Below are 46,619 nucleotides of genomic sequence, written 5' to 3'. Positions count from 1 at the left end.
TCCCCTTTCGTTTGGACTCCAGGGCTTCCACACCGCCATTCTTCCATTTCACGATCCATCTTCGGACCATTGAATAATCAGGGATATGGAAGAGAGCTGAGGCCTCGCGAATGGAATACCCTTCGTCTTTAATCCATTGAATTACCTTCAGTTTAAAGTCTGAGGAATAGTTTGTATAGGGACACGCAAAAGCTTGATTGCCATGATACTCATATAATTTGACCCAATAACGTAGAGCGGAGTTGTCTACGCCAATCTCGTTAGCAAGGTGACGGTAGCTTATCGTTTCATCAATATATCGACGAACGGCTTGGAATTTGTCTTCTTTCGTAAATTTTTTCAAGGTGAATCCCCCTTAACTCAGAGCTAGATAAGTGTCCAACTCTTGGGGGTCACTTCAAGCGAAGCTCGAGGAGGCTCACCGCGCTCCCGCGGAAAGCGAGTCATTCCCCGCAGCCCCATCCACTCAAAAACATCTCGAAACTGAGTCTTCCACATTCCTGCCAGTTAGTTAATAAAACAAAAAAACCTGAATGGTTCCTTTTAAGGAAGTTCAGGTTTTTGGGAATGTTATTTTGTGTGGCAATCGGGGCAGCAGTGTTTGCAACCGTTGACATCTTCGTAAGTATTTCTGGCAACTTCTAGAGCGTTTGCGCAGTCGTCGTGACCACCTAATTCCAATAAATTCTGCTCAAAAGGCATAAAGTCACAGCCTTCGACATGCACTTCGTGTTCGCCACCTGTCTGCTGGTTCTGATTCACATAAAATTGTGCCATTCCATTACCTCCTTTTGTGGAGGCATTCCCCTACCGGATGGATGACAAACACAAACAGGCGGACTGAGGCGGCTTTTCTAATCGTCAAGGTGGAAACATACGACTTTTTGTTCAGTCATGGATTCTATGCTAAACCGCACTCCTTCACGACCGATGCCAGACCCTTTCGTACCTCCGAATGGCATTTCGTCAATTCGATAATCACTGCTGTCGTTGATCATGATTCCACCTACGTCCATTTTCCTTATAGCTTTAAAAGCTTGATTGATATCATTGGTAAAGATTCCTGCGTGCAGTCCATAATTGACAGCATTGGATTTTTCAATGGCTTCCTCTAAATCAACAACAGGGTTTACAATGACCACGGGCCCAAAGATCTCTTCTGCCATCACTTTTGCATCTGAAGGTACCTCGGTCAGTATGGTCGGAGAATAGTATGCTCCGTCACGGACTCCTCCAGTTTCTATTTGTGCTCCCTTTACCAACGCTTCCTCGACCCATTCGGCCACCCGGGCCGCTTCTTTTTCATTAATCATAGGTCCTACATCTGTTCTTTCATCCATTTTATCGCCGACTTTAAGCGCTACAGTCGCTTCCACCAGGCGATCAATGAATGCTGGATAAAGTTCTCTGCCTACAAAAATTCTTTGTACGCCGATGCAATTTTGACCCGCCGCCGAAAAGGCACCCGAACAGCAAGCATGAACAGCCTTGGAAAGATCTGCATCATTAAGGACAATGACCGGCGAGTTAGATCCCAGTTCCATACTAATTTTTTTCGTGCCTGCTTTTCTCGTGATGGCTTGCCCTGCAACAGATCCCCCCGTAAAGGAAACCATTTTTATGGTCGGATGTGTAATCAGTGTATCCCCGACTTCCTTTCCTGATCCAGTAACAACGGATAGATAACCGTCAGGAAGGCCCGCTTCCACGAAGGCTTCCGCGAGCTTCAATGCACTTAGAGGCGTGGCTGAGGCTGGTTTGACCACAATCGCGTTCCCAGCAGCTATGGCTGGCCCTATTTTATGTGCGACTAAATTGAGCGGGTCATTAAAAGGAGTGATGGCTCCTACGACTCCCACAGGAAAACGTTGATAATACCCGACCCTATTTTCGCTGCCCGGATTTTGATCGAAGTTGATGGTCTCTCCTTTCAACCGTCTTGCTTCCTCCGCGCTGATCCGAATGGTTTGAATGGCCCGTGAAACCTCTGAACGAGCCTCTGTAATCGTTTTACTTCCTTCACGTGCGATGATTGAAGCGAAAACTTCGTGATCCTTCTCCATATAATCAGAAACTTTGCTTAGTATGCGAATCCTTTCATGTGTGGGAATGGGGTCTCTCATTCGAAAAGTACGATCGGCGGTTTCAATAGCTTCAATCATTTCCTCTTTCGTGGCCAAGGGGACAGTGGCCAGCACTTCACTGTTCTGAGGGTTGATGACATCAAAACTGTGCAAGCCTTCTCTCCATTCTCCTCCAATCAGCATTTTGTAACTCTTCACTTTCGTGGTCATGAGTGGCTCCCTCCTCCGATTTTGGTCCCCTGCTTCTGTTTGTGGCAATGAATCAGGTCGATGAGTAAAGAAAATCCCGTTTCCTTTAACCCTGCCCCCGCACCTGTGAGCATGATCGGACCGGACAGATCACATTCATAGACGATGGCATTGGTTGCACCACTAACTCGCGCTAAGAGATCATCCTGTTTCACACGCTCCGGTTGGACAGTCGCTTTTACCGTGCCGTTGTTTTGAGAAATACGGGCAAGCAGCTTCCATTTTTCGCCGGCTTTTTCCGCTTCTTTGATATCATCTACTGATAAACCAGTAATTCCAGCACAGAAAATCTCTTCAGGATCGAGTTGAACTCCATACACATGATTTGATAAAATAGCGGCTTTATACCTGACATCGTAGGCTTCAAGGTCACTTGTCGGATCAGCCTCTGCATAACCGAGGGCTTGGGCTTTTTCCAACGCTTCATTCAATGTCATTCCACTTTCCATAGCGGTAAGAATATAATTGGTCGTGCCGTTCAATATCCCTCTGATTTCTTTAATTTCATTGCCAGCTAATGTTTCTAGTGGGAGTCTTAGTGCAGGCGTACCACTCATGACCGTTCCTTCGAATCCGAAAAACACGTCATGTTGATCCGCCTTTTCGTTTAATTCTTGATAGGCAAGGGCGACAGGACCTTTGTTTGTCGTTATGACACTTTTCCCTGTTTCAAAAGCACGATGGCAATGAGTGAGGGCAGGCTCCCCGGTTTTGACATCGGTGTAGGTCACTTCAATAATGACATCCGCTTGTGAATTCTCTATCGTTTCTAAACTGTTCCATCCTTTGACCCCCTGCCTGGATGCCGGGTAGGATTCTACAGAGCCCGTTCGTTTTACACACTCCAATAACTTCGGAATATTCAAACCGTCCGGCTCGAAAACAGAGCCTTTCATAACATCCGATACCGCCACGATTTCCACATCAAGTCCGTGATTTTGCTGAAGTTCCTGATGTTTTTCCTCCACAATTTCTGCAAACGCCTGACCTACGCCTCCAAATCCAATCATGGCTATTTTCATACTCAATGGACTCCTCCTCGCTCAAGTAATGAATAAGCACTCTCCAACAGCACTCTTACACCAATCGGCAATGAACGTTCATCGATATCAAAATCCGATTGATGGAGACTTCGTTCCTTTTCCAATCCGCAACCTAGAAAAAACATCGCTCCAGGTATTTTTCTAGTGAAATGGCTGAAGTCTTCGCTCCCCATCCCAAAGGGCTCTTCATACATGTTCAGTCCGGATGCAGCTTCCTTTATGATCCGGTTGATTCTAGGATCGTTGATTAAAGAGGGTTCACCGCGATGGATACGAAGTGAATACTCCCCGCCGAGCGCTGTGACGACATTGGCCACCTGATGGATTTCCTTGCATAATCCATCTCTCACATCATCTTTATAAGATCTGATGGTCCCTTTTATATCTACAATACTTGGAATCACATTGTTGGCCTCCCCGGCATGCACCTGGCCAACACTAATGGTGCCGACATCCAGAGGGTTTACTTTTCGACCATTCAGGCTGTATAACGCCTGCAACACATAAGTCGCCATCCATATCGGGTCTTTCACATGCTGCGGATATCCCGCATGACCGCCGCTCCCTTGAATTTTCAGATGAAATTCGTCATTGTTTGCCATGCTCGGGCCGTCATTCCATTGGATTTCACCTGACTTCCTCCATGGACACATGTGCAGGGATAAAACGGCATCTGTATGAAGCCTGCCGGATTCCAGCATTTTTATCGCACCCGTTTCCCCTGCTGCATCACAACTTTCTTCTGCTGGCTGAAAAATCAGTTTGATCGTTCCTTGAAAACGCCCAGCTTTTGCATCTTCCGCCAACAGCTGGGCGACGCCAAGCAAGATGGCCATGTGCGCATCATGCCCACACGCATGCATCACACCGGGATTATGTGAAGCCCATGGAACGCCTGTCGTTTCCGTGATAGGAAGAGCGTCCATATCCGCACGAATCCCCACAACAGGACCCTCCCCATGGGTGACGGTAGCGACAATCCCATAGCCTCCGACATTCTTTTCGATTTCATATGTGTGGAAGCTTTCTAATATTTCCCCCACTTTTTCACTCGTTCGCTTTTCCTGAAAGCTGAGTTCAGGGAATCGGTGGAAGTCCCTCCGCCACCCCACTAAACGATCCATAAGCTGGTTTGCACGCAAGACGATATCCAGCTTTTCGGTTTTCACATCCTTCCCTCCTCACTTCTTCACATAAGTGTGCAACGATTGGAAAGCCTGTGAAAGGTCATTTTTCAGGTCCTCAATATCTTCTATTCCGGCCGAGTAACGGATCAAACCTTCTGGAATCCCCATGGCGGCACGCTCTTCAGGGGTGCATTCCACATGACTCGTCGTTCTCGACGGACCGACAACCGTTTCCACTGAACCCAGATTAGCGGCACGGTTGGCAAATTGCAGCTTCGGTAAAAGGTCGCGTACAGTGGCTACACCGCCTTTCACAGCAAAGCTGAGCATCCCGCCAAATCCTTTCATTTGTTGTTTTGCAATCTGATGATTCGGGTGAGAAGGAAGCCCTGGATAAAAAACTTCTTCTACGAGGTCGAAACTTTTCAAATGTTCCGCAATCGCTGCGGCATTTTTGTTTTGCTGCTCCACACGAAGCTTCAATGTCTTCATGCCTCTTAAAAGCAAATAAGCAGCCATTGGATCGAGGGTCGCCCCATTAATTTCTCTATAGTGATAAATCGCTTCAACTAAGCTCTTTCTGCCACATACAGCTCCACCTAAAGCGTCGGCGTGCCCACCTAAAAATTTCGTCGCACTATGAATGACAAGGTCTGCTCCAAGATCGAGTGGGTTTTGATTCACTGGCGTGGCAAACGTATTATCTACAACTACTGTTGCCCCTACCGCCTTGCCTGCAGCTGCCATCCGCTTGATGTCGGTGATTTTCACCGTCGGGTTCGTCGGGCTTTCCAAATAGAGCACTTTGCACCCTTTAGCCACTTCGGCTTCCAGTGCCTCATGATCTCCTGTTTCACAAAGAACGACTTCCACTTGTTGTTTCGGAAGGAATTCTGTGAAAATTTTATTTGTTCCTCCATACGTATCCTTAATCGAAACCACCCGGTCTCCGGGGAATAGCAGTGTGCCAAGGGTATTACTGATTGCCGCCATCCCTGTGGAAAAGCTTGTAGCCGCTTCTGCATTTTCTAAAATGCGGATTTTTTCTTCAAAAGCCTGAACGGTTGGATTCGTATTCCGTCCATAAATGTGACCCGGCTTATTACCTACCGCCACTTCATACCATTCGTCCATATCGTCATAACCAAAGGAAACACTGTGAACGACAGGCACTTGCGTCGCTCCGAATGCGAGTTGTTCTTTCTCACCGGCCCATATCGATTTAGTACTAAACTTCGCGTCTTTCATCCTTAACGCCCTCCCAAGCTAATAGTCGATGGTATACATGTCTTGCAATGGCTGTATCCTGCACACCCGTTCCTGTTAAATCACAAATCGTAATCTCCTCATCTGATTGTCGGAACGAATGTTTTCCACTTGTCACTTCCCCCAGTTCTATCGCACGTTCCTGCTGCTCCGGTGACGAGCGCAATTCTCCCAAACGGGCGGACTGATCTTTTACATCGCAGACAATAACATCCGCTTTACCCATAACAGTGGCATCCAGTTCCTGCTTATGTTCTGCATCCGAGCCCATAGCCGTTATATGAAGTCCCGGCCTCACCCAATCTCCGTAGATCAACGGTTCCTTGGACGGTGTCGTCGTTACAACAAGATCGCTTTTTCCTACGACTTGCTCAACTGAGTCACAGACGGTCAGATGAAGACCTGTTTTCTGCTCCATCACTTGTTTAAAGTTAAAGGCTTTTTCATCATTTCTCCCATAAACGAACACCTGCTCAATCGGTCGAACCAGCATAAGCGCTTGAAGTTGAAGACGCGCTTGAGACCCGGAACCAAGGATCCCCGCAATCCGGCTGTTGTCCCTGCTTCCATATTTCGCAGCCACCGCTCCGGCAGCCGCCGTTCTCAAATCCGTAAGCCGCCCTTCATCGGCCAATACCGCGAGTGGCTCTCCTGTACGACTATTGATGAGAATCATGAGCCCGTTCGCGCTCGGAAGCCCTATAGCGGGGTTATTGAAAAATCCAGAAGACAGCTTCACAGCAAAACTGTCTTCACCTTTGATATAGGCGGATTTAATATCCACTTCGCCATTATGATCCGGCACATCTACACGCATGATCGGTGGCATCGTCATTTCTTTTTCCACCAGTGAGGTGAAGGCTTCTTCCATTTTCCCTACAAGTTCTGTATCAAGGCGAATCACTTTTTCAATGTCTTTCCGTTCAAAGAGTCTGATTTTCCATACCTCCTTCAGCTGATCTGGCCGCTTAAATCCATATGATCACGTATGATTAACTCCTGCGGATAAGTGGTGAACCGCTCACTCCCAGATTCTGTGACCTTGAATGTTTCACTGATTTCGATTCCGTCCGTATCGAACCATAACGCCGGAATCAAATGGAACGTCATATTGGGTTCCAGGACAGTCGAATCACCTTTTCGGATGCTCGCCGTATGTTCTCCCCAATCTGGCGGATAATTGAGACCGACGGAATAACCTAAACGGGCTTCTTTTTCAAAACCGTGTTTCTTAATACTCTTTCTCCAAACTTCTTCAAGTTCTCCACAAGTCACCCCAGGCTTTGCAAAGTCGAGGACATTCTGAATCCCTTCCAAAACGACCGGGGCGACTTGTTTCATTTTTTCATTCGGTTCTCCGATGGAAACGGTACGGGCAAGAGGAACATGGTAGCGCTTATAACACCCGGCCAGTTCGATGATGACAGCATTTCCTTTTACGAAAGGCCGGTCTGACCAGGTAAGATGTGGAATGGACGTATGATCCCCGGTCGGAAGCAGTGGAACAATCGCCGGATATTCCCCACCGAAATCCGGGGTCCCTCTGACCATGTGATAGTAAATTTCGGCCGCGGTATCGCACTCCCGAACCCCTGGATAAACGCTTTCCACGCCTTTAGTCATTGCTAGGTCCGCAATTTGAGCTGCCCTCTTCATATATTCGATTTCTTGATCAGACTTAACGATACGGACACGATTCACAAGCAGGGTCGCATCTTGGAAGGTGGCATTCGGCAATCCTCTTTTCAACCTTTCCAGAGCTTTGGCCGTAAAGTAGTAATGATCCATCTCAACGCCGATCTTCCTTTTTCCTTGACCGATCTGAAGGAGGATATCTGCTATAAAATCCATCGGGTGATAAACGTCTGAATGAACAAAGTAGTCAGGGTAGGCAATGACATTCTCATCATAGATCCACGTGGTCACCCTTGCACCGTTTGCATCCTGGTAACGACCAATCCAAAGCGGCTGCGGCTCATCAATGATAATCACAAGCATTTGGTGTACATAAAAAGACCAGGCATCATAACCAGAAAGGTAATTCATGTTTGCCGGGTCTGTAATCAAAAGCACGTCAATTCCTTGATCAGCCATGCGTTTCTTCGTTTTCTGCAAACGCTGGTGATACTCTAAAATGTCAAAAGGAAGAACCATTTCATCCCCTCCGCGCTAGTTATCTGAATTTTTAAACGACTGTACTTTCATTGTATTCAAAGATATTTTTTCTTGTAATGTAAAAAGTGTATGAAGTTTTGGAGATGTCCTTAATACAATGTCGCCATGAACCTCTCGATCGACTTCTTATGTTAAGATACGAATAACCGGATAGAAGGAGGATGAAGATGACATACAGTTACTTATCTCATTTGTACTGCCCGAAATGTGAAGAAACCTATAAAGCCAGTGAACCTCAGCACCTCTGTACATGCGGTTCTCCTTTACTTGTAAGCTATGATTTAGACAGTCTGAAAAAGTTGTGGTCCCCTAAGCAACTGAAAGAGAGAACCCCAGACCTTTGGCGTTACCATGAACTATTACCACTCCAGGATCCTACATATAAAACTTCTTTGGGAGAAGGCATGAGTCCGTTAATCCCTTTACCAACCCTTCAGACAGATATGAATATCCGCAAAATGCATATGAAAGATGAAGGCATCATCCCTACCGGATCGTTCAAAGCAAGAGGAGCTGCGGTCGGTGTATCTAAAGCAAAAGAGCTGGGAGTGAAAGAACTCGCTATGCCCACCAATGGCAATGCTGGAGCAGCCTGGTCCTTATACGCTTCAAGAGCATCAATGGAATCGACCATCGTCATGCCTTTCGATGCCCCGAAAATCACCCGTAACGAATGTGCATTATCAGGGGCCAATCTTTTCCTCGTGGATGGACTGATTAGCGATGCCGGAAAAATCGTGGCGGAAGCTGTAGAAAAATCTGAGCTCTACGATGTGTCTACATTAAAAGAACCATACAGAATTGAAGGAAAGAAAACGATGGGGCTTGAGATTGCCGAACAATTAGGATGGAACGTTCCAGATGTCATCCTCTATCCGACAGGTGGCGGCGTCGGTTTGATTGGCATTCATAAAGCACTGAGAGAATTACAGGAACTTGGCTGGATCACCAAAGACCAGATGCCAAGGCTTGTAGCTGTCCAATCTGAAGGCTGTGCTCCGATTGTGGAAGCATGGCAGCAAGGACAAAGGGAATCATCATTCTGGAAGGATTCCGAGACGATTGCGTTCGGTATCAATGTTCCAAAGGCGATCGGGGATTTTCTCGTCCTTGACGCTTTATATGATACAGGCGGATGTGCGGCAGCCGTTAGCGATCATGAACTTTTGGAAGAACAAAAAAGAATCGCCCAAAAAGAAGGAGCCTTCGTCTGCCCAGAAGGAGCTGCAGCATTTGCTGCTGCCAGAAAGTTAAGATCAGAAAACTGGATTACCGCCGAGGACGAAGTGGTCGTACTCAATACAGGAGCAGGGATTAAGTATCCGGATACGGTTCAGGTCGATATTCCTGTTCTTCAACCAGGGGATAGTCTGGGAACCATAAATCCCTCGGATAACGATAAAAGGAACTCATGACAGGCATGAGTTCCTTATGTTTTATAGAGATTTTACGACAGAAGACATGTCCACAGCTTGGGTAATAGCTGAAATGACAGCGACACCGTCCGCTCCCGCTTCTATTACTTTACCAGCATTTCCGGGATGGATCCCCCCAATCCCGACTACGGGCATGTTTGGATACTCCCGTTTGACGATCTTCACCCATTCAGGACCTGCTACAGGGTTGGCGTCTGTCTTCGTCGTTGTTCTGTACATCGGTCCAACACCTAAATAGTCGACAAGATTGACCGGACTCTGTTCTAATTCAGTGCGATCGGATACAGATAATCCAATGATGGTATCTGGATAGTTGGAGCGGATTTCATTCACACTACGATCACTCTGCCCCACATGGATTCCATCAGCCTTAAGCACATCAAAAAGTTCAACGTCATCGTTGACGATAAATAAAATACCCGCTTCAGCACAACGTTGGCGCAGCTTATGACCGAGACTGTACTTCGCTTCTCCAGTTAGAGCGCCTTCTCCTTTTTCCCTATATTGAAAGCACGTGATTCCAGCTTTAATCGCTTCATCCAAAATGCTCAAGGGATCTTTGTTACAGTTTTGGCTGCCCATAACGAAGTATTTTCTAAGGGTAGAAGCTTTCATTTTTCAGCCCCCATGGCTAAAGCATCGACAAACCTTGGAATGAATGTCCCTGGACCTTTGACATCAGGGTGATCCGCTGCTTGTTCTGCCGCCCGTCCATAATGACTTAATGTTGCTAGAACCTTTTCTTTAGGATTACCTTCTACCGTTAAGCTTGCTGTGAGCAAGGAACCCAGCAAACAGCCGGATCCTGTAATTTGAGCAAGGAGAGGGTGTCCAGTTTCATTGACAAAAACGTCCTTGTCGATACATCCGACATCCTTTTCCCCTGTACAGACGGCTCCGGTCTGATACTTTTCTGCAACTAGACGAACGATGGCTTCAGCGTCAGCTTCCCCTGTAGAATCTACGCCTTTCGTATCCACATCCTGATCGACGAGGTGGGCGAGTTCACCGGCATTTCCTTTAATGACGGTCAGCTTCACCTCCTGCAAAATCCGCTGGCATACGCCTGAACGATAGCGGGTTGCAGGAGCGCCAACAGGATCGAGGACGACCGGGATGCCGATCTCATTTGCTGCTCTTCCTGCAAGAATCATCGCTTCCACCTGGTTTTCATGAAGCGTCCCTATATTCAATAACAGCCCTTGAGACAATCGGGTGACCTCTGCAACCTCCTGCTTGGCATTGGCCATTATCGGTGATCCTCCGAATGCTAGAAGTCCGTTCGCTGTGAAATTCATGACGACCGCATTCGTGATGTGATGGATCAGTGGGCGTTGTTCTCTCACTCTGTCGATAACATTTACAGCCATTGGTTGAAAACCTCCTCACGCAAAGCAAAATGATTGGTCGGGCCACTTCCTTTTCCTAGATCGAAGGAATGGCGGATCGCCTCTGTTACAAAGTGTTTCGCTTCTTTGACGGCTTGTGGCAAAGCGTGTCCCTGACTCAAGTATGCCGTAATGGCTGCAGAATACGTACAACCTGTCCCGTGTGTATTGGAAGAATCAATACGTTCGGATTCAAATTCATGAAACCGCTGCCCATCATATAAAAAATCAACCGCTCTTCCATTGAGATGGCCCCCTTTGACAAGGGCCGCACCCGCGCCTAAGTCTTTCACGATCACTTCGGCCGCTTCTCTCATATCCGCTTCTGTTTCAATTATCCCTCCAACAAGCACTTCCGTTTCAGGGATGTTAGGCGTGACGAGCGCTGTCTTTGGTACAAGATATTTTTTCAAATAACGTTGATCTTCTTTTTCAATCAAAGGGTCCCCACTCTGGGCAACCATGACAGGATCCATGACGTACGGAGCATCCACCTCATCCAACCATTCACTGATGACTTTCATCATTTTCTTGTTGGCAATCATCCCTGTTTTCAGTGCCTGGACAGGCATATCCTCAGAAATAGCTTTCAGCTGACTCATAATGAAATTTTCCGGCAGGTGATGAACATCTTTCACTCCTGTCGTATTTTGCGAAACGACTGATGTCACAACACTCATGCCATAACTTTTCAACTCCTGAAAAGTTTTCAAGTCTGCCTGAATACCCGCACCACCGCTAGGATCGGTCCCGGCAATCGTCAACGTACATGAGACTTGTCTCATTTCACACCCTCCTTTTCACAAGGCCATTGCTCTTGTGTGTAAGCCATATCCCAAAAGGCATACTCCAGCTGACAACTTTTACGGAAGGCTTCTCTCATACGCCACTTTTCCGATTCAGACGCATGTTCGGCATGCTGATCAAGTCGTTCACACAACACCGCTGTCAGACTCTTCACTTCCGCATCAGCATAAAATTCGATCCAAGGGAGAAAAGGATGATCAGATCCCGGCTGATAGCTGTTCATTAGTTCGACTCCGATTTCATAATAGGTCCACGGGCACGGAAGCAAAGCTGCTAATATTTCACCAATGCCTCCATGGTGGGCATGAAAAAGCATATGTTTGATATAGTGATCAGCGGTTGGCGGCAATGGATATCCTTGCAGTTCTTCATAGGTAACGCCAATCTGTTCACAAAAATTGTTGTGAGGGTGAACCTCACTGTTTAACACAAAATCGATTTGTTCGTTAAACAGTTGAATGTCTTCCCTTCCCGGAGATTTGGAAATGGCGATTCCATAGACGTGCATAAAGGCATTCAAATACTCATAATCAGCCTTGATATAGTGAATCAATGCTTCTTTTGGAACATCCCCTTTTCCGATACCCTGGATAAAGGGATGAGTGAAGATTTTTTGATAGATATCCTGATTTTCTTTTCTTAATTGATTGGAAAAAGACATGATAGAGCCTCCTATTATTCTCGGAAGCTACTAGAGGACAGAAGGGGATTCTTACTACTTCCCTCCGCCGGCATGACCCGGATCAGGTATTGAGGGACCAAGGAATGTCTCCTTATCTCAGCGAATACTCGCGCCCCTAGCAGTTTCCGTGTATTATGGTTGTAAGATCATATTTTCAACTTTCACTCGTGATAAAATGAAGGTAGCAATGAAAGCCCCCGAGACACTGCTTACGACAAAAGAAGGAACAAACGCGAAAACACCTGTTGAACTTCCCATCAGGACGTGCGCAATCGGAACAGATGCCAAAGCCCCTATGACTCCAGTACCTAAAACTTCACCAATCACCGCAGACCTTTTTCTTTCATAGAATCGATAACAAAGCCCTGCCAGTAATGCACCGAACATTCCGCCCGGAAAAGCAAGAAGGGTGCCGAGCCCTAATAAGAAACGTAAGAGCCCGATAACAAAAGCAATCATGACCGCCGGGACGGGTCCAAGCACCACCGCCGCGACTACATTAACCGCATGCTGGACAGGATAAGCTTTCGCAATTCCAGCCGGAAACCAGAGAAATTGGGCTCCAAGCGTTCCAACGGCAATAAGCACGGCCATCGTTGTGAGTATCTTTGTGTTTCTCATCTTTCACCACCTTTCCGTACAGGATCTGAATGGAACCAAATAAAAAAAGCCAGATCCTTAGAGGACCTGGCCTGGTATGCAGTAAGTCGATACACGTATCGTCAGACTACTTCCCTCCGCTGGTATTAACCAGATCAGGTTCGTAAGAGTCAGAAAGCTTGCTCGCTTTCCTCTCAGCCCATTCAGGCCCCCCTAGTAGTTTCATAAACTTATTCGCTTGGTGATTTTCATCATAACAAAGTTGGATGTTTCTGTCATGTGAAACTTTTCCTCCCGTTCAAACGTCAACAAAGTAGATAAGGAGTGTGAGAAAGATGAAAATGAGATGGATGCTTGGTATGTTCATGGTTTTCTCTTTATCCCTTAGTGCATGTGGACTGTCAGAGACAGAAGAAGTAGACCAGAATGAAGTGGAAGCAGAAGCATCCGATCCGGACATGAGCGGATTTGTCATGGATCAGGACGATGACAGGATCCTTGTTGTCACACCGATGGATGATGGATCAGGGGATGAAGGACGGGCCATGTGGGTCTCCGGAGCTCCTGAAGGTTTATGGGTCGGCAAACAGGTCGAGGTCTGGGTAGACGGGGATATCGCTGAGTCCTACCCTGAACAAGCCACGGCTGAAAAAGTCCAGGAGCTTGAAATGAGTGAAGTCCAGGGAGCGGACTTAAAAGCATCCGAAGCTCTCTCTACAGCTTTGTCCGAAACAGAACCAGAGCAGACAGATGTGTTGATCGTTTCGCTACTTTCCTTTGATGAAGAATCCGATCAGTGGACTGTCAAGCTGGACCGACGCGGGACCGATCAGGGCGAATGGAAAACGACAGTCAAAGATGAGAAATAGAGCGTCACCCCGAGGGAGCGCTCTATGCATCCACCTTTTTCAAAAGCCATAACCTTACGCTCAGCTCCAGCAAAAAAAGATCATCCGCATTGAGAAGAGAGAGGCCAGTCAAATGTTCAATGTTTCTCAATCTGTGCAGCAAAGATTGGCGGTGCAAATTCAGGGCACGGGCCGTCTGACTGACATTGCTGTTGTATTTGTTATAGACCATAAACGTATGAATCAGTTCTGTCTGCCGTTTCTGGTCATAATCAATCAGCTTCTCCAACGTATCTGACACAATCGCTCCGATTTCTTCCTCGTGCGACAGTGCCATGAGCAACCGGTTCATTCTAGTATCACTGAAAAACGTCCGCTCCCCTTCTTCATGCTGCTGACCGATTTTCAGTGCCGTTTCCGCCTCTTCATAGCTTTTATGAAAAGTCTGATACCCACCTTTATGACAGGAAATCCCCCAGCTAATCGTAATCCCTTTTAATAACTCATGAAGTCTCCGCTCAATCAGGTCGAGAAACTGGTTCGCGGTTTCTTCATAATCCGGACGGTCCGTTTCCAAATAAACGATTACCTCACCTTCATCAAAGGTGGTCATCGTCCTCCGGTGCAGCGCGTCTCCGGCATGAGTGACTTCCTTCTGAATGTAATAATTGCGACTGTTGATCGATGATGATTTGACTTGTGGCATCGTTGAAGAGGTGCGTTCCTCCTCCGGCTGCACGAAACGGATATGGCCGACGAGACAAATATAAGGCTTCTCCAAATCATAACCAAGCAGCTGCGCTTTCGAAAAAAGAGCTCTGTCCATCTCCCTCTCCTGCTTGGCTAAATCCAGCAAAAAGTTATCCTTAAGTCTGATTTCAGTCATTTCAATGGCGTTCTCTTTGACGAAATATAAGGCACAAGCTGTAAGCGCATGCTCCAAAATGTGAAGGTTCACCCACGTTAAATCTTTGTCGTCCTTTGGCTTAAATAGAATATATCCCTGTTTCTTATAGTTTGATAAAATTGTAAGCTGGTAGCATTTCTGGTCACCGATTTCATAGGTTTCAATATAATGGCTGAGCGGGTGATCACTGTCCATCTCCGTTTCTACAAGGGTTCCTTCCTGAGAAAGCTCATGCCCATTTAAAACATCGATGTAATAACGATCAAAATACTGATTCGCTCGTATCTGCTTGTTATGATCACTGATGGCCGTCGGAATGCCTGTATTCTGGTAGATGATTGATGTGATCTCCTGCAGCCCTTTCCCGTTCAGGACACAGTTGATCAACTCCTGTCGTATCTCTTCCGTGCGTTGCTGGTCCTGGCGGTTATCCTCACTGATCAACCGTAATACGTCCTGTAAAATATCTCCGAAGCGGACCTCCCATGGAATTTCCATCACGATCAACTCGTGTTTCTCCGCAAGTTTTAACACACGGTCGGGAATTTTATACAGATGACGTCCTGTGGCAAAAGCGAGGACGGAGGCTTCCGAGCGAATGACATCTTCAACATATCCTTCGAGTGCCAACACATCATCCACACATCCGACCCCTGTACTTAGTACAAATTCATTGTTCCTGACAAAGTTCTCTACAGGAGTCTCAATCACTGAGATCCAATCAACCTGACGATCATACACATGGGTCTGTACTCTTGCTTTTTCGAGCACTGGAAGTTTTAAAACTTCCTCCACCGCAACCCCCATCTCCACTCCTCCCCCACTTACGATTTAGCCAAAAGATCTGTAATCGCATCATGATCGATATTGTTCCCGCTCATGACGACAACAACATTTTTTCCTTGTAGATCATTAGAATGAAGGGCGTGCCCGACCCCCGTTGCAGCCGCTCCTTCCACGACCATCTTATGGTGCTCAAGAGTGAAGAGCAGCCCTTCTTCAATCTGTGCCTCTTCCACAAGCACCCCCTCGTCCATATAAGCTTTCGTCATTGAAAATGTGTAACGGTTCTCTGTCCCAATTCCTCCAAGCAGACTGTCTGCCAACGTATCAGACTCCTCGAGAATGACAGGCTTACCCTTGGCAAGGCTTTCCTGCATGACCGCCCCCTTCTTCATCGTCACTCCTGTCACACGTATAGAAGGTTCAATTGATTTCATCACAAAAGCAATACCTGACAACAGCCCACCCCCAGACAAGGGAATGATCACTTCATCAACCTCAGGACACTGCTCCATGATTTCAAGCGCGATCGTCCCCTGACCGGCAATGATTTCCCGATCATCAAAAGGCTTGATTACCGTCATCCCATTGTCTCTTTCCAATTCAGCACACCTTGCTTCTGCTTCATCTTGACTGCTTCCCACAATCTCCACAGACGCTTGTAATTTTTTAAGACGATTCACCTTCGCCTTCGGAACACGGTCCGATATACATACCGTACAAGGAATTCCTAACTCTGCTGCTACATATGCAACAGATATGCCATGGTTACCCGTTGAAAAAGTGGTCACACCTTTCTTTAAGTCTTTTTCGTCAAGTGATAGAATTTTGTTTGCAGCCCCTCTGAGCTTGAATGATCCCGTAGGGTGGGTATGCTCGAGCTTCAAGTGAACCCGCGCCCCTGTGTGCTCGGAGAGCGGGTCTGAGTACAGGATAGGAGTGGGTTGGACAAACAAAGATATGCGCTTCTTCGCTTCCCAAACCTCTCTGAAGGAAAGGCTGGTCATTCATAACGTCCTCCTTCTTCAGCATTTATGGTTTCAAGTTTTGAATATTCAGTTATTTTAATTATAGTGGAACAACCTCTTATGTTTAAAGAGGTAAAATACCTTCTATATTTTTTACTTGTTTTTTGACAGCGTTCTCGCTAAGCGGTTGTGTGTGAGGTGGACTGCCGTTTGCAGGGCGACTGCTCTTGGAGCGATGTGATCTCCCTTTGGTGCGATCCGCAAGATTATAAGATATGAAAAAGGACAGATGCGTTTTGCATCTGTCCTTTTGGGTTAAGCCGTGGCCCATTTGCCTACGGTGTGGAGCATTTTTTCTTCTGGGAAATGATCCCTGAAAATCTGATAATAGAACATTTCCTGTTTGGATCGTATATCAACTGGTGCTTCGGCTTGCACCTTTTCAAATGTTTCATCTGTAATTGTTCTTTCTGCATGCAGGTCGAGCAAGTCCAATGCACCACTTCCTTCTGAGAACTCTGCTTTCTTACGCCATAAAACTTCATCAGGGATGATGCCGTCAAATGCTTTTCGAAGCAGCCATTTTTCCATGCGGTCTTTCTTATGAACTTTCAAGCCGGCAGGAATCTGGAGGGCATTTTCCACAACATCCAAGTCGAGAAATGGCACACGAAGTTCAATGGAGTGCGCCATGCTCATACGATCGGCTCGTTGCAGATTTACGTGGTGAAGTGTATTCAGTACACGAATGATTTCCTTGTTCATGGATGCAGTATCCTGGTATTTTTCCATATACGCATATCCAGCGAATAATTCATCGGCCCCTTCTCCAGATAAAATCACTTTTACGTGTTCGGATGCAAGCTTAGACACGAAGTAATTCGGGATGGCACTACGTACAAGGGAAGGCTCGTAAGACTCCAGGTGATAAATGACATCAGAGACAGCTTCAATCAATTCTTCTTCCGTATAAATATATTCATAATGCTTGGTTCCCAGCGCTTTCGCAACCGTACGAGCGTTGATGATATCTGCACTGCCTTCAGAGCCGACACAGAACGATTTTAAAGGCTTCTCCCCTTGCTTCTGCTGATCAGCTATGGCGGCAATCAAACTACTGTCCAAGCCACCACTCAGCAGCACGCCTACTTCAACGTCTGCCATCAGTCTTTTTCGAACGGATTCGTTCATAGTTTCTTTTATAGAAGTAAACACTTCGGTCATCTCATGTTCCGTGTAAGACTCTTGCGGGGACTGGATTTTCCTGTAGCAGACAAAACCATTTTCCGGTGTGAAATAGTGCCCGTGAGGAAATTCTTTCGCCTCATTCACAAAAGGTTCGATTGCTTTCAATTCAGATGAAAAAACATACTGCCCATCGCGATCCACCCCGTAATAAAGCGGCTTGATCCCAAGTGTATCCCGAGCTACGACAAATGAATCGTTTTCCTCATCTGCAATGAAGAACGCGAACATTCCATCAAGTTGATGGATGGCTTCCGGCCCTTGTTTTTCGACTAATTTCAAAGCTACTTCACTGTCTGACTTTGTGAGAAAAGAGACATCTTTCGCTAAGGATTCTTTAATGGCTGCATAATTGTAAATTTCACCATTACAGACGATCCAACGTTTTTTATCTTCGTTATGAATCGGCTGGATGCCATCTTCAAGTCCGATAATCGATAAGCGGCGGTGTCCAAGATGAACACGATCGGTAACCACTGACTTCCCCTCATCTGGACCACGATGGTAAAGCAGTTCCAGCACCTCATTCATTTGTTTTTCACTCATCTCTCCTTGTGTCACGAAAATTCCGCACATAAGTAATAAAGACCTCCTAAGTTTGCATGCATGATTTGCATAGGAATCAGATTACGCTCTTTTCGAGTGTTCATCAAATCGAGTTTGTCAGCAAATGTAAGCAAAACAAGCGAAATCCAGAAAAAGGAGGCAGATAGAATAGACATTCGTGGAATGGCCCTACATTCAGATGGAATCCTCTGTCTACATGCAAAAAACCTCCAGCCTTGTTTTATGCTGAAGGTTTTTGATAGGTAGATAAGGAATGACTAATCACTTGAGCAAGCGGACGCACATCTTTGACAGATTGAACACTTGCCTGGAAGATTTCCTCAGGCGGGACCGCTGACCAATCCAGATGATATCCTGCTTCCATTGCTAAGATGCGAATGAACTCCCGTAAACTTCTTCCATTCCCTTCTCTGAAAGGATGGAGAACATTAATTTCTGACATGTAGTACACCAATTTCTCTACAACCAGGACCCTGTTCATACTTTTCCAATCTTCTCTCATCAACTGTTGAAATATGGGCTCAGCCGCATCGTGAATGAACCTGGCCTGAGCAAAAGAAAATCCGTCTTTCGTAATGTTTTCTGTTCGAATTTCTCCAGCAAAAGGGTAAAGATCTGAAAAAAGGCGCGCATGGATCCTTTGTAAATGACGCAAGTCGAAATCCCCTTTAATCGGGGTGGATTGAAGCTCAGCCAACCTTTGTGCCGTAAACATCGTCTCCAAAGCTGTCAATTGTTTCTCATCTTTAATGTCATAATGATTGATTAAAACGTTTGATCCCGGATAACAATACTTCGACTTTTCATTCCCGTACCTGGTGTTAGGCATGACGAGCCAGTTCCAACGCCCGTGTGACGAACTCCTCATGAGAGATCTCCCCTGTCAGGCACTTTTTCACAAGCAGCTTCTGCTTCTTGCTCAAGCGGTCTCCCTCCACAGCGAGAGAAGCCAAGGCCGGGCGCATAAGTAATTCGACTTCTTCCTCGGAACGTACGGTCATCCAATCCCTCCGAACTTTAATGATCTCCTCTACATTATACTACAGATGGAGGTTTTATAGACGATGATACCCTGTCAGGAAGTCTTTTTCTTGCCAGATGTGGTCGTCTTTTTCTTCGTTGTTTTCTTCTTCTTGGAACCTTTCGTTTTCTCCAACGATTTTTCCAAAGCATCCATTAAGTTCGTCACATTATCCGGCTTCGGTTTATCTTTGGCTGTCGTAACTTCTTCATTGTTTTTCTTCGCTTCAATCAGTTCCATAAGCGCTGTCCGGTATTCATCTTTATATTTTTCAGGATCGAATTCCGCTGTCAACTGATCGATCAGCGTAACAGCTGTACTCAATTCTTTCTTACTTAATTCTGTTTCTTCCGGAACATTCGGCACATCCTGAACGGATCTGACCTCATCAGGATAATGGATCGTTTCCATCACAAGAGTATTCTCATAAACCCGGACGATCGCCAGTTGTTCCTTGGAGCGGATGATGATTTTAGCAATCCCGATCTTCTCGGTATCTCCGAGCGCCTGACGAAGAAGACTGTAAGCTTTTGATCCTCCTCCGCTTGGAGATATAAAATAACTCCGCTCAAAATAAATCGGGTCGATCTCTTCCAACTTCACAAAATCGATGATTTCAACCGCTTTGTCTTCTTGTTCTTTTTTCAACTGTTCCAGGTCTTCTTTATCTAAAACGACAAACTTGTTCTTCGCATATTCATAAGCTTTGACAATCTCTTCACTCTCAATTTCCCGCTCACATACCGGGCAACGCTTCTCATATTCGACCGGTGATTTACATTCCTCATGAAGCTGACGCAGTTTGATGTCCTTATTCTCTGTTGCCGCATGCAGTTTCACAGGAATATTCACAAGTCCGAAGCTGATGGTCCCTTTCCACATCGTGTGCATCCTGACCACTCCTTTTTCCTATAGGTTTCTCGAGATCACTGAAAAATATGTTTCTCACTCATGGATAAACTACATAATAAAGCCCAACCTATTCAACAAAATGGCAGTATTCTTGAAGACTCAGTTTCGATATGTTTATTGAGTGAATGGGGCTGCGGGGAATAGCTCGCTTTCCGCGGGAGCGCGCCTGAGCCTCTTCGGACTCCGTCCTGCGGGGTCTCACCTAGCACTCTTTTCCTCTTATATATCCGGTTCCAGCGCCTAGCGGCTAGTGAGACTTCCCTCGCTTCTGTACGATAAGTCAACATCGAATCGCTCCGTTCTTCGTGTTTCCTTTATCTCCGCCAGCTCAGTCCAGTCCATACGCCGCTGACCAAGGCGCCTCCACACTTAAGGTAGGAGTCTCGCCATTCCCCTCCGCCTCTTTACCATGGGAGTGTCTCGAAACCACTTCTCGGAAACTCTGCTGGTATGCTCAAGCGAAGTGGATAATATAAGACTCTCCCCGGTGTGAATCCGAATGTGAAAGCTTGATATAGAGCGCTTTATGCCTACTTCTAAGTGGGATGGGAGACGCCCCATGGTAAAGGGGTTCGTTTCTCACATGCATCGAATGGGGTTGTTGGGAAGCTGCGAGACTCCCGTGGGAGAAGGAGACAGGCGAGATCCCGCAAGGCGATAGCCTGAGGAAGCTCGGCGCTCCCCCACAGGAAGGCGAGTGGCTTCCCAACAACCCCTGACTCCAAATACGGCAAACGAACCCCGGTTATCTCGAAACTGAGTCTTCCACAAACGGGAGAATTTATGTAAGAAAGCTGAATGGAAAGGAGATGGTGGAGATGAAACCAATGCTATTAACGGGGACGACGGAACTCCCTGAGGGTAATGAGTGGGTGTATGAAGTGAAGTATGATGGTTTTAGAGCCATTCTCGAAGCACGCGCGGAAGGAGTCAAGCTATGGAGCCGGAATGGAAAAGATATGAGCGAACGTTTTCCTGAAATCGTTCAGGTGGACATCCCTAAAAACCTCCTTCCTTTTACCCTTGATGGCGAGCTGGTCATATTGAACACTCCTTATCAGGCAAACTTCGAAGCTTTACAAAAAAGAGGAAGAATGCGAAATAAAGCAAAAATACAAGCTTCTTCTATACGAAGACCTGCTGCCTTCATGGCTTTTGACAAAATAGAAAAAAGTACTATACCTCTATTAAAAAGAAAAGAAAACATGACTAAGCTTCTCGGGAAGCTTAAACACCCGCAAATTAGAAGTATTGATGTATATGAGGATATAGAAGAAATTCTAACCATTGCTGAGCTGCACTTGGCTGAGGGAATCATTGCGAAAATGAAAAATAGCAAATATCAACCCGGCGACCGCGGAAGGCAATGGTTGAAATGGAAACAATGGAGGACAGTTTCCGGCTTTTTACAAAAGTACGACTCTGATAATGGATATTACGATGTAGGGTTTTATAAGGACGAGGGCCCTCTCCCACTCGGGAAGTTTAAACATGGCCTGACAGATGACGAGAGTGAAACGCTCCGTACATTTTTCAAAGAACATGGGACAAAGAAAAAAGGCACATGGCGTTTAGAACCCGGCGCGTGTGTAGATGTGCACTGTCTGAGTGCTGAAGAAGGGGAACTACGAGAACCTCTCTTTCACCAGTTCCGGTTTGATCTTTCTCCTGAAGATTGTACAGAATCTAAGAAACAGTGGGACCTTTCTTTGTTTCCTGCCAACTTCGAGCCAACCAATGTTGATAAACCTTTATGGAAGGGTATTTCTAAACAGGATTTCCTTGTTTACATCCGTCAATTAGCTCCTCACATTCTCCCTTTCATACAGGAAAAGAAGTTAACACTGATCCGTTATCCTGATGGGATTTACGAAGAGTCCTTTTATCAAAAACATTTCCCCGACCATGCCCCCGACTTTTTAAAAATGTGGATGGAGGATGGGGAGCCTTTCATCATTTGCGATCAACTTCTCCCTCTTCTTTGGCTTGCCAATCAGGGGGCATTGGAATACCATACTCCGTTTGAGATGGCCGGCGGTCAAAAACCCGATGAAATCGTTCTGGATTTGGATCCGAAAGACCGGAGTCACTTTAGTAAGGCGATTAGGGCTGCCCAGTTATTAAAGCATCTCCTTGACGAACTTGAAGTCCAAAGCTTTGTCAAAACTTCCGGAAATAAAGGCATGCAGATTCATATCCCGATTCGCGAGGGAGATTTAAGCTATGAGGAAACGAGGAAAATCACGGAAACGTTGGCCACATTCCTTGTTAATGAAGAACCTGACCTTTTTACAACTGAACGTTTGAAGAAAAAACGTGGGGATCGTTTGTATATTGACTATGTCCAACATGCAGAAGGCAAAACGATTATTGCCCCGTATTCGACAAGAGCGACCGAAACAGCAACGGTCGCTACGCCGCTTCATTGGGAAGAAGTGACGGAAGATTTGCGCCCGGAGTCGTTTACGATCCACACTGTACCTAGCCGAATAGCTGAATTTGGCTGCCCTTTTTCTATGTACGAAGAAGCTAGAGACCATCAGCCCATTCAAAAACTGAAGCAATTGCTTCAATAACTTGTCGAATATTGCCCGGGAAATGACCCACCATTTATCTAAAAAAGCACTAAATAAAAGGCTGCCGGTCGTCACCGGCAGCCTTTTATATCTTATTCTGATAATGTTTTACTTCGTTCCCGCAGTTTGAACTTTTGCAACTTCCCACTCGCGTTGCGCGGAAGTTCATTTACAAATTCATAACGTCTTGGCCGTTTGTATCGGGCAAGCCTATTCCCTGAAGTACAGAACTCATCCAGTTCTTGTTCAGTGACGCCACTATCCTTTTTCACAATGTAGGCGACCACTCTCTCTCCCCACAGGTCATCCGGTTCACCAACGACGGCTGCATCCATGACTGCCGGATGATCAAACAAGGCATCTTCTACTTCCCTTGAATAGATATTTTCACCGCCGGATATGATCATGTCTTTCACACGATCACTGACCCAGAGGTATCCATCTTCGTCGAACGATCCGATATCACCTGTATGATACCAACCTTTGTACATGGCTTCTTCTGTTGCTTCCGGCCTGTTGTAATACCCCTTCATCATGCTGGGCCCTCGTACAATAATTTCCCCGAGTTCGTGCGGTTTACAAATCTCCTCAGGCTCTGCGGGTCCGTGCTCATTCGTCCTCACCACTCGTACTTCATGGTTCAACAGTGCTCTTCCTGCCGATCCTGCTTTCGTGACTTGTTCTTCCTCTGTAAGTGCGGTAATTGCGGGTCCCATCTCCGTCATCCCGTATGCCTGTAAGAGCTGCACACCTAAGGATTCATGCAGCTTCATCGTCAAAGCAGGGGCCATTGGTGCTCCTCCATAGAGACCTTGTCTCAACGTCTGGAAATCCTCTTTGGTGAATTCCTCTTGCAGCATCATGTTCCACATCGTCGGAGCTGCAAAGAAGGATGTAATCTGCTCCTCCCTGACCGTTTCAATCACATCAGGTGCATCGAAGTGGTGCAGCAGAACGTTTGTCGCTCCAATCATTACTCTTGGGAAGAACGCACAATGAAGCTCGGCACAATGGAAAATCGGGGCAACAGTCAGTCCACGGTCCTCTTCCGTCAGTCTTAAACAAGCAGTCATGATGAGGGCTTGATCGACCATATCTCTATGCGTATGGATAACCCCTTTTGGAAGCCCGGTTGTTCCGGAAGTGTACATGATGGCATAAGGATCATTCTCGTCCAGTTCACACACTGGTCGTTCGGTCGTTACTCCATCGATTCGTTCATAATAGTTCATCGCATAAGGCAGATTTTCTTCGTCGATGGACCAAAACTCAATACTTGTCATCTCTTTCGCTACCGGAGCGATTTGAGCAGCTGTCGCTTTTTCAAACACGACCACCTTTGGATCAGCATCTTTCAAAATGAACTCGATTTCTTTTTCCATGAGACGGAAGTTTACCGGATTGAATACCGCCCCAATCTTCATGCAAGCGAACAGCACTGTCGCATATTCAGCTGTGTTAAAAAGGACCGTCGATACTTTATCCCCTTTTTCCACCCCTGAGGCCTTGAGCGCATTTGCCGTGCGGTTCACTTCCTGGTCCCATTCTCCGTATGTCCAGCGTGTACCAAGCCGTAGATCAACCAATCCTTCTTTATCAGCATACTTCGCTACCGTCTGCTCAAACATACTCCTAAGTGTTGGTCCCATTTCTCATCGACTCCTTTTGGTTTTTTATAAAATCCCAATAGCCAACTTGCTCGATCCACCAAGAGCTTACAACGATCAAATACCGGGAGTGCTTCAGACAGTTTTTCAATGTAAAGAATAAGGCGCACTTTCTTTTTTCCTTACCTTCTAAGTAATGAGGTACACCGTAGTGACAACATTTACTTGGGTTGTAATCGAATCGCTCCGTCTAGACGGATCACCTCCCCATTAAGCATTGGGTTATCTAAAATGCTTAGAGCTAACTTCGCATACTCATAAGGCTTTCCCAGCCTTGAAGGAAATGGTGTCGCTTTCCCAAGAGCATCCCGTGCTTCTTCAGGGAGCTGTTCAAACATCGGGGTTTCAAATAAACCTGGCGCAATAGCCATTACACGGATGCCGTGACGGGCGAGTTCCCTTGAAATCGGCATCGTCATCGCGGCTACGCCACCTTTGGACGCACTGTAAGCCGCTTGACCGATTTGCCCTTCATAGGCAGCGATTGAAGCTGTGTTAATGATGATTCCCCGCTCCCCATATTCATTCGGCTCATTTTCCTGCATCTTTTCAGCTGCCAAACGGATGACATTAAACGTCCCAATTAGGTTCACTTCAATGATCTTAGAAAAAGACTCCAGGCGATGAGGACCATTTCGTCCGACCACTTTTTCACCAGTTACGATGCCGGCACAGTTGATGACCGTGTTTACCTGCCCAAAGGTTTCGACAGTCGTTTGGAGCATGCGCTCAATTTCATCAGCTGAAGTGACATCCGTTTTGACAAACAGCGCAGAAGAGCCCAATTCTTCTGCAAGCGCTGCGCCCTTTTCTTCGTTTTGGTCTACAATCACCACTCTGCCGCCATTTCTTACAATCTTCCTTACCGTCGCTTCTCCAAGGCCTGAAGCCCCACCTGTCACGGCCGCTACCACACCTTTAACATCCATGCTATCCCTCCAGCCTTTCAATGACCGTGCCGTTCGCCATTCCGTGTCCTTCACAGATGGCAAGCAGTCCGTACTTTCCTTCTGTCCTTTCTAATTCATGCATGAGAGTTGTCATAAGCTTTGCTCCGGTAGCACCTAACGGGTGACCAAGCGCAATGGCTCCTCCATTTACATTCAGTTTTTCATGTGGAACACCAGTCTCTTTCATCCAAAACAAAGGCACAGGAGCAAAAGCTTCATTCACTTCAAAAAGATCGATATCTTCAAGACTCAGTCCAGCTTTTTGTAAGGCTTTATGTGTTGCAGGAACCGGACCTGTCAGCATCAATGTCGGGTCGGAACCGACGACAGCTCTGGAGACAATCCGAAAGCGTGGCTTCAACCCCAGTTCCTCCGCTTTTTTACGTGACATTAAAAGGACGACTGCAGCTCCATCACTGATTTGACTCGCATTTCCGGCTGTAATTTTGCCGTTTTCCTGGAAAACTGTTTTCAGTGTGGCAAGGGTCTCAACAGATGTGCCTGCTCTGGGGCCTTCATCTATTTTAATTACGTTGGAATCACTAGCGTTCACAGGCATGATTTCTTTTTCAAACCGACCTTCATCAATCGCCATCAGCGCCCTTCTATGACTTTCAGCTGCATAAGCATCAAGCTCTTCCTTACTTAATTGCCATTGGTCGGCGATCCTTTCTGCCGAATGGCCTTGATTGATCATTTCGTATTTTGACGTCAATCGTTCATTAAAAGATGTCCCCTGCATATTTGAAAACATCGGCACTCGTGACATACTTTCCACACCACCCGCTATGACAACATCCATGTCCCCACAAGCAATCGCTTGAGAAGCGAAATGGATCGCCTGTTGACTCGAACCGCATTGCCGATCGAGCGTTACTCCAGGTACCTCCATAGGAAAACCAGCAGTCAGAGCAGCAATTCTAGCGATATCGCCTGCCTGCTCCCCGACCTGACTCACACAGCCGGCAATAACGTCTTCCACCTCGATAGGATCAAGAGAAGCCCGTTCGACCAGTTCTTTAAGTACATCTGCCAAAAGGATATCCGGCCTGATCTCGCTGAGCCCTCCATTCCTTTTACCCACAGGGGTTCTTACTGCTTCGACGATGACAACTTCATTCATATCTTTTCCTCCTATACTAAACCCATCTTTTTGGCGATAATCGTTTTCATAATTTCATTGGATCCTGCATAAATCGCAGTGACCGGTGCATCACGGAACCTTCTCGCAATTTCATACTCTTCCATATATCCATAACCACCGTGAAGGTGCATACATTCCATCGCTACCTTTTTAACCAGGTCGGTGGTCCACCACTTGGACATCGACACCTCTTTGACAACGTCCTCCCCGTTCATATGCGCCTCAATCGTATGGTCCAGGAATGTTCTCCCGATTTCAATTTCCGTTTGTAGTTCAGCGAGTTTGAATTGAGTATTTTGAAAAGAGGCTATCGACTTCCCAAAAGCTTTGCGCTCCTTCACGTATTCAACCGTCAACTCAAGCATCCGTTCACATGCTGCAATAGCACCTATGCCTACAATCAGGCGTTCCTGTTGCAGCTGGTTCATCAAATAATAGAAACCTTCACCTTTTTTACCAAGAAGGTTGTCCTTAGAGACAGCTGCATCCTCAAAGATCAACTCTGAAGTGTCCTGGCTGTTCAGGCCGACTTTATCGAGCTTCTTCCCGCGGGAAAAACCAGGCGTGTCCCTCTCAACAATCATCAGACTGATCCCCTTATACGCTGGAGATGCATGAGGGTCCGTTTTACACACAACGACAACCAAATCCGCGTGAATTCCATTCGTGATGAATGTTTTTTCACCATTCAGTGTGAATCCTTTTTCATTTTCTACCGCTGTCGTACGTATAGATGCAAGGTCCGATCCTGCTCCCGGTTCGGTCATCGCGATCGCTGTAATACATTCTCCCGTCGTACATTTCGGAAGCCACTTTTGTTTCTGTTCTTCTGTCCCATAAGCATGCAAATAAGGGACGACAATATCGTTGTGCAATCCGACTCCAATCAGGCCTGTCCCCACTTTTTCCATCTCTTCATTAATGACAACGGAATATCCAAAATTTGCTCCAAAACCACCATATTTCTCGTCAAGCCAAGGACAAAGGTATCCCTGCTCTCCAAGCTTTCTCCAAAACGCACGGGGTACTTCCCCTGCCTTCTCCCATTCGTCATAATAGGGGTAAGCTTCTTTTTCTAAAAACTTCCGTAAAGATTGACGGAGTATTTCATGTTCTTCTGTTATGTATGATGCCTTCATAATCTTCCTCCCTGAACATTCTTCGCTATTGGATGTAATTCTCTCTTTATTCCTCTCTTTCCTGCCACAACCAGAAAACGCTTACATTTTTATGTATTTAGAAGGATTTCGACACACTCTATTACTGTCACTAACCATCACGGCACGAAAAGTGGATAATAAATGAAATGGCGGAATTTTTTAAGACTGGATTTCGAGTTCACCGGGGATCGTTTCGCTATATTGATAGTCAAGATGGTTGGAAAGCCACTCGCAATCACTGTTTTTCACAAAAATATATTCTGCTCCCTATAAAGCATTTAAAAACTTTTATCGGTGGGTTTTAAACTCTTATCGGTAGGTTTCGGATTTTTATCTGCGGCTTCCAGGTTATTATCGGTGACTTTCGCACTTTTATCAGTGACTTTCTTGATTTTATCAGTATTTACGGTAAGCGAGTAATAATCCGGACAAAAAGAACCAGCCTCGCTGGCTGGTTCTTTGGTTTTAGTCTATGACTTTTTCAATGGCAAAGGCGACGCCGTCTTCTTTGTTGGAGGCTGTTACAAAGTCTGCTTCTTTCTTTACCGGCTCCTGGGCATTGCCCATCGCGACACCGAAACCTGCTTCGCGAATCATCGCGATATCGTTCATACTGTCGCCAACCGCCATCACCTGATCCATTTCTAAATCAAGCCACTGGCAAACTTTCAATAGGGCTGCTGCTTTATTTACACCTACAGGATTAATTTCAATGTTTGTCGGACTGGAGTTGGTTACTTCCAGGTCCTGATTCGCATTGACTTCGTCGAGGATGACTTGTCTTACTTCGTCATCTTGTATATCAAAACCGAATTTCAACCAATCGTAGTCTACAATCTCCTGATCGAATGGGCTTTGGCTGTTGTACAACCCTTGCACGGTTGAAGACCAAAAATAGAGGCCGTGCTCTTTTTTCAATTCCCATAGACGCTCCACATGTTTATGTTCGAGCCGATTTTGTTCAACGAGGTTAAAATCATGATCATAAATCTCTCCACCATTAATCGTCACAATATAGGAAGAGCGGCCGAGGTCTTCAGCGATGTTCCGGCATCTGGATAAAGATCTTCCTGTACTTAATACAACATGGATGCCTTTTTCTTTAGCTTTTTTTATAGCTGCTGCATTGGCCTCGGAAACTTCGCCTTCATGATTGACGGTGGTGCCATCTAAGTCCAAAGCAATCAATTTGATGTCTTTTGTCATGTGATTCACGTCCTCTCTCTAATGTACCTATTTTAATATAAGGAACTTCCATACACAATTCAAAAGGAAACCAGAGGGTCGGCATAGTTTTAACATTTTATAACTATAACCCACCTCGTCCTAGAGAGCCTTATAGGAAGCCCTTCATTAAAATGATTATTTTCATACCTTAATGGGTATGGATAAGGAGAACATATTTTCAAGGAGGTATTTCATGTTTCACTATACGGTCGAAACGGACAAAGGGATGGATGAAGCGATCGAAAGTCTTGAGGCTAATCTGAAGGAAGCGCAGTTTGGCGTGTTATGGAACTTCGACATCAAAGATAAGCTTCATGAAAAAGGACTGGAGTTTGAAAAAGAATTTAAAGTCTTAGAAGTCTGTAACCCTAAAGAAGCCCAGCGCGTCTTAAATGAAAACGTAATGGCTGGTTATTTCCTTCCTTGTAAAATGGTTGTCTATGAAGATGGAAATAAGACGAAAATCGGTATGCCTAATCCGACTTCTCTTACTCAGATGGTTGAGGATGACAATATTCAAGAGATGGCCAGTGATATTGAAGAACGTTTGAAGCATTGCATGGATCAAAGCGTGTAACCATATAAAAGAGCTGCTAACTTTAGCGGCTCTTTTAATTTTAAATGGCCGTTATTTTTTCAATTACGTATATCGTTTAACTTCTTATTAAAAAAACATCAATGTTCAATGGGCGGTAAAGAATCTATTTTTCTCCCTTTTAATGAAAAGTGGAATTCCCCCTGGCTGGTAAGCGCACCATAAAAGACATCAGAGACGTCATAGGTACCCAGGTTGGTACGTAACCACTCTATGTCCCGACCTGCGCGTGTTAAAAGATCTGGCTGCAGCTGACCGTCCAGAATGAGGGGAATGTCATAACCCCCACCCCTATATGGAAGCCCCATATCTTCACGAGTAACGGCTTCCTTCGCGTTTTTCAGTTTAACGGATAATTGACCATTCGGTTCGATGATGCCAAGTGCAACACTTTCGAGCTCAAAAACCTTCTGTTCTCTCAGCATGTGTGTAATATTATCAAGGGAATAATGGATGCGGGAGATGTTCTCTTCAACCATTTCCCCCTCAAAAATAACAATCGTCGGCTCAAACGTCAGGACCTTTCCGATCTTCCGGTTTCTTAACTTCAACCATACGATGAACTTTTGTAAAAGCGCAATAACAATAATCGCCGTTACAGTATGTATATGATTAATTTTTGGATCGGCAATATCTGCTCCAACAACAGAACCTAGAACGAGCACAACTAAAAAATCGAAGACCGGCAATTCTCCGATTGATCTTTTCCCCATAAATAAGCCTACCCCCAGGAGTAATGGCAAGATTGTAAAAATCCTCCCCATTACTTTCAGTGTGTCCATCCATACTTCCATTCCCATCACCTCTCCCTTAGCTTTGCACGGAGCATCATCCATTATCCAAAAAAATACGTGTTGGGATGTTGACATTATACCTTATGGGGTATATGATTAGTCATGTACTGTTCAACAGCGACAGAAAAAACTTCACAAGGGAGGTCAATTCGATGGAATACAACGACGCAATGAAAAACAGAATCAAACGTCTAGAAGGTCAGTTGCGAGGCGTTTTGAAAATGATGGAAGAAAATAAAGACTGCAAAGATGTCATTACGCAGCTTTCCGCTTCTAGAAGTGCGATTGACCGTGCGATCGGGCTTGTGGTAAGCTCCAACCTTGTGGAGTGCATCCAGGACGATGACGATCAAGAAAACAAAGAAGCTTCGATCAACGAAGCTGTTCAGTTGCTTGTCAAAAGCAGATAAATTTTTTTACAATGAATTATACCCATACACGTATAACTATATTATTAGGAGGATGAAAAATGTCTGAAACAAAAAAGACGAATATTATTTTATTCAGCGGGGATTATGATAAAGCAATGGCTGCTTACATCATTGCTAACGGAGCAGCTGCATATGATCACGAAGTTACGATTTTCCACACATTCTGGGGGCTTAACGCCCTACGTAAGGATGAAAACATCCAAGTGAAGAAAGGCTTCATGGAAAAAATGTTCGGCAAAATGATGCCGCGTGGAGCAGATAAGATGGGCATTTCCAAAATGAATTTCGCAGGATTCGGTCCTAAGATGATCAAAGACGTCATGAAAAAGCACAATGCGATGCCATTGCCGGATCTTATTGAAATGGCTCAAGAACAGGATATCAATTTGGTTGCATGTACCATGACGATGGATCTTCTAGGATTGCAAAAAGAAGAATTACTTGATGACATTCAATACGCAGGCGTTGCTGCTTATCTTGCAGATGCAGAAGATGGCAATGTTAACCTGTTTATCTAATTAGGAGGTATCATTTATGAAAACAATGACAGCAAAAGAAGTAGAACAACAACTATCTGAAGGTAAAAAGTTAAACATTATCGATGTCCGCGAAGATGAAGAAGTTACAGAAGGAATGATTCCTGGTGCGAAACACATCGCTTTAGGTACTGTCGAAGAGCGCGCAGATGAATTGGATAAGGATAAATCTTATATTATGGTTTGCCGTTCTGGTGGTCGCAGTGGCCGTGCTTCTCAAATCCTTGAGGAAAAAGGATACGATGTGACGAATATGGAAGGCGGCATGATGAGCTGGGAAGGTCCAACGAAATAAATCCCCCTTATAAGGGTAGAGGAGGAATGTAAGAATGGAACTGAAAACAGATCTTACGTTAGATGCCAAAGGATTAGCATGTCCGATGCCGATTGTGAAGACAAAGAAAACAATGAAGGACATCGAAGCTGGTCAAGTCCTTGAAATTCAAGCTACAGACAAAGGGTCGAAAGCGGACCTTGAAGCATGGGCGAAAAGTGCAGGTCATCAGTACTTGGGTACGATCGAAGAAGGAGACGTACTCAAGCATTATGTCCGCAAATCAAGCGGTGAAGAAGAACAAGAGAAAAAGCACCCGAATGTCGTAAACAACGAAGACTTGGATGCTCTTCGCAAAAACGATGACGTCCTTGTATTAGATGTACGCGAATCTGCTGAATATGCTTTTGAGCATATCCCTGAAGCAGCGTCTATTCCACTTGGTGAACTTGATGAACGTGCAGATGAACTGGATCGTTCGAAAAACGTTTATATCGTATGTCGAACAGGAAGCCGTAGTGATCTTGCTGCACAGAAGCTTACAGAAAAAGGTTTTGAGAATGTTTATAATGTCGTTCCAGGCATGAGTGGCTGGAATGGAGAAACGACAAAGCTTTAATTCTATATTTTTTTACTAAAATTAATACCCTAGGAGGTAATAAGATGACTGTTAAAAACATGACGGTAAAAGAAATTACTAATAAAGTGTTGAATAATGAAGAACTATTCCTTCTTGATGTACGAACAGAAGATGCGTATCAGGACTGGAAAATCGAAGGCGAAAACTTTGCTTACTTGAACATTCCTTATTTCGATCTCCTTGATGGTGTCGAGGAAATCGTAGATCAGCTGCCAAAAGACAAAGAGATTGCGGTTGTTTGTGCCAAAGGCGGCTCTTCTCAAATGGTTGCTGAAATGCTTGTGGAAGAAGGATTCGAAAATGTTTACTCCGTAGAAGGCGGCATGAAAGCCTGGAGTGAGCACTTGGAGCCGATTAAAGTCAATGACTTGAAAGATGGCGGCGAGCTTTATCAGTTCGTACGTATCGGTAAAGGCTGTCTTTCCTACATGGTCGTATCTAACGGAGAAGCAGCAATCATCGACTCTACTAGAATGACAGATGTTTATGTTGATTTTGCTAAAGAACTTGGTGTAAAAATCACGAACGTTTTTGATACGCACTTGCACGCCGACCACATTTCCGGGGGACGCAAAATCGCTGAACAAACAGGTGCCAAGTACTGGCTGCCTCCAGAAGATGCTGGTGAAGTGACATTCGATTACCAACCACTTCGCGATGGTGACCATGTCACTGTAGGAAATACAAACATTGATATTCATGCGTTGTATTCTCCTGGCCACACGAAAGGATCTACTTCTTTCGTCGTTGATGATCAATACTTGATGACAGGTGACATTCTGTTCATCGACTCTATCGGACGTCCGGACCTTGCTGGTAAAGCAGATGACTGGGTCATGGATCTGAGAGAAACCCTTTATACACGATATAAAGAGCTTTCTGACGAGCTAATCGTCCTTCCGGCTCACTTCATGATCATGGATGAGTTGAACGAAGACGGTACCGTCGCTGAAAAACTAGGTACCCTATTTGAAAAGAACCATGGCTTGAACATCGATGATCAAGATGAGTTCAGAAAAATGGTGACAGAAAACCTGCCACCTCAACCGAACGCTTATCAGGAAATCCGTGAAACAAACATGGGTAAAATCAGCCCGGACAATGAAGAACAGCGTGAAATGGAAATCGGCCCGAACCGTTGTGCTGTAAGATAAAAACTCTTGAGCCCGGGGAAGCCGGGCTCACCCTAATCAATCATTAAACATTTGGAGGTATTCAATTATGAACGTAACAAAAACACTTGATGCAACAGGACTAGCTTGCCCAATGCCAATCGTGAAAACAAAGAAAGCAATGAAAGACATCGAAGCTGGAGAAGTACTTGAAATCCATGCAACAGATCAAGGAGCAAAAGCAGACTTGACTGCATGGGCGAAGTCCGGTGGTCATGAACTTCTACAAACAGAAGAAGACAACGGCGTATTCAAGTTCTGGATTAAAAAGGGAGAATAATCAGGAATCACCTGATTGAATCATTATGGAATAAAGGGAACCTGCAACGGTTCCCTTTTTTATAGGAGGTAAACAACTATGGAATTCGGATTAATCATCACGATCTTTCTTATCGGCTTCATAGGTTCTTATATATCCGGAATGCTCGGGATCGGCGGGTCCATCATCAAATATCCAATGCTGCTTTATATTCCGCCGCTCGTTGGTTTTACAGCTTTTACTGCCCATGAAGTATCCGGCATCAGTGCCGTACAGGTCTTTTTCGCCACCATCGGTGGTGTTTGGGCCTACCGCAAAGGCGGTTACCTTAACAAAACACTCATTTTATATATGGGTGTCAGTATTTTGATTGGTAGCTTCATTGGAGGATATGGATCAAGGTTTATGGCTGAAGACGGCATCAATATTGTTTACGGTGTCCTTGCTTTAATTGCGACAGTCATGATGTTCGTACCGAAAAAAGGTATTGATGACAAACCATTGGATGAGGTCACCTTTAACAAACCTTTAGCTGCCATTCTCGCACTTATCGTGGGAGTGGGAGCAGGGATTGTTGGTGCCGCAGGTGCTTTCTTATTGGTACCGATTATGCTTGTTGTGCTTAAGATCCCGACACGGATGACGATTGCATCTTCTCTTGCTATTACGTTGATTTCATCCATCGGAGCGACTGTCGGAAAAGTGACAACAGGTCAGGTTGAATACTTTCCAGCAGCAATCATGGTTGTGGCAAGTTTAATTGCTGCACCACTGGGCGCAATGGCCGGCAAGAAAGTGAACACAAAGGTTCTACAGACCATCCTCGCCCTATTGATCTTAGGAACGACGATCAAGGTATGGATGGATATCTTCTAATACTGAGCATAATACAAAAAGAGCAGGACTCTACAGGGTCTCTGCTCTTTTTATATGCTCATGGCTCGCTCATTTCCCTACTGTCTATCCATACGCTTGCTTTTTCATCGATTTCCACGCCTAAACTATTCCATAAAATGGATTAAATAACAGCGGACGGGGTATTGAACAAAAAGATAGGAGGAAATAAATGAGCTCAAAATGGAAGGTATTGATATTCATCATTGCAGGTCTAATTTTAGCAGGCTTTTTCATTTACGACTTCATAGCCGGGGATATTGGCTACAGAACAGGAAAACTAGCCGTCGTCATCTTCTTTGTCATTTACATCCTTTACACGTTTTTCTCTAAGAATAAGGACAGTAAACTTGATTAGACCCGCCTTGTCTTAAGGGGCTTTCACCCATAAAAAACTGTAGATATCGCCTCATAAAAAACCCTCTCTCCTTCTAAAGGAGAGAGGGTTACAATTATTGTTCTTGTTTATTTTGGTTCGGTTCATTGCTCTCGCTTTGGACCATCTCGGTTTCATCCAGGTAGCGCAGCAAGTCACCATAGATGATTGAATCAGACATCTCCAATTCCTCTTGAGCCTTCTCGAACCCTTCATTACAAAGGTCAGCTTCCAGCTCTTCCCCTGTCTCACGATCATAGCAGGTTCCTTGAATACCAACATATTCTTCACTGGCAAAGTTACCATCACGGGTAATCATCAATTGACGACGATCTTTATCAAGCAGGTCGTGCCCGAATTGAATCGGATTATCATCTTGAATTCCCAACAAGTTCGTCAATGTTGGACGAAGGTCGACTTGACCACCAACGGTATGGTTTTTCTCAGCGTCAATTCCTTTTCCGTAAATCAACATTGGAACACGCTGCAACTGGAACTGCTCAAACTCATTTATTTCTTTATCTAAATACTCGCCCATCGCTTCTTGGTGGTTTTCAGAAATTCCGAAGTGATCACCATAAATGACAAGAATCGTATCATCATAAAGCTCTGAATTCTTGAAGTCTTCAACGAATTTCTTCAGTGCTTCATCCTGATAACGGATCGTTTGGAAGTAACGGTTCAACGTACCACTGCCCGTCTCCCCTTCTTCGATGAACTTTTGCTCTTCAGGAAGTGTGAATGGATAGTGGTTCGTCAACGTAATCAACTTCGAGTAGAAAGGTTTGTCCATTTCTTTCATCATGTTCAATGAATCTTCGAAGAAATATTCATCAAGATAACCCCAGCCATGAGATTTTTCCGGAGTTACAGTGTAATCTTCTTTGGAAAAGAATTCGTCATAGCCTAGAGAGTCATACATTACATTTCGGTTCCAGAATGTTTTATCATTCGCGTGCATGGAGTTGGTAAAATAGCCATTTTCTCCAAGTAAACCCGGCAATCCTTCGTATTCATTCGATGAATGAGTAAAGAAAACAGCGCCACGGTTCAATGGATACATGGAGTTCGCAAGTAAAAACTCAGAGTCTGACGTACGTCCCTGCTTTACTTGGTGATAGAAATTATCAAAGTAAATGCCTTCTTCTTTCAAATCATTAAAATAAGGAGTCAACTCTTCACCGTGCAACGTGTTGTCGACAACGAATGTCTGTGTACTTTCAAGAGAAAGCATGATCACGTTTTTACCTTCTGCGACACCTTCTAAACGATCGCTGTCTTCAGATTTATTTTCGTTCAAGTAGTTGATGACCGGTACAAGTTCGTTACTGTCCGCCAGCGTCTTTTTCATTTCGGTTTTCCCTTGCAACACTACATCATAGACATGGTAATTGATGACACCGATATACTTAACGAGCATGTTACGGTCGAACGTACGCTCTAAAAGGTCCGTACGTTCTTGTTCTGCCCACTGCAAGTTGATCATGAACAAAGGAATAGCAACGATGGCAAGAACGATTCCTTCTCTGCGCTTCGGCTTGAAAGCCTGGAAACGTGAAGGTTTCAAATAGAATAATAGAAAAGCTGCAATGAGAACATCCACAAACAACAAGGCATCAACAGGACTCATAATCGTCGTGATACTGCCTCCGAGGTCCGCGAGGTTCGCCACCTGGTTTAACATCGGGATCGTTATAAAATCGTTATATTCTCTATAAAAGAGAACATTTACGTATAAAAGAATGGAACCTAAGATATAGGAAACGAACATTCCCCGACGTCCGACAAGCAAGATCCCCAATCCGAAGATGAGAAAAATACTGCTCAGTGGATTAAATGCCAGAATGTTTGCTTCATTGGTATTTTCCACATTCAGTGAAAAAATGCTTGTCTGTATATAGTTCATTTTCAACCAAAAAAGTCCGATAACAAATAGGTAGACTAGTAGTTTTAAACCAGTTTTTTTATTTATATATTTATTGTTTGTAAACATTGTAAAACCTCCGTTAATTTTACATTACCCTATTCTACCTCATATCAAATCTTTTTTGTACCATCTTATAGATTGTTTAAAAACTCTGACACATTTGCACCGTTGATATCAATGCTTAGTTACAAAAAAATGAAGCTCAATACCTATTCTTCCGCCATTTTTCCTATATAAGGAAAAATGTTATGAATCTCTTAACGCATTCCCCTCGTTTTATGTTAACTTATATTTATAAATGGTTAACAAAGGAGTGTGAAGTATGTCGCCACAAAGTAAAAAATTAAGATTCATTGTAAACGGAGCATTGTTTGCCGCACTGACAGCAATTATGGCTCAAATCGAAATCCCACTTCCCATTGTACCCATCAGTGGACAAACTTTAGCCGTTGGCCTCACAGCTACTATTCTAGGAAGCAGACAGGGAGCTGTTGCGATGGTTGGTTATGCGGCTTTAGGGGCTGTTGGACTCCCTGTTTTCGCGGGGTTCAGCGGGGGAGCTCAAGTTTTGGCAGGACCGACCGGAGGTTACATATTCGGCTTCATTTTAACAGCATTCATCACAGGATATATTTTAGAGAAGACGTCCTTTAACTTACCCATGGCGATTGTTGCGAATGTGACAGGTATGATCATTACATTGCTTTGTGGAACGATTCAGTTGAAGTTTGTTCTCGATATGACTTGGAACCAGGCCCTTGCCGCTGGCGTCTATCCTTTTATCGCGGTGGGACTCATTAAAGCTTTTCTTGCAAGCTGGATTGGGATTATCGTCAGAAAACGACTGATTCAGGCAAGATATATTAAAGAAGATACGCAACCAGCAGCCTCGTAATCTCTTATTTCCTGGGAAATGAAAAGGACGCCGTGATTAGACACGACGTTCTTTTCTTATTCTTCCGTTTGTAAATCTACGAGAATGGTACTAACAATAATGAATAGCGGAATGCACGCGACTGTGAATGCAAATGCGAATGACATATTGTTACCTCCTCTCCTACCAGGTTTGGAACCTTCCTGAACCCGGTGGTGCATGTTGGATGAGATCTGCTAAAGGAATCGTGTAAGCAACAGCGATGAGTACAAAGGCGATGCCGATCCAAAGCTTCCAATTTTCCAAAAATCTTGGCGTAGCAGAAGCATCACTGGGTGCGATCGGAAACGATTCTGCTTGATGAACGTCAGCTTTAGGCGCCATCCACCACAATTGGATGACAATGAATATTAGTAATGAGGCCGACAAAAAGAGAATAGATCCACCGACAGCCATCGTCACATGATTGGATAAAACTCCATCAAACCACGCGAGCGCATCATCATGCGCATATCCTGTATAGGCCGTACGTCTCGGCGCTCCCATCAACCCCAATACATGCTGGGCCGTACTCATGAGAAGCATCCCCACCGACCATGAAATGATTTGAATAAAGGCGAGCTTTTGCAGGGCCTTTGTAAAACGTCGTCCGGTCAAGTAAGGGATCAACCAAAACGTGAGACCGAAGAAAGTCATGGCTACGGGTGTTCCGACCGTAATATGAAAGTGTCCCACGACCCATAGCGTGTTGTGGATCACTTCATTCATTTGGAAACTTGCATTAATAATTCCACCTGCTCCTCCAGGGATGAAGAAAGCCATGGCGATAAAGATAGAAGTAAATCGAACATCCTTCCACGGTAACTTCCGGAACCAGCCGAACAAACCTTTCCCTCCAAGTTCCCTGCCCCGCAACTCAAACGTGGCAAACATAGAGAAAGCTGTCATCAGAGAAGGAATGATGACCATAAACGTCAACACCGTTTGGAGAAACTTCCAGAAGCTTGCGATCCCGGGCTCTGTCAACTGATGGTGGAAACCGACAGGAATCGAGAAAAGGATAAACAATACGAACGATAACCTCGCAAGCGAATCACTGAAAACTTTTGTTCCAAGAATTTTCGGTACGATCACATACCACGCCATATACGCTGGCAGTAACCAAAAGTACACGAGCGGGTGACCAAAATACCAGAACAATGAACGGCTCAATTCCACGTTGATTCCGTCCACCATACCGAATGCCCAAGGAATGAATTGAAACAGAACAGCTGCTACAACACCAAGACAGGCGATGACCCATAGAATAATAGTTGCCACCGTCATGAAAGCAAATAACGGACTGAGCTCTCCTTTATGCTGTTTTCGCCATAGCTGATAATGACCAACTAAGGCAAAGCCTTGAATCCATGTACCGATGACAAATAAGGCGAGGCCTACATAAAACAGTCCGTGAGCCTGTAAAGGAGCATAAAAGGTATAAAGGACAGAAGCCTGACCTCCGATCACCATGATGACAACCAAAAGAGTACCTAAAGAAGTAACAATAAATCCGATCCAGTTCCATAAAAGGACTTTAGGACCGAACGACCCAAGCGTCCGACTCATCCCTGCCTGGAAAAATGCAAAAATGAAAAATGTCGTGAAGACGATCGCAAGCAGTAAACCGTGAGCCGTTAATACTTGGTAATAATCCAACCACCCAGGTAATGTAAGAGCATCATTCCTTATAAACACCTGCAGCAAACCACAAAGTGTTCCTATTAAGAAAGCCGCGTAAGCAAAACCTAAGTTCGCCAGGGCAAGTTTCCGTTCTCCCTTTGCTATTTGTCCGATCATCATTGTTCAACCACCTCGATTTCTGTACTCATAAAATGGTGGCCGGATCCACAATACTCATTACAAATGACCAGATACGTACCAGGCTCTTGGAACGTATGCTTTTTATGGTTGATTTCCCCCGGCACAACCATCATGTTCACGTTTGTCCCTACGATAGAAAAACTGTGAACGACATCTGAACTTGTAACAGTAAACATGATCTCTTTTCCAGCAGGTACTTGGATTTTTCCAGGATCGTACCCAAAAGCTTTGCCCACCATGACCACTTCATAGGTGCCATCTTCTTTTTCGTGCACCCCTGGTTGATCGAAAGGAGCCGTTTCAGACACCTTTTCAGGATCGATTTTCTTATGCCCTCCTGATGGTGTATGTCCTTGATGAAAGGCACTGACGCCAACGACGGATAAAAAGATGATTAATGCCATAATTCCGAAAATAAGCCATATTTTTTCATACTTGTGTAAATGCATGCCTTTCCCCTCCTATAACCGTTGGATATATAAAAAGTAAATACTCACCCACATGATTATGATGATGGCCCCAACGGCCAGAACACTCACAAGGGTCCCCTTCAAATCTGTTTGATCCTCCTGTTTCTTCATAACCATTCCGCCCCCTCTTCCCTTCATTTGATCTACTTTTATTGTATCGAGCGCAAGGGAAATAAAATATTGGGGAATCCCCTCATCTTAAAAAGCGAAATCCCCTATTCCGTTTTTTAAGCTCAATAAAATCACCCAACACTCTTATTCAACAAACGCTCCCGTTTGTGAAAGACTCAGTTTCGAGACTTATGTGTGAGTTTAGGGGCTACGGGAAAAGGTTCGCTTTCCATGGGGCGGGCGGTGAGCCTCCTCAGGCTACGCCTTCCGGGGTCTCACCTGTCCCACACGTCCCATAGGAGTCTCACCGTTTCCCTCCGCCCCTTTGCCATATAAGTGTCTCGAAACCACTTCCAGAATATGCTGCTTTTATGCACAGATTTAATGGAGGGTACGAACTTGCAGACACTCTATTCTGGGTGCGGAAAGCTTGTTATGTAGCGCTTTATGCATATAACACAAGGATAGTGGAAGACCCCCCACACAGTAGCGGGGTTCGTTTCTCACCTTCATGGAATGGGGTGGTTGGGAAGCTGCGAGACTCCCGCGGGAATGGATTGACTGGCGAGACCCCACAGTGCGAAGCACGAGGAGGCTTGCCGTCATCCCCGCAGGAAAGCGAGCTGCTTCCCAAACACCCCTAACACTCAACACCGTAAACGAACCCCAAGAACATCTTGAAACCGAGTCTTCAACAATCCTGCCAAAAAGTTGAATAACTATTCTAAAATGACCAGTATTTCGAAAAAAATTGAAAGAATATAGCATAAAAAAAGAAGTCTGATTTATTCTCAGACTTCTAAGGGGATCTTCACATAGATTGTAGTTCCTTTGTTTTCGGCTGATCTGATGGAGAGTGCGCCACCTACGGCACGGGCCCTTTCTTCCATACTGAACAATCCTACGCCTTTATTGGAACGAGCAACGGAGAAACCGTTTCCTTCATCGGAGATCTCAATAAATAGAACGCTCTCTTCTTCTTTTATCAGAACCTTCGCTTCCTCCACATCCGCGTATTTCCTTACATTAGTCAGCGCTTCCTGGATGATTCGGTAAATGCTTGTTTCGACATCAGGGGACAAGCGGCAACGGACGTCTGATTGAAAAGCCACATTCAATCCATATGATTTTTCTAATCGATTAATGAACGAGCGTACCGCAGGCATCAGTCCTAGTTCATCCAATGCGGAGGGCCTGAGTTCCCAGGACATATCCCTTACACTTTGAATCAAGTGGCTGATGTCTGTGGTCATTTGGTCAATCAATGGGTGCGTGAATTCTTTTTCCAGCCTTTGAACGGTAATGAGCAGGCTGTATAACTCCTGGCCGATACCGTCATGCAGTTCTCTCGATACATGTTTCCGCTCATTTTCCTGTACATCAATGATCCTTGTCATCATATGTTGGAGCTCTTGTTCCACACGCTTCCGTTCCGTGATTTCATTTCGTATGGCTAAATATTGATAGGGCTTTCCATTTTCGTCTAGAAAAGGGACAATCGTTGTATCGACCCAATAAAAGGATCCATCCTTTGCTTTGTTTCGGATCTCTCCTTTCCATACATGGCCGGTGCCAATGGTACGCCACAGCTCCTTGAAAAATTCTTTCGAATGGTATCCGGAATTTAATAAACGGTGATCCTGACCAATCAATTCCTCAACCTCGTACTTCGATATCTCTGAAAATTTTTTGTTTACATACCTTATTCTTCCCCTCTTATCTGTTAGAGCAACAATGGAAGATTCATCCAACGCATACTTAATATCCAACAGTTCTTTGAATGGTTCATAACTTTCACGATCAAGGGTACTTCTTTCCGCAAGATTTTGAATCGTAATATAAAAGTACCGGGTATCAGAGAAGACCGAATCGTGAACAACTAAGATAACCGGCGAGGGGTTCTCCCCCTGTGGGGTAATGTAATGCTCCAGAAGGACGCCTTTTTCACAGTTATGTAGATCGTCGAGGGACAAGTGAAGAAACAAATCTCCCAGCTCCGCTTCCTCTCGACTCCGTTGAAATAAGTCCTCAGCCCGACCATTGAAGCACGTAACAACGCCGTCTTCTCTTACAATCAAAAATCCTTCCCTTCGGCCGGGAAGGATAGGTGAAAGCGTTTCTTTTTTCATTCCACCGCCTCCCTTTCTTGAAAATAAGCTTGTATATAAGATGACACCCGGTCACACACCTTCTTGTCTGGCAAAGCATGAGGGGAACGATAAGCAATGAAAACAACAGCCCCGAAAAGAGATGGAGTGATGATCGGTAGCGCTACAAAAGCACGTATTTTTTCAGATAATACAATGGGATACTCCCTGAGCGGCAACGGTAAGTCTGCAACATTTTCACACCTGAAAGCTGTCCCTGTTTGCAGGACTCTGCCTGCTACCCCTTTTCCGTACATGACATTCATTCGCTTATACCGTTCATTCAGCGGGCGATCAGCATATGTCCACCTGACCCCCTGGGATGGGGAATGATACTCCGCAATGGCAACTAAGGATGCCTCTGTTTCTGCTGCAACTTTTGTACAAAGTTCTTCTAACGATCGCCTCACACGTTCATCCCCTTTATAGAGAATATCCAAGCAATCCTTTCTTCCAGGCATACTCTACTAGTTCAGGCCGGGTCTTGAGCTGTAATTTTTCCATTACATGCGCCTTATGAGCTTCGACCGTTTTGACACTAATGACTAGTTTTTCAGCAATATCTTTATTGGCGAATCCTTTCGCGACAAGGGCCAACACTTCCCGTTCCCTGTCCGTCAGCAAACGATAAGAGTCCGACGTCGTACCGTTTTTCAGTTTGTTCATGTAGTCTTCCATCAACCGTTTCGTCGCTGATGGATACAGGTAAGCATCGCCCTCCGCTACTTGACGAATGGCTTTTAAAAGCTCTTCATGAGGAGCATTCTTTAAAATACACCCGGATGCACCAAGTTCAATCGCCCGAAACAAATACTCTTCATCATCATGCATCGTCAAAATAAGGATGTGCGTATCAGGGAATTGTTTCTTTATTTCTGATGTCGCTGATAGCCCGTCTTTTCCGTGCGGCATCGACAAATCCATTAAGACGACGTTCGGACGCTTTTCCTCTACTTGAGCAAAAGCTTCATCCCCTTCTGAGGCTTCACCTGCGACTTCAAAATCATCCACCGCATTCAAGAGCATCCGTAATCCAGAACGGACGACGGCGTGGTCATCAACGATCACAATGGAAATCATCCTTATTCCCCCTCTTCTTGAAATAGATCCAAAACCACTGCCCTGACCTCTGTTCGATTTTTAATTCCATACCTGTTCTTTTCTGTATAAGACAAAGAAAACCCTTTTCATCCACATCGATCTGTTCATGTGGGGAAAGGAAACGAAACGTTACAGAATCCTCTTCCATATGGATGTCGATTGCATCGGTATCTGCATTCTCAACGATCATGAGGATGGTTTGTTGAATCAACCGGAATAGAATCCGTTGATCTATAGAAAGTGATTCTCTTTCGGTCAAAAGGCTTACAGTTACGCCAAATCGATGTTCTATTTCTTTACCAAATTGCCTTATGGCAGGAACCACCCCTCTTTTAGCAAGGGATAGGGGAGTGGACTCATTCGATTTACTTCTCATATCATCAATAATATGAGTCAACAAAAGAGCAGATTTTGATGAGCCTCCTTCCTGGTCCATTTGATGGAGCAGCCCTGTCAAAAGGTGACTATACCTTTCATGAAGATCATAAGATAAATCATGTAACATTGTTTCATACATTTGGATGATTTCATCCGCTGGAAGTTTCATTGTCTCCTTCATCCTATTCCACCTCGATCACACGTAATCTTACTATCATCATACCTTCAAAAAGGCAGAACGGATATTAGGGCATTCCCTGATTTTCACGATCCTGTTCATATTTTTCATAAACATGGGAAACGTAAAAATGGAGGTGGACAAACATGCAGCCTTATCTATGTCCCAACTGTAAGACTAATCGCTCCCGTTTTAACTTAATCGAACAAGAAGCGAAAGCTGTCAAAATGAATCCAAGAACAGGTGAACCAGATGAGAGTTACTCATCAGAAAATATGGACCCTTTTCACATGGCCTACAAAGGACCACAAGTAAAAGTCCAATGCGGAGCGTGCGGTTTAATAGAAGATGAAAAATCATTTATCGCCTTCGCTGAGCATAATCGCTTGGATTGATCCTCTGTGATGAACCAGAGGGTCTTTTTTATGAAATCAGCTCTCTCCCGCCCGATCGGCCGAGCTTAAAAACAACAAGTGGAACCGCGAGTAAGAACAAAGGATGATACACCCCAGCACCCAGCAGCATCAAACTTGCCACTCTTCTCCACTCTTCACGGTAGAAATTTTCCTTTTGGACCATCATCAAGCGTTCGTTGATGACTCGGGCAAGATCTACATAAACGAACAAGAGTATTGCGATTAATTGCATCCCAATAGCTCCCAACGATTCACCAAGAACAATTTGAATAGTGACAAAGGAGATGAACACAGGCAGAAACCCGAAATACACCCATTTCAAGTAGCTGCTTTTACAGCTTTCCTCTTCGAGCGGCAGAGAATGAAAAACATTCTCCACATCTGAAAAAAGCCCCCCTGCTACTTCATGATAGACGACAATAGCGATGGGCAGTGTGAACATTAACATCCAATCGACCCTCATCGGAATGACAAGAATAATCAAACAAACCGTCGGAATCGTTTTCCAAATCACATCCGCCGACTTTTGAAAATACCCCGTCCATATCCGTCCATACAGGTGCCGCACAGAATAATGACGTCCTCTCTTCTTTTTCCAAATCGACTTGGTGATCCCGAATCTTTTCGGCGGCTTTATATTCACCTCGGTGAAATACCCGACCAACCACATGTTCCACACACGCGCATCATTTATGTCGATGACTCTCCCCCAGTCCACCTCTTCTTGACGTATGAAAAATACTAAAATCAGTACGGATAAACCTAGGTAGAGGAGCATGACAGGATAGCCAAGGAAAAATAAAAAGGAAAGAGCTGCGCTGAATATGGCAACACTCATTTTATGGACGGAAGACAGCGAAAATAGATTCCACTGCAACCATAAAGATAAAGGATAACTAAAAAGTAGAAGCGATACCCAAAGAGCGGCAGACTCCCACGACATCAAGACAAGCGCAAACGGAAGAGGGACAGCCAGGATGATCAAGAGTTGAACGATGTACTTTTCTAAAAACAAATAGGTGAGAAGTCGCTTTCTTGAGTGAGGCAGAAAACTAAGCTGAAGTTCTGAAGATGTGAAACGAATGCCAGGGTCTGTAAAAGAAGTGACCGCCGCACTAATGATTGCCAAAAAAGGAAGGAAAAAAGCGTAAGGAGCTATGAACGATCCCCTTCCATCAAAAAGAGTAATCAACTCTTGCAGCCAGTCATAACCGATGAACAAACAAAAGATGACGAACAATCCGCTATAAAAAACCATGACGGGATCCACAACCATATGGTAGGTCTGTTTATAAATATCAAACTTCTTCTTCCTTCTTTTCTTTCTCAGCCATTTATACACCGAATATGTCGTCATAGGCTCCATCATGTCGACCTTCTTTCCAACTCGTGAAATTCTGACACATCCCCCGAAGAAGAGACTTTACCCTCAACGAGCATGACATAGCGATCAGCTAGTTCAGAAACCTTCTCCAGTTGGTGTGTAGTCAATACAATACTGGCCCCCTGCACTTTTTTCCTTACTAACTCTTCCTCAAGGAAGCGACCTGCATACACATCCAGTCCCATAAATGGCTCATCAATGAATAAAACAGGGACATCAGGAATGAGAGCACAAATCGTCTGGACTTTCTGCCGCATCCCTTTGGATAGAGCTTCCGGGTATTCATCCAGCTTGTCCTTCAATTCAAACCCTTCGGTATATGTTTTTACTCGGCTGTCAAAAACGCCTTCGTGAACAGAATAACTCTTTTGGTAAAGTTTAAAGTGATGATAGACTGTCAATTCGTTAAACAAAAGCGGCTCTTCCGGTATGTATGTAAAATTCCTTTTGTACGCTTTATATTGCTTTTCCTGGTCATTTCCAGCAATGGATAATGTTCCAGTGATTTTTTCCCGCGAACCGATCATCGTTTTCATCAGTGTTGACTTTCCCGCCCCATTATGACCGACCAATGCCATGATTTCGCTTTTTTTCACATGAAAACTGATATCCCTCAAGATTCTTTCTTTTTGGATATCAACACTGCAATTCTTCACGTCCAATACCACTCCCATGCCGACACCTCCGCCTATTTTGATTTATATACGAGTATGGGCAGGGAATCGTTTCAATTTTTATCCAAATGAGTTCGCTACATGTGGGTATTGATTTATGCTTATTAAACAATATGGCAGGATTGTGTAAGGCTCGATTTCGAGATGTCTCGGGGTTCGTTTGCCGTGTCGATCGTCAGGGGTGGCTGGGAAGCAACTCGCTTTCCTGCGGGGATGACGGCAAGCCTCCTCGTGCTTCGCACTGTGGGGTCTCGCCAGCCAATCCATTCCCGCGGGAGTCTCGCAGCTTCCCA

General features: G+C 45.0%; 49 protein-coding genes and 2 riboswitches. Of the genes, 14 read left to right on the top strand and 35 right to left on the bottom strand.

Annotated features, from left to right (window positions below):
• The 8 genes from BLS23_RS19630 to BLS23_RS19595 all read right to left on the bottom strand — a co-directional run.
• Positions 1-343 (bottom strand): helix-turn-helix domain-containing protein (locus BLS23_RS19630; protein ID WP_143015307.1); only part of this gene is annotated, 343 nt, incomplete at its 3' end.
• Positions 344-570: 227 nt separating this feature from the next.
• The gene (locus tag BLS23_RS19625; RefSeq protein WP_089654706.1) at positions 571-777 is read right to left on the bottom strand and encodes a hypothetical protein; all 207 of its coding nucleotides are present in this window, start codon (positions 775-777) and stop codon (positions 571-573) included.
• Between the two features lie 77 nt (positions 778-854).
• Positions 855-2,294: an aldehyde dehydrogenase family protein gene (locus BLS23_RS19620; RefSeq protein ID WP_089654705.1), complete on the bottom strand. Its 1,440-nt coding sequence runs from the start codon at positions 2,292-2,294 to the stop codon at positions 855-857.
• Complete coding sequence (locus BLS23_RS19615; protein WP_089654704.1) at positions 2,291-3,361, bottom strand: homoserine dehydrogenase; 1,071 nt, start codon at positions 3,359-3,361, stop codon at positions 2,291-2,293. Before BLS23_RS19615 ends, BLS23_RS19620 begins: the two co-directional genes overlap by 4 nt.
• Positions 3,358-4,545: a M20 metallopeptidase family protein gene (locus BLS23_RS19610; protein ID WP_244157285.1), complete on the bottom strand. Its 1,188-nt coding sequence runs from the start codon at positions 4,543-4,545 to the stop codon at positions 3,358-3,360. The genes BLS23_RS19615 and BLS23_RS19610 overlap by 4 nt, the downstream gene beginning before the upstream one ends.
• Before the next feature lie 12 nt (positions 4,546-4,557).
• The gene (locus tag BLS23_RS19605; protein ID WP_089654703.1) at positions 4,558-5,751 is read right to left on the bottom strand and encodes a cystathionine gamma-synthase family protein; all 1,194 of its coding nucleotides are present in this window, start codon (positions 5,749-5,751) and stop codon (positions 4,558-4,560) included.
• Positions 5,732-6,673: a cyclodeaminase gene (locus tag BLS23_RS19600; protein ID WP_244157284.1), complete on the bottom strand. Its 942-nt coding sequence runs from the start codon at positions 6,671-6,673 to the stop codon at positions 5,732-5,734. The genes BLS23_RS19605 and BLS23_RS19600 overlap by 20 nt, the downstream gene beginning before the upstream one ends.
• 47 nt (positions 6,674-6,720) lie before the next feature.
• Positions 6,721-7,923: a M24 family metallopeptidase gene (locus BLS23_RS19595; RefSeq protein WP_089654701.1), complete on the bottom strand. Its 1,203-nt coding sequence runs from the start codon at positions 7,921-7,923 to the stop codon at positions 6,721-6,723.
• A 188-nt stretch (positions 7,924-8,111) separates the two neighbouring features.
• On the opposite strand from BLS23_RS19595, the gene BLS23_RS19590 reads away from it, so the two are divergent.
• Entirely contained in the window at positions 8,112-9,359 is a 1,248-nt protein-coding gene (locus tag BLS23_RS19590) for a threonine synthase (RefSeq protein ID WP_089654700.1), read from the top strand.
• Between the two features lie 21 nt (positions 9,360-9,380).
• Here the strand turns inward: BLS23_RS19590 and thiE are convergent, their stop codons facing one another.
• The 5 genes from thiE to thiW all read right to left on the bottom strand — a co-directional run bounded on the left by thiE (position 9,381) and on the right by thiW (position 12,878).
• Positions 9,381-9,995 carry a thiamine phosphate synthase gene (thiE, locus tag BLS23_RS19585; RefSeq protein WP_089654699.1) on the bottom strand — a complete coding sequence of 205 codons (615 nt, stop codon included), beginning with the start codon at positions 9,993-9,995 and terminating at the stop codon, positions 9,381-9,383.
• Positions 9,992-10,750 carry a hydroxyethylthiazole kinase gene (thiM, locus tag BLS23_RS19580; protein ID WP_089654698.1) on the bottom strand — a complete coding sequence of 253 codons (759 nt, stop codon included), beginning with the start codon at positions 10,748-10,750 and terminating at the stop codon, positions 9,992-9,994. Before thiM ends, thiE begins: the two co-directional genes overlap by 4 nt.
• Complete coding sequence (gene thiD, locus BLS23_RS19575; protein WP_089654697.1) at positions 10,741-11,553, bottom strand: bifunctional hydroxymethylpyrimidine kinase/phosphomethylpyrimidine kinase; 813 nt, start codon at positions 11,551-11,553, stop codon at positions 10,741-10,743. Before thiD ends, thiM begins: the two co-directional genes overlap by 10 nt.
• Positions 11,550-12,236, bottom strand: a complete 687-nt coding sequence (gene tenA, locus BLS23_RS19570) for a thiaminase II (RefSeq protein ID WP_089654696.1) — start codon at positions 12,234-12,236, stop codon at positions 11,550-11,552. Before tenA ends, thiD begins: the two co-directional genes overlap by 4 nt.
• 42 nt (positions 12,237-12,278) lie before the next feature.
• A riboswitch (TPP riboswitch) is annotated at positions 12,279-12,384 on the bottom strand.
• A 5-nt stretch (positions 12,385-12,389) separates the two neighbouring features.
• Positions 12,390-12,878 carry an energy coupling factor transporter S component ThiW gene (gene thiW / locus BLS23_RS19565; RefSeq protein ID WP_089654695.1) on the bottom strand — a complete coding sequence of 163 codons (489 nt, stop codon included), beginning with the start codon at positions 12,876-12,878 and terminating at the stop codon, positions 12,390-12,392.
• 94 nt (positions 12,879-12,972) lie between these two features.
• Positions 12,973-13,082, bottom strand: a riboswitch (TPP riboswitch).
• Between the two features lie 110 nt (positions 13,083-13,192).
• On the opposite strand from thiW, the gene BLS23_RS19560 reads away from it, so the two are divergent.
• Positions 13,193-13,726 carry a DUF3221 domain-containing protein gene (locus BLS23_RS19560; RefSeq protein WP_089654694.1) on the top strand — a complete coding sequence of 178 codons (534 nt, stop codon included), beginning with the start codon at positions 13,193-13,195 and terminating at the stop codon, positions 13,724-13,726.
• Positions 13,727-13,748: 22 nt separating this feature from the next.
• On the opposite strand, the gene BLS23_RS19555 is transcribed toward BLS23_RS19560, so the two are convergent.
• The 6 genes from BLS23_RS19555 to ku form a co-directional block, all read right to left on the bottom strand.
• Positions 13,749-15,419 (bottom strand): PucR family transcriptional regulator, encoded by a 1,671-nt coding sequence (locus BLS23_RS19555; protein ID WP_089654693.1) that lies wholly within the window; start codon positions 15,417-15,419, stop codon positions 13,749-13,751.
• Positions 15,420-15,436: 17 nt separating this feature from the next.
• The gene (locus BLS23_RS19550; RefSeq protein ID WP_089654692.1) at positions 15,437-16,402 is read right to left on the bottom strand and encodes a threonine/serine dehydratase; all 966 of its coding nucleotides are present in this window, start codon (positions 16,400-16,402) and stop codon (positions 15,437-15,439) included.
• Between the two features lie 276 nt (positions 16,403-16,678).
• Positions 16,679-18,184 (bottom strand): asparagine synthase B, encoded by a 1,506-nt coding sequence (gene asnB, locus BLS23_RS19545; protein ID WP_089654691.1) that lies wholly within the window; start codon positions 18,182-18,184, stop codon positions 16,679-16,681.
• 211 nt (positions 18,185-18,395) lie between these two features.
• The gene (locus tag BLS23_RS19540; protein WP_244157283.1) at positions 18,396-19,043 is read right to left on the bottom strand and encodes a Fic/DOC family protein; all 648 of its coding nucleotides are present in this window, start codon (positions 19,041-19,043) and stop codon (positions 18,396-18,398) included.
• Positions 18,997-19,176: a hypothetical protein gene (locus tag BLS23_RS19535; RefSeq protein ID WP_089654689.1), complete on the bottom strand. Its 180-nt coding sequence runs from the start codon at positions 19,174-19,176 to the stop codon at positions 18,997-18,999. Before BLS23_RS19535 ends, BLS23_RS19540 begins: the two co-directional genes overlap by 47 nt.
• A 74-nt stretch (positions 19,177-19,250) precedes the next feature.
• On the bottom strand, positions 19,251-20,087 hold the full coding sequence (ku, locus tag BLS23_RS19530) for a non-homologous end joining protein Ku (protein ID WP_089654688.1): 837 nt from the start codon (positions 20,085-20,087) through the stop codon (positions 19,251-19,253).
• 839 nt (positions 20,088-20,926) lie between these two features.
• Here ku and ligD point away from each other — a divergent pair.
• A complete protein-coding gene (gene ligD / locus BLS23_RS19525; protein ID WP_167356127.1) occupies positions 20,927-22,684 on the top strand; it encodes a DNA ligase D in 1,758 nt (585 codons plus the stop codon).
• Between the two features lie 92 nt (positions 22,685-22,776).
• Here ligD and menE read toward each other — a convergent pair whose 3' ends face one another.
• The 5 genes from menE to BLS23_RS19500 form a co-directional block, all read right to left on the bottom strand.
• Positions 22,777-24,333, bottom strand: a complete 1,557-nt coding sequence (menE, locus tag BLS23_RS19520; RefSeq protein WP_089654686.1) for an o-succinylbenzoate--CoA ligase — start codon at positions 24,331-24,333, stop codon at positions 22,777-22,779.
• Between the two features lie 179 nt (positions 24,334-24,512).
• The gene (locus BLS23_RS19515; RefSeq protein ID WP_089654685.1) at positions 24,513-25,280 is read right to left on the bottom strand and encodes a 3-hydroxyacyl-CoA dehydrogenase; all 768 of its coding nucleotides are present in this window, start codon (positions 25,278-25,280) and stop codon (positions 24,513-24,515) included.
• Position 25,281: 1 nt separating this feature from the next.
• Positions 25,282-26,424, bottom strand: a complete 1,143-nt coding sequence (locus BLS23_RS19510; RefSeq protein WP_089654684.1) for a thiolase family protein — start codon at positions 26,422-26,424, stop codon at positions 25,282-25,284.
• Between the two features lie 11 nt (positions 26,425-26,435).
• The gene (locus BLS23_RS19505) at positions 26,436-27,584 is read right to left on the bottom strand and encodes an acyl-CoA dehydrogenase family protein (RefSeq protein WP_089654683.1); all 1,149 of its coding nucleotides are present in this window, start codon (positions 27,582-27,584) and stop codon (positions 26,436-26,438) included.
• A 486-nt stretch (positions 27,585-28,070) separates the two neighbouring features.
• Positions 28,071-28,811: a Cof-type HAD-IIB family hydrolase gene (locus BLS23_RS19500; RefSeq protein WP_089654682.1), complete on the bottom strand. Its 741-nt coding sequence runs from the start codon at positions 28,809-28,811 to the stop codon at positions 28,071-28,073.
• Between the two features lie 214 nt (positions 28,812-29,025).
• On the opposite strand from BLS23_RS19500, the gene BLS23_RS19495 reads away from it, so the two are divergent.
• A complete protein-coding gene (locus tag BLS23_RS19495; protein ID WP_089654681.1) occupies positions 29,026-29,409 on the top strand; it encodes a DUF302 domain-containing protein in 384 nt (127 codons plus the stop codon).
• 98 nt (positions 29,410-29,507) lie between these two features.
• Here the strand turns inward: BLS23_RS19495 and BLS23_RS19490 are convergent, their stop codons facing one another.
• Positions 29,508-30,191 (bottom strand): DUF421 domain-containing protein, encoded by a 684-nt coding sequence (locus BLS23_RS19490; RefSeq protein WP_482183497.1) that lies wholly within the window; start codon positions 30,189-30,191, stop codon positions 29,508-29,510.
• 182 nt (positions 30,192-30,373) lie between these two features.
• Here BLS23_RS19490 and BLS23_RS19485 point away from each other — a divergent pair, with 182 nt between their 5' ends.
• From BLS23_RS19485 to BLS23_RS19450, 8 genes are all read left to right on the top strand, one after another.
• Positions 30,374-30,631, top strand: coding sequence for a metal-sensitive transcriptional regulator (locus BLS23_RS19485; protein WP_089654680.1), 258 nt, complete (start codon positions 30,374-30,376; stop codon positions 30,629-30,631).
• Between the two features lie 59 nt (positions 30,632-30,690).
• Positions 30,691-31,170, top strand: a complete 480-nt coding sequence (locus BLS23_RS19480; protein WP_089654679.1) for a DsrE/DsrF/DrsH-like family protein — start codon at positions 30,691-30,693, stop codon at positions 31,168-31,170.
• Positions 31,171-31,186: 16 nt separating this feature from the next.
• Positions 31,187-31,483, top strand: a complete 297-nt coding sequence (locus tag BLS23_RS19475) for a rhodanese-like domain-containing protein (RefSeq protein WP_089654678.1) — start codon at positions 31,187-31,189, stop codon at positions 31,481-31,483.
• Between the two features lie 34 nt (positions 31,484-31,517).
• Entirely contained in the window at positions 31,518-32,081 is a 564-nt protein-coding gene (locus tag BLS23_RS19470) for a sulfurtransferase TusA family protein (protein WP_089654677.1), read from the top strand.
• Positions 32,082-32,125: 44 nt separating this feature from the next.
• Positions 32,126-33,256 carry an MBL fold metallo-hydrolase gene (locus BLS23_RS19465; protein WP_089654676.1) on the top strand — a complete coding sequence of 377 codons (1,131 nt, stop codon included), beginning with the start codon at positions 32,126-32,128 and terminating at the stop codon, positions 33,254-33,256.
• 67 nt (positions 33,257-33,323) lie between these two features.
• On the top strand, positions 33,324-33,554 hold the full coding sequence (locus BLS23_RS19460) for a sulfurtransferase TusA family protein (protein WP_089654675.1): 231 nt from the start codon (positions 33,324-33,326) through the stop codon (positions 33,552-33,554).
• Positions 33,555-33,632: 78 nt separating this feature from the next.
• Positions 33,633-34,409 (top strand): sulfite exporter TauE/SafE family protein, encoded by a 777-nt coding sequence (locus BLS23_RS19455; RefSeq protein WP_089654674.1) that lies wholly within the window; start codon positions 33,633-33,635, stop codon positions 34,407-34,409.
• 190 nt (positions 34,410-34,599) lie between these two features.
• A complete protein-coding gene (locus BLS23_RS19450) occupies positions 34,600-34,785 on the top strand; it encodes a hypothetical protein (protein ID WP_089654673.1) in 186 nt (61 codons plus the stop codon).
• A gap of 94 nt (positions 34,786-34,879) precedes the next feature.
• Here BLS23_RS19450 and BLS23_RS19445 read toward each other — a convergent pair whose 3' ends face one another.
• The gene (locus BLS23_RS19445) at positions 34,880-36,796 is read right to left on the bottom strand and encodes an LTA synthase family protein (RefSeq protein ID WP_089654672.1); all 1,917 of its coding nucleotides are present in this window, start codon (positions 36,794-36,796) and stop codon (positions 34,880-34,882) included.
• A gap of 256 nt (positions 36,797-37,052) precedes the next feature.
• Here BLS23_RS19445 and BLS23_RS19440 point away from each other — a divergent pair, with 256 nt between their 5' ends.
• On the top strand, positions 37,053-37,625 hold the full coding sequence (locus BLS23_RS19440; protein WP_089654671.1) for a biotin transporter BioY: 573 nt from the start codon (positions 37,053-37,055) through the stop codon (positions 37,623-37,625).
• 162 nt (positions 37,626-37,787) lie between these two features.
• On the opposite strand, the gene BLS23_RS19435 is transcribed toward BLS23_RS19440, so the two are convergent.
• The 7 genes from BLS23_RS19435 to BLS23_RS19405 form a co-directional block, all read right to left on the bottom strand.
• Positions 37,788-39,446, bottom strand: coding sequence for a b(o/a)3-type cytochrome-c oxidase subunit 1 (locus BLS23_RS19435; RefSeq protein WP_089654670.1), 1,659 nt, complete (start codon positions 39,444-39,446; stop codon positions 37,788-37,790).
• On the bottom strand, positions 39,443-39,916 hold the full coding sequence (locus BLS23_RS19430) for a cytochrome c oxidase subunit II (protein ID WP_089654669.1): 474 nt from the start codon (positions 39,914-39,916) through the stop codon (positions 39,443-39,445). The genes BLS23_RS19435 and BLS23_RS19430 overlap by 4 nt, the downstream gene beginning before the upstream one ends.
• Before the next feature lie 12 nt (positions 39,917-39,928).
• On the bottom strand, positions 39,929-40,048 hold the full coding sequence (locus tag BLS23_RS19425; RefSeq protein ID WP_089654707.1) for a cytochrome C oxidase subunit II: 120 nt from the start codon (positions 40,046-40,048) through the stop codon (positions 39,929-39,931).
• A gap of 791 nt (positions 40,049-40,839) precedes the next feature.
• Entirely contained in the window at positions 40,840-42,177 is a 1,338-nt protein-coding gene (locus tag BLS23_RS19420) for a PAS domain-containing sensor histidine kinase (RefSeq protein WP_089654668.1), read from the bottom strand.
• On the bottom strand, positions 42,174-42,605 hold the full coding sequence (locus BLS23_RS19415) for a GAF domain-containing protein (RefSeq protein ID WP_167356125.1): 432 nt from the start codon (positions 42,603-42,605) through the stop codon (positions 42,174-42,176). Before BLS23_RS19415 ends, BLS23_RS19420 begins: the two co-directional genes overlap by 4 nt.
• A gap of 13 nt (positions 42,606-42,618) precedes the next feature.
• A complete protein-coding gene (locus BLS23_RS19410; RefSeq protein ID WP_089654666.1) occupies positions 42,619-43,275 on the bottom strand; it encodes a response regulator transcription factor in 657 nt (218 codons plus the stop codon).
• On the bottom strand, positions 43,253-43,855 hold the full coding sequence (locus BLS23_RS19405; protein ID WP_089654665.1) for a sensor histidine kinase: 603 nt from the start codon (positions 43,853-43,855) through the stop codon (positions 43,253-43,255). The genes BLS23_RS19410 and BLS23_RS19405 overlap by 23 nt, the downstream gene beginning before the upstream one ends.
• Before the next feature lie 143 nt (positions 43,856-43,998).
• Here BLS23_RS19405 and BLS23_RS19400 point away from each other — a divergent pair, with 143 nt between their 5' ends.
• Complete coding sequence (locus BLS23_RS19400) at positions 43,999-44,247, top strand: DNA alkylation repair protein (RefSeq protein WP_089654664.1); 249 nt, start codon at positions 43,999-44,001, stop codon at positions 44,245-44,247.
• 28 nt (positions 44,248-44,275) lie between these two features.
• Here the strand turns inward: BLS23_RS19400 and BLS23_RS19395 are convergent, their stop codons facing one another.
• Positions 44,276-45,634, bottom strand: coding sequence for a hypothetical protein (locus BLS23_RS19395; RefSeq protein WP_089654663.1), 1,359 nt, complete (start codon positions 45,632-45,634; stop codon positions 44,276-44,278).
• Positions 45,634-46,326 carry an ABC transporter ATP-binding protein gene (locus tag BLS23_RS19390; RefSeq protein WP_089654662.1) on the bottom strand — a complete coding sequence of 231 codons (693 nt, stop codon included), beginning with the start codon at positions 46,324-46,326 and terminating at the stop codon, positions 45,634-45,636. The genes BLS23_RS19395 and BLS23_RS19390 overlap by 1 nt, the downstream gene beginning before the upstream one ends.
• Positions 46,327-46,619: the final 293 nt, after the last annotated feature.

The sequence above is a fragment of the Halobacillus aidingensis genome (assembly GCF_900104185.1).
Classification (GTDB): domain Bacteria; phylum Bacillota; class Bacilli; order Bacillales; family Halobacillaceae; genus Halobacillus; species Halobacillus aidingensis.
The sequence above is the reverse complement of the archived record's forward strand: the minus strand, read 5'-3'. Positions and strand labels throughout refer to the sequence as shown.

Bases quoted from the DNA above. Each gene is read 5' to 3' on its own strand.
- BLS23_RS19625 (WP_089654706.1), bottom strand. From the start codon at position 777: ATGGCACAATTTTATGTGAATCAGAACCAGCAGACAGGTGGCGAACAC.
- BLS23_RS19620 (WP_089654705.1), bottom strand. From the start codon at position 2,294: ATGACCACGAAAGTGAAGAGTTACAAAATGCTGATTGGAGGAGAATGG.
- BLS23_RS19605 (WP_089654703.1), bottom strand. From the start codon at position 5,751: ATGAAAGACGCGAAGTTTAGTACTAAATCGATATGGGCCGGTGAGAAA.
- BLS23_RS19595 (WP_089654701.1), bottom strand. From the start codon at position 7,923: ATGGTTCTTCCTTTTGACATTTTAGAGTATCACCAGCGTTTGCAGAAA.
- BLS23_RS19590 (WP_089654700.1), top strand. From the start codon at position 8,112: ATGACATACAGTTACTTATCTCATTTGTACTGCCCGAAATGTGAAGAA.
- thiE (WP_089654699.1), bottom strand. From the start codon at position 9,995: ATGAAAGCTTCTACCCTTAGAAAATACTTCGTTATGGGCAGCCAAAAC.
- thiM (WP_089654698.1), bottom strand. From the start codon at position 10,750: ATGGCTGTAAATGTTATCGACAGAGTGAGAGAACAACGCCCACTGATC.
- thiD (WP_089654697.1), bottom strand. From the start codon at position 11,553: ATGAGACAAGTCTCATGTACGTTGACGATTGCCGGGACCGATCCTAGC.
- tenA (WP_089654696.1), bottom strand. From the start codon at position 12,236: ATGTCTTTTTCCAATCAATTAAGAAAAGAAAATCAGGATATCTATCAA.
- thiW (WP_089654695.1), bottom strand. From the start codon at position 12,878: ATGAGAAACACAAAGATACTCACAACGATGGCCGTGCTTATTGCCGTT.
- BLS23_RS19560 (WP_089654694.1), top strand. From the start codon at position 13,193: ATGAAAATGAGATGGATGCTTGGTATGTTCATGGTTTTCTCTTTATCC.
- BLS23_RS19555 (WP_089654693.1), bottom strand. From the start codon at position 15,419: ATGGGGGTTGCGGTGGAGGAAGTTTTAAAACTTCCAGTGCTCGAAAAA.
- BLS23_RS19550 (WP_089654692.1), bottom strand. From the start codon at position 16,402: ATGACCAGCCTTTCCTTCAGAGAGGTTTGGGAAGCGAAGAAGCGCATA.
- asnB (WP_089654691.1), bottom strand. From the start codon at position 18,184: ATGTGCGGAATTTTCGTGACACAAGGAGAGATGAGTGAAAAACAAATG.
- BLS23_RS19540 (WP_244157283.1), bottom strand. From the start codon at position 19,043: ATGAGGAGTTCGTCACACGGGCGTTGGAACTGGCTCGTCATGCCTAAC.
- BLS23_RS19535 (WP_089654689.1), bottom strand. From the start codon at position 19,176: ATGACCGTACGTTCCGAGGAAGAAGTCGAATTACTTATGCGCCCGGCC.
- ku (WP_089654688.1), bottom strand. From the start codon at position 20,087: ATGCACACGATGTGGAAAGGGACCATCAGCTTCGGACTTGTGAATATT.
- ligD (WP_167356127.1), top strand. From the start codon at position 20,927: ATGAAACCAATGCTATTAACGGGGACGACGGAACTCCCTGAGGGTAAT.
- menE (WP_089654686.1), bottom strand. From the start codon at position 24,333: ATGGGACCAACACTTAGGAGTATGTTTGAGCAGACGGTAGCGAAGTAT.
- BLS23_RS19515 (WP_089654685.1), bottom strand. From the start codon at position 25,280: ATGGATGTTAAAGGTGTGGTAGCGGCCGTGACAGGTGGGGCTTCAGGC.
- BLS23_RS19510 (WP_089654684.1), bottom strand. From the start codon at position 26,424: ATGAATGAAGTTGTCATCGTCGAAGCAGTAAGAACCCCTGTGGGTAAA.
- BLS23_RS19505 (WP_089654683.1), bottom strand. From the start codon at position 27,584: ATGAAGGCATCATACATAACAGAAGAACATGAAATACTCCGTCAATCT.
- BLS23_RS19500 (WP_089654682.1), bottom strand. From the start codon at position 28,811: ATGACAAAAGACATCAAATTGATTGCTTTGGACTTAGATGGCACCACC.
- BLS23_RS19495 (WP_089654681.1), top strand. From the start codon at position 29,026: ATGTTTCACTATACGGTCGAAACGGACAAAGGGATGGATGAAGCGATC.
- BLS23_RS19490 (WP_482183497.1), bottom strand. From the start codon at position 30,191: ATGGGGAGGATTTTTACAATCTTGCCATTACTCCTGGGGGTAGGCTTA.
- BLS23_RS19485 (WP_089654680.1), top strand. From the start codon at position 30,374: ATGGAATACAACGACGCAATGAAAAACAGAATCAAACGTCTAGAAGGT.
- BLS23_RS19480 (WP_089654679.1), top strand. From the start codon at position 30,691: ATGTCTGAAACAAAAAAGACGAATATTATTTTATTCAGCGGGGATTAT.
- BLS23_RS19475 (WP_089654678.1), top strand. From the start codon at position 31,187: ATGAAAACAATGACAGCAAAAGAAGTAGAACAACAACTATCTGAAGGT.
- BLS23_RS19470 (WP_089654677.1), top strand. From the start codon at position 31,518: ATGGAACTGAAAACAGATCTTACGTTAGATGCCAAAGGATTAGCATGT.
- BLS23_RS19465 (WP_089654676.1), top strand. From the start codon at position 32,126: ATGACTGTTAAAAACATGACGGTAAAAGAAATTACTAATAAAGTGTTG.
- BLS23_RS19460 (WP_089654675.1), top strand. From the start codon at position 33,324: ATGAACGTAACAAAAACACTTGATGCAACAGGACTAGCTTGCCCAATG.
- BLS23_RS19455 (WP_089654674.1), top strand. From the start codon at position 33,633: ATGGAATTCGGATTAATCATCACGATCTTTCTTATCGGCTTCATAGGT.
- BLS23_RS19450 (WP_089654673.1), top strand. From the start codon at position 34,600: ATGAGCTCAAAATGGAAGGTATTGATATTCATCATTGCAGGTCTAATT.
- BLS23_RS19445 (WP_089654672.1), bottom strand. From the start codon at position 36,796: ATGTTTACAAACAATAAATATATAAATAAAAAAACTGGTTTAAAACTA.
- BLS23_RS19440 (WP_089654671.1), top strand. From the start codon at position 37,053: ATGTCGCCACAAAGTAAAAAATTAAGATTCATTGTAAACGGAGCATTG.
- BLS23_RS19435 (WP_089654670.1), bottom strand. From the start codon at position 39,446: ATGATGATCGGACAAATAGCAAAGGGAGAACGGAAACTTGCCCTGGCG.
- BLS23_RS19430 (WP_089654669.1), bottom strand. From the start codon at position 39,916: ATGCATTTACACAAGTATGAAAAAATATGGCTTATTTTCGGAATTATG.
- BLS23_RS19425 (WP_089654707.1), bottom strand. From the start codon at position 40,048: ATGAAGAAACAGGAGGATCAAACAGATTTGAAGGGGACCCTTGTGAGT.
- BLS23_RS19420 (WP_089654668.1), bottom strand. From the start codon at position 42,177: ATGAAAAAAGAAACGCTTTCACCTATCCTTCCCGGCCGAAGGGAAGGA.
- BLS23_RS19410 (WP_089654666.1), bottom strand. From the start codon at position 43,275: ATGATTTCCATTGTGATCGTTGATGACCACGCCGTCGTCCGTTCTGGA.
- BLS23_RS19405 (WP_089654665.1), bottom strand. From the start codon at position 43,855: ATGAAGGAGACAATGAAACTTCCAGCGGATGAAATCATCCAAATGTAT.
- BLS23_RS19400 (WP_089654664.1), top strand. From the start codon at position 43,999: ATGCAGCCTTATCTATGTCCCAACTGTAAGACTAATCGCTCCCGTTTT.
- BLS23_RS19395 (WP_089654663.1), bottom strand. From the start codon at position 45,634: ATGGAGCCTATGACGACATATTCGGTGTATAAATGGCTGAGAAAGAAA.
- BLS23_RS19390 (WP_089654662.1), bottom strand. From the start codon at position 46,326: ATGGGAGTGGTATTGGACGTGAAGAATTGCAGTGTTGATATCCAAAAA.